Genomic DNA, 54,735 nt, shown 5'->3' on the forward strand with positions numbered 1-54,735 from the left:
AGCGGCGTTCGATGTCCTCGTTGCCGGGGAATTCGGGTTCCTGGTCCACCGGAATCGTATTCACATAATCGGTGGTCGTCACCATGGGAACACCGACGCTCTTGGCACCCGCACGCTGCAGGAGGGAGCGGACAATGAACTGGGCACGTTCCGTGCCCTGTGTTTCGACCAGGTCGTCGAAGGATTCAATCCATTCGGCGGTTTCCTCCGGATCACGGTCCGGCAGTTGGCTGGTCAAACCACTGCGAATGTGGGAAATGTGTTCCTCTTCAGCCACGTCCAACTTCTCCTCGTTACGGGTTACAGCGTGGGGAATGCGACGCTCCCGTTGTTGGACCGGGTGTCGTCGCGGCGGCAAAACCGCCTGGCGATGAACGCATGCCGGGTGGGCTTGCGGTCCATCCCGACCACTGTAGTTGTCTTTGTCCCGTGATGCGTAGCCGGGAACCACCCGGGTGACGTTGGTTACGCCGGAGTCTCGCAGCGTGGGCCGGTGCCGCGTGTCCACCCGGATCGGTGGTGGAGGTGCCGAATGCAGGCCCGGAAACGGTGTTTGCGGCGTGTCAGTGGGGTGCGCGCTTGATGGGATGGGTTTAAAGGTGTTGGCTTGTGGTGTGTATCAACCACTAGTAGGAGGAGAAACGTGAGCGACGCCGGAGCGGCCAATACCGCGGCTGTGGAAAAAATGGGCTTCAAGGATGGAGACCTGATCCAGGAGCTGGGCTACGACGACGACGTTGATGACAATCTCCGTGATGCGTTGGAAGAAGTGACCGGCAGTGACCTGCTGGCCGAAGACGACCACGAAGTCGTCGATGGGATCCTCTTGTGGTGGCGGGACGGTGAAGGCGATCTCGTGGACGAGCTCGTTGATTCGCTGACCACTCTCGATGAGGGAGGCGTCATCTGGTTGATGACTCCCAAGTCGGGGCGGGACGGATATGTCTCCCCGGCAGAGATCCAGGAAGCCGCACCCACGGCTGGTCTGCATGTGACCAGCACCGAGGGGGCCTCCACCGATTGGACAGCGACGCGCCTCGTGGCCCGGCGCAAGAACTAGATGGACCCAGCGGCCCACCCGCTGGTGGGTGCTCCAGTTCCCGGGTTTTCGCTGCAGAACCAGTTCGGTGAAACGGTGTCCTCGGCGGACCTGGGGTCGGGGCGCCATTTCCTGGTGTTCTATCCCTTTGCGTTCTCCCGGGTGTGCACCGCCGAACTGGCGGCCCTGGAACGTCTGCGTCCCACGTTGGACCAGGCCGGAGTCCACGTTCATGCCGTGTCGGTCGACCACAAGTACGCCCTGCGGGCCTACGCGGACGAACAGGGGCTCGGCTTCGACCTGCTGGCCGACTTCTGGCCGCATGGGGCAACGGCCCGCGCCTTCGGATGTTTCGACCAGGAACAGGGTCGGGCCCTGCGCTCAACGTTCCTGCTCGTCGACGGCCAGGTCGTGCATCACTTCAGCAGCGACGTCGGGCAGGCGCGGAACGAGCAGGACTACCTTGACGCCGTGAATCTGCCGCGCAACTAGTCTGGCCCGCATTCGGTGTCCAGCGACGACTGCCAGTCGCCGGTTTGCCCACTACGAGTTGGTGCCCAGGGCCAGGAACCGGTAGGCTCAATCCCCGCAAGGGCCTTTAGCTCAGCTGGTAGAGCGTCACGTTTACACCGTGAATGTCATCGGTTCGATCCCGGTAGGGCCCACAGAGAATCTCCATTCCAGGCAAGATGGAATGTAGTAAGACGCTTGATCCGACACTTTTTTACGCGGTGCGGTAGCTGATCGCTGGATCGCGCGGGGCAGGGTCATGTCGACAACGCCCAGGCGGCCTCCGATCTCGCGAACGCTCAAACCGGCGGCAAGAAGGCTCGGTGCTTCGCCCAGAACAGCCGCTGTGAACGAGCCGTTTCGAGTTCGCGTAGACCACGACCATCGCCGAGACGTTCGCGGTGTGTCCCTGGGCGTGAAGCTGCGGTGGTTGTGAACTCATGGGGAGTTCATCACGATGCTCTTGTGCGTCGCCTTCAGCTGCACCGATGATCATCGACTCCTCTTCCCGAGGGGCAGAGGATGGCCCCACAGCGGCTCGGCCCGCCACGCCTCGGGGAAGCCCATCTCGGTGACATTTCGAAACTCGATGCCTTCGAAGGAATCCTCGACCAGCAGACGAACCTTTGTCATCCACGTAGTCCCGGGCGAGGTCCCTTGGAGCAGATGGCCCATGACGGCCAGCGCACCGTAGAGGCGTTCGCTCTGTCCCTCCGGCAAGGTACGCAGGTCACGGATGGTCCGCAATCCGGCAGTGCTGACCGGCGCGAACGAGCGATTCCACAGCCGCGAATGATGCGCGCAGGTGTTCCGCACGATGGTCAGTTGTTCGAGCCAACGCGCCAATGGATGAGCCTTCCTTGCCTTACTGCGCTGATTCGCACTGAGGGCGGAGTCATCGATCATCATGCCGAGGCATTCGGCGACCGCCCACTGGTCTCTCACGAAGAGCGCTTCGTAGAGTCGGGAAACGTCGGCGAAGTCAAGCACTTCGGTGAGGACCCAGATCGGCAGCTCTCCGCGGTATTTTTCTTCGTAGTGCCGCATCGGCTGACTGTGCCGGCGCGCACGATCCGCACGCACTCGCGCCGTCGCCAACCATGCTGCGTGATCGAATGTCGGCCGGAATGTTGCCGCGTTGCGATAAGCAAGCGGGCCTTGGGATCCGAGGACGTAGCTGACATGGCTACGTAGAGCGACCTCGACCCGCTCGATCCCGTCGTGGATGAGCGTGCGCAGTTTCCTGTCGAACTCGTAGAGACGCACCACATCCTCAAAGTCCGCGCCTTCGATGAACTCGTCACGTCGAGCAGCCTCGGCTGCGGCAGACTGACGGTACGGATACCAATAGCCGCTCAGACGGTAGTAGCCGACGCTTTTCAACCACTGTGCTGCGGCTTTCCGGTCAAGCACAAGCCCGCGCGTGATGAGGACATCGATCTGCTCATCGATGGTTGCGAAAGGCTTGACAGGCTGCGCCACCCCGGCGTGACCTCCTGGTTAAATGAGATCCAGCCCGCACCAGCGAGGCTGGACGGGCTGAACGATTGACACCATCCTACCATGTGCGACTCTGGCTGGCACGGGGCGTCAATCGTGTTTGAGACCGAACTGAATTCTTCGCTACCGGACCCTGCACATCGTATCTCTCATCCACCCGCGCGACCTACGCTCCGCAGATCCCCTGAGGGCACCGGGAATCAACGTTTTGATCGCTGGTGTTCAGTTCGAGAATCGCTGGGTAGGGCCCACCAGAATCATCGTGACCACGACTGCGGTCTCCCCACCCGGGGAGGCCGCAGTTTCTGGTTTCACCGGCCGTCGCACCAGCCGTGGGCGGGCCACCGTAGGCTGTTCGGCATGGAGACGTTGCTGCCCGCGGACTGGAAGCCCTGGCGCAGTGCGTCGCCATTGGGCGGACGCCGGCCCACGAAGGCCGAGATGGCGCAGGCGACCGCCGCGGGATCGGGCCGGGACGACGTGTTGCCCTTCCCGACGGACCGGGAATCGGCGGGCCTGCTCCGGTTGCTCATCGTCGGAATCAACCCCAGTCCCTGGACGGCGGCGGTGAACGCCCCCTTTGCCAGGCCAGGCAACCGGTTCTGGACCTCACTGGCCCTGGCCGACGTCGTGGACCAGACCGTCGATGCCTCCCGGGGGCTCTGCGCGGCCGATGAACGCATGCTGGCCGAACGGGGGATCGGCATCACCAACCTCGTCTCCAGGCCGTCGGCCCGGGCAGATGAGCTGACGGCCGACGAGTTGCGGGCCGGGGGCGCCCACCTCGTTCAGCGCCTCGGCGTCCTGTGCCCCACGGCGGTGGGTTTCCTCGGGGTGACGGCCTTTCGTGCAGCGTTCGCCAGACCCCGGGCAACGCTGGGTCTCCAAGGTGCCGACGTCCCGGACGGCTGGCCGCCGGCGACGCAATGCTGGGTGCTTCCCAACCCCAGCGGACTCAACGCGCATGAGACGGCGCAGTCGCTGGCGGACAAGTGGGAAGACGTCTGGGCGGCCAGCGCCGAAGCGTGAGCGGTCCCTGCTACACACGACTGCGGGTGGGTAGCAGGATCGAGGCGACGGCAGCGGCCACGGTGAGCCCGATCATCCACCAGAATGCGGTGGCGTACCCGGCCCCGGGAGTGGCAGGCGTTGCAGCTGCGGTGAGCACGACGGCGACGAGCGCCGTCCCGAAGGCGCCTCCGAGTTGCTGGGCGATCCGGGTGATGGCCGACGCGTGCGCCATCTGGTCCTTGGTGATGTCGAGATAGGCGACGGTCATGACGGGTATCAGGACCACGCCGAGCCCGAGCCCCCTGGCCAACAGGGCCACCCCGAGGGCCCAGAGGTTGGATTCTGTCCCGGGCAAGGCAAAGGGAACCGTCGCTGCGGCGATGACCAGGAATCCGGCCATGGCGACCAGCCGGGCACCGAGCGCGTCGACCAGCCGGCCGGCGACGAGCCGGGCCGCCAGGGTGCCGACACCTTGGGCGATCAGCAGCAGTCCCGCGTCCAGCACGCCGTAGCCTAACGGGCCCTGGAAGTAGAGGGGAAGCAGGAACGTGCTCGCGAACAGGACTGCCCCCAACACGGTCAACGCGATCGAGGAGGCACGCACGGAGCGGACCGCGAGCAGGCGGATGTCCACGAGCGCCGCGCCGGCACGCCGCGTGGCCCAGAGGGTGAAGGCCGCCAGCAGGGCGGCACCGCCGATGCCCGGGACGAGCACATCTGCCCGCCCGAACCCGCCGGATGCCTGCACGTTGGACAGGCCATAGAGCAATACGGCCAACGCCGGTGCCAGCAGGACGACGCCGATGGCATCCAGCCGTGGCTTGCTTCCGGTCCGCGGATGGTCCGGGGCCATGAAGAGGTAGGCGAGGATGAGCCCAGCCACGCCCAGGGGGACATTGATGAGGAACAACCAGCGCCAGTGCAGCCAGTTCAGCACGAATCCCCCCAGTACCGGGCCCAGGATGGGACCCAGGGCGATGGGCAGAGACAGGATCGCCATCGTGCGGGCCATCGCGTCACGGTTGATGTGCTGCATGGCCAGCGTCTGCATCAGCGGGAACATGACGCCGCCGCCCAACCCCTGCAGGACGCGGAAGGCGATGAGCGATCCGGCGTTCCAGGCACAGGCACACAAGATGGAGCCCAGCAGGAACAAGCCGAGGGCAGACAACCACAGTCGTTTGCCTCCGAAGCGGGCCTGGGCCCAGCTGGCGAACGGGAACGCGACGGCCAGGGCCAGCAGGTAGCCGGTGCTGACCCATTGGATGGTGGAGATCGGGGCGTGGAGTTGTTCGGTGAAGGTGTGCAGCCCGATGGCCACGATGGTCGTGTCGAGGATGGCCGTGATCCCGCCGACGATCAGGGCCACGAGCAGCTTGCCGGTGGACTGGGTCGCGGCGGGTGTCGCGCTGGGCGCGTGTGCCATCTGGATCTCCAATAGTGAACGGCTACGTACACAATATTAGACGCGTAGGATTAGGGAACGCAAGCGGATCTAACGGGGTGGGGCATGACGACGACGAGGCGGCGCGGCGCGGAACTGGAGCGGGCCATTCTCGATGCCGGCTGGCAGCAACTGCTGGAGGGTGGATACGGCGGGTTCACGTTCGAGGCGGTGGCCGAGCGCGCAGAAACCGGGAAGGCAGCCCTCTATCGGCGCTGGCCCAACAAGGAGGCACTGCTGCTCGCCGTCGTGTCCCACAGCTACCTCGGCAAGCCCCGCAAGGTCCCCGACACCGGCTCATTGCGTGAAGACGTGCTGGAAATGCTGCGCCAGGCCAACCGGCTGGGTGAGAGCGCGGCGGCGGTATTCAGCACCATCCTGGGCACACACTTCGAGGACATCGAGTCCACGCCCGCCCGACTGCGGGCGCGCCTCCTGGGGGGACGTGACCGTGCGATGCCCCAGATCATCGACCGGGCCATCGAGCGCGGTGAAATCACCGGCCCGGTGCCAGCGCGGGTCGCCGACCTGCCCTTCGACCTGTTTCGCCATGAATTGATCATGAACATGGGGCCCGTGCGCGAGGAGGTGATCGTCGACATCGTCGACACCCTCTTCATGCCGCTGGTCCAGGGGGTTGCGCCGGACGCCTGAGGGGCGGAACGGGAATGGGTGGGATCGTGCAGGCGCTGGCGGCTGGCCGGCTATTCCGCGGACGGCCTGCGTCGTTGGGCCTTGACGTCGGAACGCCGTTGCTTGGCCGCCAGGCGCCGTCGCTTCGACCCCCTGGTCGGCTTGGTGGCCCGTCGAGGGGGACCCTCGGGGGCCAGCCCCGCCGCGATGACTCCGGCCAGCTTGTCCAGGGCGATCTCGCGGTTGCGCAATTGCGAGCGCTGCTCGGAAGCGGAAACGACCAGGATTCCGGTCGTGAGGCGGGATCCCAGTCGGCTCAGGAGCAGCTGGCGCTGTTCGTCGGACACGGCCTTGGAGTCGGCGATGTTCCAGATCAGTTCCACCCGGCTATCGGAGGTATTGGCGTGTTGACCGCCCGGCCCGGAGGACCGGGAGAACCGCCATCCCAGCTCCGAGGAGGGGATCCTCAGCTGGGGCGATATGTCCAAGTCCATGGGTCAAGCCTCCCATGAACCCGTGCCACGACGATCCCGCTAGGCCGCGCGGAGTCGGTCCGCCAACGTTGTCACATCGAGGCCGTTGCGGGCGGCGATGCGGGCGATCGTGCCCATCCGGGCATCGAGCACCCCCAGGACCATGTCGACGTCGTCCATCCGATGGCGGTGTCCGCGGTCCACCGCGTACAGGCTCCCGCGCTTGAGGGCCTCCCGCGCCGAGGCACCCCATGCCGGCCGCTTCCCGGACGGCGTGGACTGAAGGCGTGGTTCCTCGACCGATTCAATGCCTGCCGACCGGAGGGTCTGGTGGCGTTCCTCGGCCAGGGCATCCTGCCACCAGTCGGCGGTGGGCCCGGCGGCGGTGAGCGCCCGGGTGGCCGGCAGCCAGGGGTCGCGGAGGACGGCGAGCAGCAGGTGTTCGGCCTCAACCGTCCGGTCGCGGCGCGCGGTCGCCTCGCTGATGCTGCGGATGACGATGGGTCGGGCGGCGTCGGCCGTCTGGGTGCTAGGCATTTCTCCTCCTGAGGGGTATCCCGGACGCAGCGAGCCGGGGCTGGTGCTTCTTGTGGACCGCCTGGCGGGTGACGGCCAGCGCTTCGGCGACCTGTGTCCATGACCAACCCTCGGCGAGCGCACGCTCCACGGCTGCGTCCTCCATCCGGTCGGCCAGGGCCCGCAGCGCCGGAACGGCTGCCAGTTCATCGGCCACTCCGCCCAGTGGCGGGATCTGATTGAGCTCCATGTAGTCAACTTTAGTTGCTTCACGGAGGCACGTCAACCAAAGTTGCTTGTTTGGCGGTGCAGGATTTCACGTCCCGCCCGGTTGCCGGGCCGCTCCGTCACGTGCTGGCACGCACGGCTCCGGGCCAACTAGAGTGGGAGGCAGTCACGGAGCCGTGTCCGGCACCGTTGCGTGCCCGGGCACCAGCTCATCTCGTTTCGAACAGATGGAGTCCTGATGAAGGCACAAATCGGCGTCACCGGCCTCGCGGTCATGGGCGCGAACCTCGCCCGCAACTTCGCCCGCAACGGCTACACGGTCGCCCTGCACAACCGCTCGATCGAAAAGACCGACGCCCTGCTGGAGGCCCACGGGTCCGACGGCGAATTCATCCGCACCGAAACCCTGGCCGAGCTCGTCGCGTCGCTGGAGACCCCGCGCCGGGTGCTGATCATGGTCAAGGCCGGCGGCCCCGTCGACTCCGTCATCGACCAGCTCGTCCCGCTGCTCGAGGCCGGCGACATCGTCATCGACGGCGGCAACTCCAACTTCCAGGACACCCGCCGCCGCGAGGCCGCCCTCGCCGAGAAGGACCTGCATTTCGTGGGCATCGGCGTCTCCGGTGGCGAGGAGGGCGCCCTGCTCGGCCCCTCGATCATGCCCGGCGGCTCCAAGGAGTCCTACGACGCCCTCGGCCCGATGCTGGAGAAGATCTCCGCCCACGTCGACGGCGACCCGTGCTGCGCCTGGATCGGCACCGACGGCGCCGGCCACTTCGTGAAGATGGTCCACAACGGCATCGAGTACGCCGACATGCAGGTCATCGGCGAGGCCTACGACCTGCTGCGCTCCGGCGCCGGGATCGAACCCGCGGACCAGGCGAAGATCTTCTCGACCTGGAACGAGGGCGAACTGGCCTCGTTCCTCATCGAGATCACCGCCGAGGTCCTCGGCCACACGGACGCCAAGACCGGCAAGCCGCTGGTCGACGTCATCGTCGACTCCGCCGGGCAGAAGGGCACGGGCCGCTGGACCGTGCAGTCCGCCCTGGACCTGGGCTCGCCGACCTCGGCCATCGCCGAATCGGTCTTCGCGCGCGGCCTGTCCTCGCAGCGCGACCAGCGCGCCGTCGCCCAGGACGTCCTGGCCGGCCACGAACAGCAGGTCGACCTCGGCGACGACTTCGTCGAGGACGTCCGGCAGGCGCTCTTCGCCTCCAAGCTGGTCTCCTACGCTCAGGGCCTGGACATGCTCACCGCCGCGGCGGAGGAGTACGACTGGGAGCTCAAGCTCGACGAGATTGCCTCGCTGTGGCGTGGCGGCTGCATCATCCGCGCCGAACTGCTCAAGGACATCACCAAGGCATACGCCGCCTCCGACAAGCCGGCCAACCTGCTCTTCGACCCGACCTTCGCGCAGGCGATCGCCGGTGCAGTGCCGGCCTGGCGCCGCGTGGTGGCCACCGCCGTCGCCCTGGGCATCCCGGTGCCGGTGTTCTCCTCCTCGCTGGCCTACTACGACGGACTGCGCCGCAAGCGCCTGCCCGCAGCGCTGACCCAGGGCCTGCGCGACCTCTTCGGCGCCCACACCTACAACCGCGTCGACGCCGAGGGCACCTTCCACACCCAGTGGAGCGGGGATAAGACGGAGATCGAGGCGGTCTCCACCCACTAACGGGCACCACTTGCCGGGCGGGCCAGCCGCCCGCCACAACTGAGGACGACGACGGAACTTCGGTTCCGTCGTCGTCCTCTGTTTTTTCGGCCCGTGTCCGGGCATATGGTGGTGACATGGATTACAGATTCCTCGGAGCCTCGGGGCTCAAGATCACCGAAATCACCTACGGCAACTGGCTGACCCACGGATCCCAGGTGGAGAACGACGTCGCCACCCAATGCGTCAACGCCGCCCTGGATGCTGGCATCACCACGTTCGACACGGCCGATGCGTACGCCAACGGCGCCGCCGAGGAGGTCCTCGGCGCCGCACTGAAATCCCAGCGACGCGAATCGCTGGAGATCTTCACCAAGGTCTACTGGCCGGTCGGGCCGAAGGGCCCCAATGACACCGGGTTGTCCCGCAAGCACATCATGGAGGGCATCAACGGGTCCCTGTGCCGCCTCGGCATGGACTACGTGGACCTCTACCAGGCCCACCGCTACGACCACCAGACGCCGTTGGAGGAGACCATCCAGGCCTTCGCCGACGTCGTGCGCTCCGGCAAGGCCCTCTACATCGGCGTCTCCGAATGGTCGGCCGACCAACTGCGGGAGGGCCAGCGCCTCGCCCAGGCCGCCGGATTCTCGCTGGTGTCCAACCAGCCGCAGTACTCCGCCCTGTGGCGCGTCATCGAGGAGCAGGTCGTCCCGGCGTCGAAGGAGCTGGGCCTGTCCCAGGTCGTCTGGTCACCGATGGGCCAGGGCGTGCTCTCCGGCAAGTACCTGCCCGGGCAACCCGCACCGGCCGGAAGCCGTGCCACGGACGAGAAGGGCGGCCAGCGCACCATCGAACGCTTCATGGACGAGACTGTGCTGGAACGCGTGCAGAAACTGCGCCCGATTGCCGATGAGCTGGGACTGAAGATGTCCCAGTTGGCCATCGCCTGGGTCCTGCAGAACCCGAACGTCGCCACGGCACTGGTCGGTGCCTCACGTCCCGAGCAGGTCGCCGAGAACGTCAAGGCCTCGGGGGTGAAGATCCCGGCGGAATTGATGACAGCGATCGACGACGCGCTGGGCGACTCGGTGGAACGCGATCCCTCCAAGACGGTGAGCCCGGAGGAACGCCCGGCCTGAGCCGGCCCCACCCGCCGGAGCCTTGAACGACGGAAGTCCGGGTGGTGCAGCGTGTTGCTGCACCACCCGCGCTTCCCCGCGTCAGGTTCGTGCTGGGGCTAGATCCACATGGCGGGGTCGATGTACTCCGCCGGGTCGACGGCAGGCTTGTGTTCCTCGGGCTTGCGGGGCCGGTTGGTCGCCGGGATCCCGGTGATGATCGAATCCGCCGGGGCGTCCTTCACGACCACCGCATTGGCGCCGATGGCCGAGTCCGCACCGATGGTGATCGGCCCGAGGACCTTCGCGCCGGCCCCGATGACCACCCGGTCACCAATGGTCGGGTGGCGTTTGACCTTGGCCAGCGAGCGACCGCCGAGGGTGACCCCGTGGTAGATCATCACGTCGTCGCCGATCTCGGCGGTCTCCCCGATGACCACCCCCATACCGTGGTCGATGAAGAACCGGCGGCCCAGGGTCGCTCCCGGGTGGATCTCGATCCCGGTGATGAAACGCCCCAGCTGGGAGATCAGCCGCGCCGGCAACCGGTAGGCGGGGTTCTGCCAGAGCCGGTGCGTCAAACGGTGGATCCAGATGGCGTGCAGCCCCGAATACGCCAGGGCGTTCTCGGTGTTGCCGCGCGCCGCGGGATCATGGGCGCGGGCGCCTTCGAGGTCCTCTTTGAGGCGGGATAGGAATGTCACACGTTGCCTTTGCTCGTCGTGGGCCCGGAGGCTGGGGTGCTAGCCGCGGATGTCGTCGTACAGCAGGGTGGAGATGTAGCGTTCGCCGAAGTCGGGGACAACGGCGACGACGAGCTTGCCGGCGTTCTCCGGGCGTGCGGCGACCTGCAGGGCGCCCCAGACGGCTGCGCCGGAGGAGATGCCCCCGAGGATGCCTTCCTTGGTGCCCAGGTCGCGGGCCGTGGCCACGGAGTCCTCGATCGTGGCGTCGAGCACCTCGTTGTAGATCTTGGTGTCCAGCACCTCGGGGACGAAGTTCGCTCCCAGGCCCTGGATCTTGTGCGGGCCGGGGTTGCCGCCATTGAGGATGGCCGAATCCTTCGGCTCGACGGCGACGATCTGCACCTCTGGCTTCTTCTCGCGCAGCAGCGCGCCGGCGCCGGTGATGGTGCCGCCGGTGCCGATGCCCGAAACCAGGATGTCCACCGCGCCGTCGGAGTCGTCCCAGATCTCCTGGCCGGTGGTGGTGCGGTGGATCTCGGGGTTGGCCTCGTTGGCGAACTGCTGGGCCCAGATGGCGTTGTCGGTGGTCGCGACGATGTCCTTGGCCTTCTCCACCGCCCCGCGCATGCCCTCGGAGCCGGGGGTCAGCACGATCTCGGCGCCAAAGGCCCGGAGCATGACGCGGCGCTCGGTCGACATGGTCTCCGGCATGGTCAGGATGACCCGGTAGCCGCGGGCCGCACCGACCATCGCCAGTGCGATGCCCGTGTTGCCCGAGGTGCCCTCCACGATGGTGCCGCCCGGGCGCAGGGCCCCTGCCTTTTCCGCGGCGTCGACGATGGCCACGCCGATGCGGTCCTTGACGCTGTTGGCCGGGTTGTAGAACTCCAGCTTCACGGCCACCTGGGCGGGGAGGCCCTCGGCCATGCGGTTCAGCCGGACCAGGGGGGTACGTCCGACCAGTTCGGTCACGTCGTTGTAGATCGGTGCCATGGATTGCCTGCTTTCGGAAGAGGTGCCGTTATGTTTCGTCATCCAGCCTATCGAGGCCCGGAATCACGCCTCAGTCGGTGAGCCACCGGGAGTAATATTTCCGCGCCTTGGCCAGCTTCGGGTTGATGATGACCTGGCAGTACCCCTCATAGGGGTTCCGCGCGTAGAAATCCTGGTGGATCGTCTCCGCCTCGTGGAAGGTCGGCGCCGGGACGATCTCGGTGACGATCGGGTCATCCCAGTTCTGCTGGTTGCGCCGCAGCGCCGCCTCGAAGACACGCTTTTGTGCATCGTCCGTGTAGAACATGGACGAACGGTACTGCGTGCCGACGTCGTAGCCCTGCCGGTTCAGCGTGGTGGGGTCGTGACCGGTGAAGAACATATCCAGGATCACGTCGGCGGGTACGATGGCGGCATCAAAGGTGACTGCGACCGCCTCGGCATGGCCGGTGGTCCCGCTGCACACCTCGCGGTAGTTCGGCTGGGGTGTGTGGCCGCCGATGTAGCCGGAGACCACCGAGGAAACGCCGATGGTCTTGCGGTACACCGCGTCCATGCACCAGAAGCATCCGGCACCCAGGATGAACGTGTGGATGCCGCTCTCGGGGAATCCGGTGGAACCGGCGGTGTCCGGTTCGACCGCTGACAATGGGTTTGCTGACGTGCTGCTCACATCCATGGTCAATGCGCCGCGGCGCCCATTCATTCCCGGGATCGTTCCGAGGGGTGATTTGACACCGTTGTGACGGGCTTCGGTCTACGGTAGGAGGATGCACAACGACGAGGACACCACCGCACCGGCTTCCCCCGACCAGGATGCCGTCCCCACCCAGGCCGTGGCGGGCCCGGGCGACACCGAGGCGACCGCCGACGGCGGGCCTGCGGCCGGCGAACCGGCCGCCGAACCTGCAGCCGTGGAACCGGAGACCGGGGGAGTGGGCGCCGCAGACGCCTCCGCCGTCATCGCGCCGACGCCCCAACCCGGCGCCACCGCCCCGACACTGGGCGACGTCCTGGTCGCCGTCGAGGAACTCTGGCCCGCCTCCCTGGCCGAGGACTGGGACGCCGTCGGGCTGGTCACCGGCCGGCTGGAACAGCCCATCCGGCGGGTCGTGTTCGCCGTGGATCCGACCCTGGCGGTCGTCCGTGACGCCGTCGAACGGGGAGCGGACCTGCTGATCACCCACCACCCGCTGCTGCTGCGCGGGGTGAAGACCGTGGCCGCCGACCAGTTCAAGGGCGAGGCCATCCACGAACTGATCGAAAACCACTGCGCCCTGCTCACCGTGCACACCAACGGGGACTCCGCAGTCGGCGGCGTCTCCGATGTGCTGGCCGACATCTTCGGGCTCACCAACGTCACCCCGCTGGTCAAGGCACCTGAAGGGTTGCCCGAGGAAGGGATCGGGAGGGTCGGAACGCTGCCGAGCGCCCTGTCGCTGGGCGACTTCGCCTCCCGGGTGTTCGGTGCCCTGCCGGCCGTCGCCGGAGGGGTGCGGGTCGCGGGGGACCGCGACGGGATCGTGAGCACCGTCGCCGTCTGCGGCGGCGCGGGGGACAGCCTGTTCGATGCGGTGCGCTCCGCGCGGGCCGACGTGTTCGTCACCGCCGACCTGCGCCACCATCCGGCCTCCGAGGCCCGTGAGGCAGCCGTGGAGAACCGGCCGTACCTCATCGACATCTCCCACTTCGCCGGCGAATGGCTCTGGCTGCCGGCGGCCGCCGAGGGGCTGTACAACGTGCTGGTCGACCAGGGATTCGCCGTGGAGATCGGTGTGAGTTCCATTAACACGGACCCCTGGGACTTCATTTTAGTAGGACACCCGTAGAAATCGTTATAAACGACGAAGACCCCCGCCACTCCGACGAGCGGCGGGGGTCTCTCGATTTAGCTACTTATCGCGTACCCACTCGTTAGTGCGAGCGTCCCACGTTGCCCAGTATCCGCGAGGGTCAGCCAGCGATCCTTGGAAGTGAGAACGTTCTCCGTGGTCGGGCCGGTCGGCCAAACTACGGTCGGCGCGGCCTGTCACTTTTTGGCCTGTGACAGGACGCTGCCAGCCAGTTTCTTGGCCGTACCGCTCGATGATGGGGTGCGAAGCACCTTGCTAGCTAGCTTGGTCACCTTGGGAGATGACTGTTTGGTGTTTCCTCGGCGTGATGCCATGGTCGTACTTCCGATCTGTCGTTACTGCGTCAGACATTCAGGAACTTCGACACGCCGTATGAATTGCGTGCTTGCGAGCCTAAGTATTAGGCTGGCATGCATTCCCGCCAAAGGAAAAACAATTCCATACATTGCGCCTCAGTCTCCATCGGTCTCAGACTATGGAGTCTGTGGCCTTTGTCGTGGCTTAATCCTACATGTAGTGCAATCCCGGGCAAGCGACCCCTAGATGTTGTCTTACAGTCATGTCATTTGCATTCGACTAGTCCACAGCCTGTGTGGAGAACCGGACCCTATTTAGCCCCGGATTTTCGCAAGTCTGTTCGAATCATCCACAGGCTGTGCATTCGTCGTGCACAGAGAATTCCCTTAGCGTGTCGCTTCCCCTCGGCGTGTCGCCGCCCACACGGGGAGAATCCCCTGCCCCTTGTGCCCAATCAAGAAGCGGGGCCATGTTCCCGTGCGGAGTATCAAAGGAAATCTGGGGGATGGGACAGCAGCAGTTCATCCTGAACATCAGTTCACTTGCTGCAAAACGACCTACCTGTTCACCACCCATGCCCGGTGCCGCATTGCTAGTGTCTCAAATGGCCGTTCTGGTTTTGCGGTGGTTGGCGTCATGGTTGGTGCGTCGTGGCTCGATGCCTGTGGAGAAGAGCTTCAGATCGTGGGACTTCATCCTGACTCCGGGGCACTGAAGCGCACCGATCGACAGTAGGCTGGGAAATCACCGACGACGAGGAGAACCACCGATGGCCAAGGCATCACCGGCGGAGCAGATACTGCTCTTGGACCTGCAGGCGCTGGACTCGAAGATCGTGAAGATCGACCGGGCCGTCAAGGCACTCGCCGCCGATCCGGAGATCGCCGCGGCGCAGGCCGCCGTCGCCGAGTCCGAGGACGCCAGGCGTGAGGTGGCCGCCGAATCCACTGCGGCCCAGCAGGCGCTGGCCGAGGTCGAGCAGCAGGTCGAGAAGGTCCAGGCCCGCATCGACAAGGACCGCGCCCAGATCGACGCCGGACGTGGGACCGCGCGGGACATGATGGCGCTGCAGCATGAGATCGACTCACTGCTGCTCAAGCGCGGGGAACTGGAGAACACCGAACTGGAAATGATGGAGGCCGCCGAGGAGGTGATGCCCCGCCTGGAGGGCGCCACGGCAGCCGCCGACGGCACAGCGGCCCAACTCGCCCAGCTCGAACGCGGACGCGACGAACGCGGTGGGGAACTAGCCACCGAACGCGGGCACCTGGTGGCCGAACGTGCCGAACTGGCCGGCCGCATCGACGCCGCGCTGCTGGCCCTGTACGAGAAGCGCCTGGCCCAACACGGTGTCGGCGCCGCCCGCCTGTTCCACGGCACCTCCGAGGGATCCGGCATGCAGCTGGCCCCCGGCGATCTGGCGGAGATCCGCGACGCCGCCGCCGACGACGTGGTCTACTGCCCGGATTCCGGGGCCATCCTGGTCCGTTCCCCGGAATGGATGTAGACCCGCCGGCGTCCGCCAACGCCGCACCACCGAAGGGCCGCCTGCACCACGTCGAGCTCTGGGTCCCCGACCACGACCGGGCCCAGGGAACCCTGGGATGGCTCTTCGGGCAACTGGGATACGTCCGCACCGACACCTGGCCCGGCGGATCGAGCTGGCAGGGGGCGGGGGAGTACCTGGTGCTGGAGTCCGGTCCCGATGTCCTGGCCGGGCCGCACGAGCGCCGGCGCCCCGGCCTGAACCACCTGGCCTTCCACGCCGGCACCGAGGACGACGTCGATGACCTCACCCGGGACGCGCTGGGGCACGGGTTCACGCTGCTGTTTCCCGACCGGCATCCACATGCAGGAGGTCCGGACCACTATGCCGCGTACCTTCAGGACGCCGACGGGTTCGAGGTCGAACTGGTGGCCGTGCCCCGGCGTTAGACGGACACGGTCAGTGGGCCGCGAAGGAGTGGTCCTCCGGCAGGATGATGTTCAGTTGGTGCGCCTTGCGCCCGGTGCCCTCAACGAGCTCTGCCTCCCACTTCTCCTGCGTCGCCTTCAACAGTGCGGCGGGGGTCTTCGGCTCGGCGCGGCGCTGGAGCAGGTGCCGGGCCAGCTCCCCGCGGGTGTGCTTGGCGAAATGGGAGACGACCTTGCGCTGGCCGCCGCGCAGCTGGAACACCGAGACGGCGACGGTGGTTTCCGGCGGCGGGGCGAACGCCGCGGCATAGGTGCTGGAGCGGCAATCGATGACCAGTTCGCCGGCGGCACGCTCGCCCAGGACCGGGTTCAGCCGCGGCTTCCACCAGCTGGCCAGTTTGCCGATGCCCGGCAGGTTCACCGACATGCCCAACCGGTACGCGGGGATCCGGTCGCCGAACCCGACGGCACCCCACAGGGCGGAGATGACGACGACGGCGGCGTCCGCCTTGCGTCGCTGGGCGGGTGCCAGGGACCGGTAACCGAGCGCCTCGTAGAGCACCCCGGTGTAGACAGCATGGGCGGGGGCCGCCGGCTCACGGTGCAAGGTGATGTTCCGGGCGACATCCTCGGCCAGCGAGGCCCCGACGTCGAGCACCCGATGGGCGTCGGCGGAGGCCGAGACGTCGGCGAGCGCGGCGAGCACCTCGGCGCGAGCCGGCGCCAGCTCCTGGAAGGCGAGGGCACCGGCGTCGTACATGTCTCCCTGGGGAGCGGGTTGTTTGCCTTCGGAGGGGGGAAGCAGGATCAGCACCCATCGATCCTATCGGTGATGCGCGGAGAGGCCGCGCCTCGATACACTGGACGGCGGACAGGGCGGTGTGCCACCGTCGGTCGCGTCATCTGAGCGGACGAATGCCGGGCGCCTGGTCCGTAGTCCCGCCCGTGACATGACGAGAAAAGGTGATCGACCTGTCTACCCGCCGAGATCCAGTTCTAGACTCCGCCAAGGGATTTCTGATCCTGTTGGTGATCATGGGGCACTTGCTGGCCCGTAGTCATCCATCGGATGCGACCATTACGAAGGCGATGATCACAGGCATTTATGCCTTCCACATGCCAGCCTTTGTCTTCCTGGCAGGTATTACGTCCAAGCCACGGGGGATAGCTAAGCGTTGCGTGCAGTTCTTGACCCTGTTGGCCGTTTTCGAGGCTGCCTTCTTTTGGGTCCGGCGATTGATGGGTTCAGAAGCGCCCTTCAATTGGGAAAGCCCGTATTGGCTGTTGTGGTTCTTGCTGTCCATGACGGTATGGACACTTGTTACCCCCTTGATCGCCAAGGCACCTCGGGCGTCCTTGGTGGCTTCCATCGTCATCTCCCTCGTAGCTGGAATGATCGATTGGGTCGGGTATCCCTTTAGCGTCTCCCGGACGTTGGTTTTTCTTCCCTTTTTCGTCGCCGGATTCACCCACGGCAAGAGTGTCTTGGCCTATATATCCAAACTGCACACTCGGGGAAGGGGAGTCATTTTCGGGGTAGCCGTGCTTGTATTCGGCATCTTGCTGTATTGGAAACCAAAACACAGCTGGTTCTACGGGAGCAAGGGATATGAAGTACTAGACGTTTCGGACCTTTCCGGGGTGGCGCATAGGCTGGTATTTCAACTGGTCGCCGTTGTATTTACAGTGGGAATGCTCGTGCTGATTCCCCGACAGCCCAACCTGTTGACGCGGTACGGCGAACGGAGCCTGTCCATCTACCTCCTGCATGGTTTCGCAATCATGGTGCTCGGGCGTTATGTATCCGATATGGCCAAGGACAATGTGTGGGTGGCTGTGGGGATCCTGGTTGTCCTGGCTGCAGGAATCGCCGTTTTGACCTCGATGCAGCCAGTTCATCGATTAATTGTCAGGATAGGTACGCTGTTCGTGCCGCTGGTGGATTGGCTCGGGTCTTTGATGTCGCGAAAACCCTCGGGTTCTGCCGCGACGGTTGAGCCTCCTGCCTCGTCCACGTCCGGTCAGGGGGATACAAGTGCCGACGGACAACTCGCATCTGCCGAGGGGCGGATCAACGACGTTGACCCCAGATAGCGCTTTTGCTGGTCTGGAACATGCGTCCGTCGGTCCGAGAGGTCGATAGCAGGTCGGCAGGAGAAATTTCGGCGGTCGGGGACGCCGGCGCGCACCGGTAGGATGGTCCACGGACGGGATGGCTGGACGATCGCGTGTCGCGCAAGCGGCCCGAGGAACGTCCGGGCTCCGCAGAACAGGGTGGTGGGTAACGCCCACTCGGGGTAACCCGCAGGCCAGTGCCACAGAAAACAGACCGCCCGCCTCGTGCGGGTCAGGGTGAAACGGTGGTGTAAGAGACCACCAGCGCCCCCGGTGACGGGGGTGGCTCGGTAAACCCCACCCGGAGCAAGGCCAGACAGGCTGCGTCATGAGGGCTGTTCGCCCCAGTAGTCGGGTAGGCCGCTCGAGGGCATCGGCGACGGTGCCCCTAGATGGATGATCGTCACCGGCAACCGGGTAACCGCTGCCGGCACAGAACCCGGCGTACAGGCCATCCCGTCCCCACATTGGTAATGGTTCCCGCGTATTTGCTGGGATCGAGGGCTGGTGTGCGCCTACTAGCTTTGGGTCGAATAGGGCCCGTTTTGGGACTTTTGTGGCGGCCGGACCGCTACAAAACCGCTACACCACCAACGACGCAAGCGCCCCGCAACCCACTCTAAGGTGAGCGCGGGAGTCCATAAAGGTCGGTGTACAGCCCGGGGTCTTCGGGCGGATAGTCCACCGGGTCGCGGTCGAGAACCCGGTTGGGCTCGATTTTGACCGGTACGTTTTCGCCGGTGCCGAAGCCGATCTTCTTCATAGGCATCGTTGATGCCGTTGAGCGCGCCGGCAGGAGCCCGCACAGCGGACTCTTCGTGGTGAGGCAACCTCGCCTGAAGGCACGCTACTGTGACCAGATGGATCTCATGTTGCTCCGGCTGTTTCAGCGCCACGTCGCGGATCAGTGTCAATTTGGGCTCTCGGCAGTCCCGATAATTAACAGATCGCTATCCACGAATGATCACGCCATGCTTTGGCTCGGTTGCCAGCAATTCCTTGTGGGTGCGGCAAATGTTTCAAAAGCCTTATGGGGGCAGCGGTCGAGATTCGCTGATCAGCGCGTGTCCATCAGAAACTCACTTGGCGTGACCGATGACTCTCCATTGAAGGATGTGTCATTTCGAAACCACTTCGAGCACTTCGATGAACGTCTCGATCGGTGGTGGTCCGATTCGACATCACACAATCACCTCGACAAGCACCTTGGGGCGCCCGAAAGCGTTGGTGGATTCAAGGCGATAGAGCGGTTTAGGATTTACGACCCGGCAACCCATCGGATCATTTTCTGGGGTGAGGAGTTCCAGGTTGAACCCATCGCCTTGGATATGGCGAGGATCCGCCCCATTGCTGAAACAGAGAGCAGCAAACCCCATTGGGCGTCGGGCGCATAGCCACGGTATTGCGACAGAGCAAACCGTTTGAAGGAGGCCTCGTGCCCTCCGATTAGTTCCGCAGGAGTCCGGCCAGTTGCCTCCGGTGGTGGCGGGCGCGCCGTTTGATCCGTGCCCACCGTTTCAGCGTCGTGGCGACGGGCCGCGCCTCGTCTTCCGTGGGGTTCCAGTATCCGGACTTCTTCACCGTGGAGGCATCGGGCTTGTAGAACGGCTTGGAGTTCGACAGGTGCGGGCGTTCCCACGCGACATTGCGACGGACCACGCGGGCAGGCGTCCCGGCGATGATGCAGTTGTTGGGGAATTTGCCCTTGGCGAGGCTGTTCATGCCGACGACCGACCCGTTGCCGATGCTGGTTCCTGGGCGGATGATCGCCCGGTTCGCAATCCACACATGGTTTCCGATGTGGACGTCCTGTGACCAATTGATCCGGCGGCCGGATTCCACGTCGAAGATCGGGTGTGCGTCGTCGGTGCGGATTCCGACGTCGGAGGCGATCATGACGTCGTCGCCCAGCGTGAGGCTGGTGCCTTCGACGGCCACCAGGATGCACAACTTCGTGGTGGTCACGTTCTTGCCGATCCGGATGCTCGAATCCTGTCCCACGCGCGCGTCGGCGCGCAAGGCGCCGCGGTGGGGGCTTTTCCCGCCCAGTTCCAGCACGCCGTTATCGCAATCGAACCTGGCCCGCAATGAGGCAATCTTGGCGGTCGGGTCGACGATCAGGGTGTTGTTCGATCCCTTGAAGTCCACCCTGACGTTCTGGGTGAACGTGGTGGGCGAAATGATCCTGTTTCCCCGATCGTCTTCGTACATGGAAACTTCGGTGAGCGTGGACATGGACAAATTCTAGGGCACACCCGCCGCGGCCCGTTTCCGTCGACGACGGCCGTGACGAAGAGGCATCCTGGCCGCCGACTCAGCCGTTCGGGGGCGTGGCCGGATCGGCGATGACGGGGCCGCGCTCGGTTTCATCGTCGGGCTCCCAGTCATCCGGGTGGACCCCCGGGGGAAAGTCCCCTGGCATGATCGCCCGACGTGCTTCCGCCAGTTGACCGCGCCCACCGCGCCCCGCGGAGCGTCCCCGCGCCAGATCGGCCTCGAGGATGGCCAGCGACCGTTCGACGTTCGTCTTGTTCACTCAAACTCCCGGCAGACGCGCAACCGGCCCCGCCCGAGGTGAAGGGGCGGAGCCGGTTGATGAGGTGCGGCATGGGGGCAACCACACCAGCGGCGCAAGAGACGGGGCGCCGCTGGAACCACTCTAATCGAAAGTGTGTTCGAATCCAAGTACTGGAGTGGGCGGTACCGGGTGGTGCTACCGGCCGGTTGCTAAGCTCAACGGGTGCCCCAGGACAACACCGAGCAGCCCCGCGTAGCGATCCTCGGCACCGTACTCGTTGCCGGTGCCGACGGAACCCTGGTGGAACCGGCAGGGGTGCGCGGCAAGACCCTGGTCGCAGCGCTCGCCCTCTCGCCGGGCGACCCCGTCTCCGTGGGGCGGCTCGCCGACGATGTGTGGGCCGACAACCCACCCCACGATCCCCGCGCCGCCCTCCAGACGCTGGTCTCGCGGCTGCGCCGCACGGCGGCCCCCGGACTGGTCGAATCCACGGCCGCCGGATACCGGCTGGCCGCCACCGCCCGGGACACCGACCTGGGCCGGGCCGAGGCACAGCTGGCCCAGGCAACTGCCGCCCTGGGCCGGGACCAGCCCATCGACGTCGAACACCTCACGACGGCGGCCCTGTCACTGGAACGCGGGGAACCTGGCGCCGATCTCGGGGAATCGGAACTGGCGGACGTCCTGGCAGGCCGCTGGGCCACCGTGCGGACCCGGCTGCTGGAGCTGCGGGCCGAAGCCCGCATCCGCACCGGCGACGGCCAGGGGGCGTTGGCCGACCTCGAGCGGCTCCCCGAACCCCCGGCGGCCGACGGCGCCCGGGTGGGCCTGCGCATGCGCGCCCTCGACGCCGCGGGCCGGCGCAACGAGGCGCTCCACCTCTATGCCCGGCATCGAAGCAAACTGCGCGAGCAGCTCGGCACCGACCCCTCCGGCGGGCTGGTGGCGCTCAACGCACAACTGCTCGCCGCCGAGCCCCGGCCCGGGCGCCACCGCACGGCCATCGGCCTGCGCACGGCACCGAACCCGCTGCTGGGGCGCGGGCGGGACCTCGCAGCGCTCGCCGACCTGCTGCGCACCCACCGGTTCGTCACCATCCTCGGTCCCGGCGGCCTGGGCAAGACGCGCCTGGCCCAGGAGGCGGCCCGCGCGGCGACCGGGCACACCCCAGCCGTCGTCTTCGTCGAACTCGCCGGCGTGGGAGTGGACGAGGACCTGGCCCTGGCGCTGGCCACCACCCTGGGGATCCGGGAGGTCTCCACCCTCACGTCCGTCGACGAGGTGCCCGCCCGGCTGGACATCCGCGAACGCATTCTCGGTGTCCTCTCCGAGCGAGAAACCCTGTTGGTCATGGACAACTGCGAGCACCTGCTCGATGGCGCCGCCAGCTGGATCGCCGAAATCCTTGCAGCCACCACCACTGTCGGGATCCTGGCGACCAGCCGCTCGCCCCTGTCGATCGGCGCCGAACAGGTCTACCCGCTCGAACCCCTGGATCCAGCGCAGGATGGCGCCGCCGTCGAACTCTTCACCGCCCGGGCCCGCGCCGCCCGCCCCGGCGTCGCCCTGGACCCGGTGGCGGTGGCCGAGCTGTGCACCCGCCTGGACGGGTTGCCGTTGGCCATCGAACTGGCGGCGGCCCGGGTGCGCTCCATGTCGGTCGAGGAGATCGGGCACCGGCTGCGGGACCGCTTCGCCCTGCTGACCGTCGGCGAACGCACAGCACCGGCGCGCCACCGCACCCTGGCCGCAGTGATCGACTGGAGTTGGAACCTGCTCTCGGTCAGCGAACAACGCCTGCTGCGCCGGCTCTCGGTTTTCCCCGACGGCTTCGGACCCGAGGCGGCCCAGGCCGTCGGCGGCTTCGATACCGGGGACGACGTCGGTGATGACCTGGACGGGCTGGTGGCCCAGTCGCTGGTCACCGTCAGCGAGGACGCGGCCACCGGGTTGCTGCGCCACCGCATGCTGGAGACAGTGCGCGAATTCGGGGCGCTGGCCCTGGCGGACGCCGGCGAAACCGAAGCCGTGCTGGCCGCAGTCCTGGACTGGGGGACCGGCTACGCCCGGCGCATGCTCCCGACGCTGGAGGGCGGGAACCAGCTGAAGGCCCTGGCGGCGTTTGCCGCCGAGCAGGAAAACCTGGTCTGGCTGCTGCGCACCGCCCTGGAACGCCGTGACGTCCCGGCCACCCTGGCCATCTATGCGGCGCTTGGCTACTACTGGTCCATGAGCGGTGCACACACCGACCTGGCGGCCTTCGGGGACTCCGTCATCCCGGTGACCCGACGCCATGTGGCCACCGACGCCACCCGTGACACCACCGTCCTGGCCTTCGTGCTGGCCGCCAGCACGTATCCGTTCGGCAACCGCCGGGCCGGCCTGCTGGCCCTGGGCGCCCTGCGCCGCACCCTGCGTTCCGGCACCTCCTCCACCCCGCGCATCGCGGCCCTGGCCGACTTGCTGCTGACCTCCACCGCCGGCATGGCTGCCGTCAGTGCGGCGATCGGACGCTACGCACGCTCCACCGACCCGGCAGTGGAGGGCATCGCCCGGCTGTTCGCCGCCCAGCTGGCGGAGAACGCCGGCGACCTGGACGCAGCCCTCGCCGCGGCCCGGCGCGCCTACGACCTGGCCGTGGAGGATGAGCAGATCTGGTCGCAGGCCACCGCCTCCCAACATCTGGCCGAGCTGTACGCCCAGATCGGCGACACGGCCTCCGCGCTGGAATGGATCGGCATCTCACGCAGCGGCCAGAGCGCCCTGCAATCGCACCCCGACCTGCAGCAACTCGACTGGCTGGAGGCGCTGACCCGCCTCGCCGCCGGGGATGACGACGGCGGAACCCGGGTTTTCGAGGACATCATCTCCGATGACCGCCAGGGACCCGGCCGCAGCGATGAACGCGACGGCCAACGCTCGTTGGGATATGCCGGGCTGGCCGAGGCGGAACTGGCCGCCGGGAACACCGACCGCGGCTTGGAGCTGTACCGCACCGCCGCCGGGCCGGGCACCGCCGGGCTGCGCGACCCGTGGCTGCGCATCGTCGGCGCCGCTGCAGTCATCGCCCACCTGGCCGCGGGGGACCCGGATCCCGGATTCACCAGCACGCGGACCCGCAGGCTGCGCAGCATCGTCTTGGCCGACCTGCGCCTGCGGCCCGACACCGTGGACCGGCCCATCATCGGTTGTTCGCTACTGGCCATCGGCCGGTGGCTGCTCCGCCCGGCCGCCGGGCCCACCGACCCCGAGGTGCGTGACGCCGCCCTGGAACTGGTCCTGCTGGCCGGTACCCTGGGCGTGCGCCAGACGCTGCCGGCCATGAACCTGGCAGCGAACCTGGAGGCGCTGGAAACAGGGCACCCCCGGGAGGCCCTGGAGGCCGCCCGGGGGCGGGTGGCCGGCCTGACGCCGGCCGACGGGGTGGAACGGGCCGTCGGACTGCTGCGCGGACCGGTGGTCCGCACCGCGCTGGAGGCCGGGCGGTCCTGATCCGCGAGTGCCCTGATCCCGCAGTGCGACGCGGTCAGGCCTTGCGCATGTAGGCGCGCACCGTCAGCGGGGCGAAGACCGCGACGATGACCGCTGCCCCGATGAGCGAGGACACCAGGTCGGCACCGACGACCCCGTTGTTCACGAGCTCGCGGACCGCGCTGACCAGATGCGACACCGGGTTCACGTTGACGAACCCCTGCAGCCAGGTCGGCAGCTTGTCCACGGGGACGAACGCGTTGGACAGGAACGTCAGCGGGAACAGCACGATCATGGAGATGCCCTGCACGCTGGACGCGCTGCGGGCGATGACGCCGAAGAACGCGAAGATCCAGCTGATCGCCCACGAGCAGGCGATCACCAGCAGGCCCGCCAGCACGACGGCGCCGATTCCCGCCTCGGGCCGGAACCCCAGCAGGTAGCCCATGGCGAACGTCAGGGTGGTGGCGATGGCGTAGCGCACCGTGTCGGCCAGCAGCGCGCCGGAGAGCGGCGCGATGCGGGCGATGGGCAGCGACTTGAAGCGGTCGAACACCCCCTTGTCCATGTCCTCGCGCAATTGCGTGCCGGTGACCACCGACGTCGTGATCACCGTCTGGACCAGGATCCCGGGGATGAGCAGGGGCAGGTAGCTCACGGCGTCCCCGGCGACGGCGCCGCCGAACAGGACGGTGAACATCAGGGTGAACAGGATGGGCTGGAGGGTGACGTCCATGAGCTGTTCGGGGGTGCGCTTGATCTTCAGCAGCCCCCGGTAGGCCATGGTGATGGTGTTCTGGAGGGTCTGGGTCACCGAGGTGTGGTTGCGCAGCTCGCGCTGGGCGCCCGGGACGATGGTGGTGGTGCTCATGCGTTGATCCTTGTCTGTGTGGTCTCGGTTGCCGCCGTGTCGGTGGCCGCGTGGCCGGTGATGCCCAGGAAGACCTCGTCGAGGGTGGGCTTCTGCACGCTCATCTCGGTGAGCGTGATCCCCGCCTTGCGCAGTTCCTGCAGCAGGTCGGTGACCCGGTCCACGCCGGTCATCGGGGCCGTGATGCGGGCGGCCTCGGGGGAGACGGTGCCGGCAACGCCCAGGACCCGCTGGATGATCCCCAGCGAGGTGCCCAGATCTGCGGTGTCCTGCAGGCGCAGCTGCAGCGACGAGGAGCCGACCGTGGCCTTGAGGTCATCGGGGGTGCCCTCGGCCACCACCGTGCCGCGGTCGATCACCGCGATGCGAGCGGCCAGCTGGTCCGCCTCGTCGAGCATCTGGGTGGTCAACAGCACGGTGGATCCGCTGGCGACCAGCCGGCGGATGGTCTCCCACATCTGGGTGCGGGTCCGCGGGTCCAGCCCGGTGGTGGGTTCGTCGAGGAAGATCAGCGGCGGCTGGGCGATCAGGCTGGCCGCCAGGTCCAGGCGCCGGCGCATGCCACCGGAGAACTTGGCCAACGGGCGGCGGGCCGCCTCGCTCAGCCCGAACTCCTCGAGCAGTTCGGCCGCCTTGCGTCGGGCTTCCTGGCGGCCGAGGCCCAGCAGGCGGGAGAAGATGACGAGGTTCTCGGTGGCACTGAGCTTCTCGTCCACCGAGGCGAACTGGGCGGTGACGCCGATGAGCTGGCGGACCACCTGGGCCTCGGCGACGACGTCGTGCCCGAAGATCCGGGCCGATCCGCCGTCGGGGCGCAACAGGGTGGCGAGCATGCTGATGGTGGTGGTCTTGCCGGCTCCGTTGGGGCCGAGGACGCCATAGACGGTGCCCGTCTTGACCTGCAGGTCGACGCCGTCGACGGCGCGGTGGGTGCCGAAGGTCTTGACCAGTCCGTGGGCCTCGATGGCCCAGTCGTGGGTGGTTTCCATGGATGGTTCCTTTCATCCGGGGTGTGGATTGGTGTTGGAACCATCGTGGGCCGGGTCGCTGTCACGGCGCTGTCACGGCCCTTTCACCGGCTGGCACGCGCTGACAGGGACCGATGTGGCGCGCCGGGCGGGTGTGAGTGGTCTCACCGACGCGAATGCGCGGATCATCCGCGGACAACCTAGAATGGAGGTGGGCCCAGCCCATGGGGAAAGATCCTGATACCCCGCCAAACCGTATCTGCAATGGTGCTTTCGCGGTGCCAACCGGCCAGTGGATCCCGGCCGGCTGAATTGGAAGGACAATTAGTGACCCAGCAGTCTGTCGCCGCCCAGGAAGAATGGAGCGGCCGCGAGGAACTCGCCGAGGCCATGATTCCCCTGATCGGACGTCTCTACCGCAAGAACAACGTGGTGACCTCCATCTACGGGCGCAAGCTCATCAACAAATCCCCGATCGACATCCTCAAGGCCCATCGCGTGGCCCGCCACATCGATGGTGCCGAACTCCCGCTGGCCGAGACGTACCCGCTGCTGCAGGGCCTGGACGCCCTGGACCTCGGCGCCGTCTCCGTTGACCTGGCCCGGTTGTCCCGCAAGTTCAAGCAGCAGGGCAATGGCGCCTCGCTGCAGGAGTTCCTGGCCACCGAATTCGCCTCCCAGACCGGCCGCGCCGGCGGATCCGAGGCCGAGCCGCGTGACATCGTGCTCTACGGGTTCGGGCGCATCGGGCGCCTGCTGGCCCGCATCCTCATCGAACGCGGCGGCTACGGACTGCGCCTGCGCGCCATCGTGGTGCGCAAGAACGGTGAGAACGACATCATCAAGCGCGCCTCGCTGCTGCGTCGCGACTCGGTGCACGGCCCCTTCGAGGGATCGATCACCGTCGATGAGCAGAACAACACCATCCTGGCCAACGGCACGCTCATCCAGGTCATCTACTCCAACGACCCGACCACCGTGGACTACACCTCCTACGGCATCGACAACGCCATCGTCGTGGACAACACCGGACGCTGGCGCGACCGCGAGGGCCTGGGCCAGCACCTGAAGGCCAAGGGCGTCTCCCGCGTCCTGCTGACCGCCCCGGGCAAGGGCGACGTGAAGAACATCGTCCACGGCATCAACCACGGCGACATCACCGCCGATGACCAGATCGTCTCGGCGGCGTCCTGCACCACCAACGCGATCACTCCGGTCCTGAAGGCCATCAACGACGAGTACGGCGTCGCCCACGGCCACGTGGAAACCGTCCACTCGTTCACCAACGACCAGAACCTCACGGACAACTTCCACAAGGGGGACCGCCGTGGCCGCGCCGCGGCACTGAACATGGTCATCACCGAAACCGGTGCCGCCAAGGCCGTGTCCAAGGCGCTGCCCGAGTTCGAGGGCAAGCTGACCGGCAACGCCATCCGCGTGCCCACCCCGGACGTCTCCATGGCCATCCTGAACCTGAACCTGGAGAAGGAGACCACCAAGGAGGAACTGAACACGTACCTGCGCCAGGCCTCCCTGGGTGCCGAGCTGCACAAGCAGATCGACTACATCGACTCCCCGGAGATCGTCTCGTCCGACTTCGTGGGCTCGCGCCGCGCCGGGATCGTCGACGGGTTGGCAACCATCGCCAACGGCAAGAACGCCGTCGTCTACGTCTGGTACGACAACGAGTTCGGCTACTCCTGCCAGGTGGTCCGCGTCATCGAGGAACTGGCCGGCACGCACCCGAAGGCCTTCCCGGCGGTCGAGGAGACCGCACAGGTCGAACTGAACGCCTAGGTTCCACCGGCACTGACAGTGGGCGGCCATCCCCGGCGGGGGTGGCCGCCCACTGGCGTGTGCACCGGGCACGACGGCGGTGATGGGACACTCAATCCATGACAGCACCGATTCGCCCGGCAACGCCGGCCGGCTCGTGGATGCGGCAAAGGTCGAGGCCCGCATTCGCGGCCACCGGACGTTGACGCTGCGGACCTCTGCGGATATCCCGTGGAACGCGCCGTTCTATGCGAAGCGCGGTTTCGTGGAAGTCGAGTCGCGTACGGAGTTCCATCGCGAACTCGCCGCCGTCGAGGAGCGGCTGGAACTGCCAGCCTGGGGGAGGCGCATCCTCATGGAAGCTGTCCTACGCTGAGGCCGTCAGCTGCCGGGCGATAACGCAGGGCAACAGCCCCCGACCGGAACTCGTGGCGTCCCACCAACGCCAGCTGGATGCGATCGCGCAGACCGGCCAACAAGGTCGGCCCGTGTCCGGCGACGACCGGTTGCACGACGAACTCGTATTCGTCGATCAGCCCCAGGTCGGCCAACGCCAGGGGGAGCGTCACTCCGCCGACCCATAGGCCGTCGCCTGGCTCCTGCTTGAGTCGCTGGACCGCTGGCCCCACATCGCCTTGCACCAGCTCGGCATTCCAATCGGCCCGGCTCAGCGTGCTCGAGACGACGTACTTCTTCGCCCGGTCGATGGTCTCGGCGAACGGAATCTCCCACTCTTCCATCCAGTCGGGCCAGGTGCCCGTGATCGGCTTCCGCCAGGCGGACTCCATCATCTCGTAGGTCACCCGGCCGAAGAGCAGGGCATCGGCTCGTGCCATTTCGGTAGTCCAGTAGCGCATCGACTCCTCGTCCGGCGGGGACCCGGCCTCGTGGTGGACGCAGCCGTCGAGCGTGACGTTGATCGAGTATCGAAGGGATCTCATCCTGCTGCTCTTCCCTGAAGTGCAAGTGGTCTCGGGAGCTGAGGCAAGACTACTGCCGGCCCTTTCTCCTGTCTGCGTCCCGACATGAAGTCCAAAGGACCGACCGACCGGCGACTGAACGTCGAATGGTCTGCGACAGCGCAAACCGGGGGAAATCCACCAGTGGTTTGGTACCCGCGGCGTCCTCCCACCACCGACCGTCGTCAGGCATGGTGGGAGCGACTCCGCTGGGCGACGGCTACCTTGCTCTCCGGGGACCCCCATAGCCGACGGATCGGTAGCGCGGCGCTGAAGGGAGTCTCGACGTTCAAACTGCGCACGAACGAGGACCGGCTCATGCTGCGGGCCATCGCGAGCAAACAACAGGGGGACGCGATCGGTGGGCTCCCATCAAGCCAGACGGAGAGAAATCCGGACGTGGACGCGGCCGGAGACGCGAGGGATGATGGAACCAACGAAAGGGGTGCCGACGATGGGCTGGGGTGAGCAGATCAAGAGATGGCGGCACGCGTTGCGGACGGCGCATCAGGATCCGACGGCGGGAGCCGCAACCCTCCAGCGCGGAATAGCGCCGCTGCCGGATGGCAAATACGCTGTGACGTTGCCCTCGCGCGGGATCACCGTGGTGGCCAACGACAGGCTCCAGGCCAGGCTCCTAGACGACCTTGAGGCGGTCATCGAGGCCAACAGCTAGTTCCGACTGCCGGATCAGTGCCCGAACGGGTCAGGGTCCACGCCGGGCATCCATGAATTTCCGGGGACGCCCCATTCGAGCGACTTCTTGGCCTTCTTCCACCGCCTGGCCCACTTGGGGTTGAGCTTGTCGACGTAGAGGTAGCCGTCGAGGTGGTCGTATTCGTGCTGCATCATGCGCGCGAACCAGCCGGTCGCCTCGAAATCCAGGGGGTTTCCGTCGCCGTCGAACCCCATGACGCGGGCGTACTCGGCGCGCTTGAGCGGGAAGGACAACCCCGGTGCCGACAGGCAGCCCTCGGATTCGTCGTCGGGATCCGGCTGGGCCCCGGAGACCTTGCCGAGCACGATCCGCGGGTTCACCAGCACGCCCTCGGCGGGGACACCGTCGTCGTTCTCCATGGTGTAGGTGAAGATGCGCAGGCCGACGCCGATCTGCGGGGCGGCGAGGCCGACGCCGTTGGCGGCGTGCATGGTCTCGTACATGTCGGCGATGAGCGCGCGCAGCTCGTCGTTGAAGTCGGTGACCTCGGCGGCGCGGGCGTGCAGGGCGGGATCGCCGTAGACGACGACGGGGCGGACGGGCATCGGGGGCCTCCTGTGATGCTGCACTGAAGATGACAGTTGATGACGGCGAACGAAAAAGCCGCCCCGGACGGATCCGGGGCGGCTGCCTGGGGTGAGTAACGGGGCTTGAACCCGCGACCTTCTGGACCACAACCAGACGCTCTGCCAACTGAGCTATACCCACCATTGCGTCTCTCAACGCGGTGCCCGCACCGTCGGTATTCCTACCGGAGGTCCGGGCAACGGATACTAGTTTACACACTTTCGCGCGGCCGCGCGCCACCTGAATGCCGGCGCGGCGAAGTGTGGCGGGGAACACGCCCCGCAGGGCCGTCAGCTGGCGGTGGTGCCTTCACCGGGGCCCGCATCGTTGGCCGCCAGGGATGCAGTGATCGCCTTCGCGGTCTTGCTGTCGGGGCCCGGTGCCGGGACCATGACGGCCTGGCGGTAGTAGCGCAGCTCGTTGATCGAGTCGCGGATGTCGCCCAGGGCGCGGTGGTTGCCGGTCTTGGCGGGGGACTGGAAGTAGGCGCGCGGATACCAGCGACGGGCGAGCTCCTTGATGGTGGACACGTCGATGACGCGGTAGTGCAGGTGGTCGATGACACCGGGCATGTCGCGGGCCAGGAAGTTGCGGTCGGTGCCGATCGTGTTGCCGGCCAGGGGGGCCTTGCCCGGTTCGGGGACCCACGTGCGGATGTACTCCAGCACCTGCTCGGTGGCCGTGTCCAGGTCGGTGCCGGCGTCGAGCTCCTCGAGCAGGCCGGAGGTGGTGTGCATCTGGCGGACGAAGTCGTTCATCTGCTCCAGGGCCTGCGCGCCGGGTTTGATGACGACGTCGACACCCTCACCCAGGATGTTCAGGTCCGGGTCGGTGACCAGGACGGCGACTTCGATCAACGCGTCGGCTTCCAGGCTCAGCCCGGTCATCTCGCAATCGATCCACACAATGTTCTCAGCTGAAATAGGCACGAAGCCAATCTACCGGATGCCGCCTCCGCTGGCGGGTCGGGAGCACGGCGGGGGGTGTGGTTACTGGGGCACGCCGCTGAGGAAGTACAGGACCACGAAGACGACGGCGGCCGTGGCACCGAGCACCGCTGCGGCCACCACATTGAGTCCCACCAGCGGGGATCCGATGACCACGATCACGGCGATGAAGATCCCCCAACCCAGCAGGGCACCCTGTCGCGTCGACGTCTTTTCCCCACTCGAGGCATGCCGTCCCACTGAGTCCCCCTGTTTGATCCACCACGATGGCGCCGCGGCGGATGCCGTGGCCGACCACCAGCCTAGGGCCCCATGGAGGCGTTCGGCGGGAACCGGCGTCGTCCCCGGGTGTGGCGGGGCGCGATGCTAACATCGGGTGAGTATTTCAGCGGGCCGCGGGCCCCGGATCCCGGTCCTGCACAGTCTCCCAGGGCCGCGGACGGGAGCGGGTCCGGGACCGGACAATCAACGGAAACGAGCCGATGGCGATGAGCAGGGTCGAGGCGGGGGCGGGGACCCGTCCTCACGGGCGCGCGCCCCGGTTGGTCCTGGCCGAGGGCTTCGTCGGTGCGTTCCTGGTGCTGCTGGGTTCCTACGGCATCGGCTGGCTGGCCAGCGTCTCGCCGCTGAACCGCAACCAGCTGCTCATCGCCGTGCGCACCGAACAGTGGGGGGTCATCACCTCCACGGTCGTGCTGACCGTCGGCTGCTGGATCATGTTCCGGGCCTGGCTGCGACTGGGCCAAAAGCTCTCCGGCTGGGCGCCGGGATCGCTGCGGGTGGTCCGGCAGGCCTGCCTGCTGTGGGGCGCCCCGCTGCTGCTCGCCCTGCCGATCTTCAGCCGCGACGTCTTCGCCTACATCGGCCAGGGCCGGCTGGTCTCCGCCGGGCAGGACCCCTACGTCAACGGGATCTCCACGCTCTCCAACTGGTTCCAACTCGGCGCCGACGTCACCTGGGCCGAATCCGAAACCCCCTACGGTCCGCTCTTCCTGAGCCTGGAACGGCTGGTGAACCAGCTGGCCGGCACGTCCCCGGACGCCTCGGTCTTCCTGTACCGGCTGATCGCCGCCGGTGGGGTCCTCATCTGCATGGCCTACGTGCCCAAGCTGGCCGGCCTGCACGCCGTCTCGGGGGCCAAGGCCCTGTGGATCACGGTGTCCAACCCGCTGTTCCTCATCAGCTTCATCGCCAGCGCCCACAACGACGCGCTCATGGTGGGGCTCGCCGTCGCCGGCACCTACTATGCTGCGACTCGCCGGGGGATCCTCGGCATCGTGCTGGTCACCGCGTCGATCGGCATCAAGCCGATCACCATGGTCATCCTGCCGTTCATCGGGCTGCTGTGGGCCGGCCCCGGCTCCTCCTGGGCGCGACGGTTCACCTACTGGGCCTACACGCTGGGCGTGTGCCTGGGGATCATGGCGGTCATCGGGTGGGCCAACGGCTACGGGTTCGGCTGGCTGAAGGTCATGCTTGGCACCGGGACCGGCACCGTGTTCTTCGCACCCGTGGGACTGTTCACCAACTTCTTCAGCGGCGCGTTCCACTCGCTGGGCCTGGACGCCGGCTGGATCCTGGGCGTGGTGAAGGTCGTGGCCCGGGTGGCCTCCGTCGCCGTCGTGCTGTTCCTGATGTTCCGCGGACGCCACTCGCACCTGGTCCAGCGCCTCACCCTGGCCTTCGCCGCACTGGTGGTCCTCTCGCCGATCATCCAGCCCTGGTACCTGTTGTGGCTGCTGCCCTTCTTCGCGGCCACCGGGATCCGGGACGACTGGCAGATCATCTGGGTGTACTTCACCGTCGCGTTCTTCATCGCCTTCGGCGCCGCCGACCAGATCTTCATCTGGCAGTTCCTCGACGCCCTGGACCCCTGGGTCAAGCACCTCTCCACCGGCATCTCCTGGGCGGCGATGGCCTACCTTGCGTTCCTGGACCCGTGGACCAGACGCCTGTTCACCGGCTTCTGGTCCTCCATCGGCTCGGCCGTGAAGTCACTGCGCGTGCAACTGCGCAAGGAAGCCAGCTGAATGCCGGCCACCAAGCCACAACGCACGCGGGCCCGGACCGCCGCACTGACCGAGGCGATGCGGGCGGTGCGGCACCGCATCGAGGAAATGCCCCTGCTGCACCGCCTCGCGGGCGGAGACGAGGCCAAACGGGGCGTCGCGATGGCCCAGGGGTTCATCGCCTCGGTGATGATCATGATCGGTTCCTGGGGCGTCGGCTGGCTGGCCCAGACCCAGGATTCGATCTTCGCCCGGACCACGATCCTGGTGCCGTTGCGGGTCGAGACCACCGGGGTGATCATCTGCACCGTGCTGCTGGCCCTGGGCTCGATGGTCATGTGCCGGGCCTGGTTGCGCTTCGGACAGCGCGGTGGCGCCCACACGCCGGCGTCGCTGGCCACGGTGCGCAACACGGTCCTGCTCTGGTCCGCACCCCTGCTGCTGTCCTTTCCGATCTTCAGCCGCGACGTCTACTCCTATCTGGGCCAGGGCCGGCTGATGCACGCCGGTTTGAGCCCCTACTCCAACTGGATCTCGCAGTTGCCGGGCTGGTTCGCCCAGGGCTCCGACAGCCTCTGGGCCGAATCGGCCTCACCCTACGGGCCGCTGTTCCTGCTGGCCTCCCAGGGCGTCTACTTCATCACCGGCGGCGTGCCGGAGGCCGCGGTGCTGCTGTTCCGCCTGCTGGCCGTGGCCGGGGTGCTGCTGTGCCTCTACGCAGTGCCGCGGCTGGCCGCCCGGCTGGGCTCGGATCCGACCTGGGCGGTGTGGATCTCGCTGGCCAACCCGCTGTTCCTGCTGACCATGGTCGGCGGTGCCCACAACGACGCGCTGATGATGGGTGGGCTGCTGCTGGGCTTCGTCTGGGTCGGTGGTGGCCGGCGCCTGGGCGGCATCCTCATGGTCACCGGGGCCATTGCCATCAAGCCGATCGTGGTGCTGGCGCTGCCGTTCATCGGGTTGGCCATGCTGCCGGCCACCGCCACGCTGGGACGCAAGATCCGGGCGTGGGCCTACACCGCCGTCGTCTCCGGGGCCGCCCTGACGCTGGTGGGCTGGATTTCGGGACTCTGGTTCGGCTGGATCAAGGCCATGGCCACCGCGGGTTCCGCGGCCTTCCCCTACGCCCCGGTGGGCCTGCTGGGCCTGGGCGTCGGCTGGTTGGCCGAACAGACCGGCGGCGACCTGGAGAACACGGCGGACCTGGTCTACGCGGGGTTCAAGGTGGTGGCCCTGGGCTTCGCCGTCTGGCTGGCGTTCCGCCGCCCGGCGGCCACCCCGGTGCTCTACTGTGCCTACGCCCTGCTGGCCACGATCCTGCTGGCGCCCATCATCCAGTCCTGGTACGTGCTGTGGCTGATCCCGCTCTTCGCCGCCTCCCGCGTCTACACCGGCGTCTGGATCCGCTTCTGGTACGTGCTGAGCATGGTGCTGGTGCTGGTCGGCGTCGTGGACCAGCTCAGCGTCGCCCAATGGATCAGCCTGCTCTGGGTCAGGATCCTCGCCGCCGGCATCGGCCTGCTCTACCTGGGCTACCTGGTCTTCTCCGACCCCCGCACCTCAGCGCTCTTCACCCGGGGCGCAGGCTCCGATCCCACCGAGAACAGAAACGAGGCCACCTCGTCGTGACTTCACCGTTGAACACCCTGCGCACCGCCCGCGAGGCCACCCGACCGGTGATCGGCTGGCTGCTGGTCGCCACCGTCATCGGTGCCGTGCTGGCCGTGCTGACCAAGCAATGGTGCCGCGTCAACGGCTGGTCGGGCGCCGACCAGCACATCCACCTGTGCTATTCGGACTTCGCCCAGCTCTTCGGCACCCGCGGGCTGGCCGACAAGCTCTTCCCGTTCTACACCGGGCTGCCCCAGGACCAGGCGCTGGAATACCCGGCGCTGCTGGCCGTCATCGCCGGGGTGACAGCTTTCATGGTGCCCGGCATCGGCTTCAGCCCCGAACGCCAGCTGGCCTACTTCGACATCAACTCGGTGGGCTCCTTCATCTGCTGGGCGATCATCGTCGTCGCCGTCGCCTACAGTGCCCGCCGGCGCAGCCGCGACGCGCTGCTGGTGGCCCTGGCCCCCGGGATCATCCTGACCAGCCAACTGAACTGGGACCTCTGGGCCGTCATGTTCGCCACGGTGGGGATGCTGGCCTTCTCCCGCAAGCACATCTACCTCGCCGGCGTGCTGCTGGGCCTGGGTGCCGCGGCCAAGCTGTACCCGTTCTTCCTCTTCGGGGCGATCCTGGTGCTGTGCTTCCGTTCCGGGCGCATGTCGGCGTTCTGGAAATCGCTGGCGGCAGCCGTCGCCGCCTGGCTGGTGGTCAACGTCCCGTTCATGCTCACGGCGTTCGACGAGTGGTCGCGCTTCTACACGTTCTCCTCCGAACGCCCCATCAGCTTCTCCTCGATGTGGCTGGCGTTCACCTGGACGGGACTGGACGGGAAGGGCTTCTCGCTGCTCTCCAACGCCTGCTTCGCCCTGGCCTGCCTGGGCATCGCCTACCTGGGCCTGTCGGCGAAGCGCCGCCCGCGCATGGCCCAGCTGGCGTTCCTGATCATCGCCGCGTTCATCCTCTTCAACAAGGTCTACTCGCCGCAGTTCGTCATGTGGCTGATCCCGCTGTACATCCTGGCGCGGCCCCGATGGCGCGAATTCCTGCTCTGGCAGCTGCTCGAGGCCTACCATTGGGCCGCCGTGTGGCTGCTGAGCGCCAAGATCGTCAGCGGCGGGACCTTTGGAGCCGGGACCGCCTGGATCGAGATCGCCTACGGCACCGGGATCGCCGCCCACATGGCCATGGTCGTGTACATCTGCGTGCGCATCATCGGCGACATCCGCCATCCTGAACGCGACCTGGTCCGGGCCGAGGGCGATGACGACCCGATGGGAGGCGTCGTGGAGGACGCCCCGGACAGGTTCGTGCTGCCCGCCCGGCGCTGAGGGCATGCGCAACCGGCGGTGATGCTGACATGACAGCGCACGACGGCGGCACCGGGCTGCGGCTGCCAGGGTTGCCGGCGGGGAGCATCACGCTGCGCGATGCCCGCACCGCCACCACCCGCGAGGTCGAACTGCCGATGGATGGGAGCCGCTGCGCAGACTGGGCCCGTGAGCCTCTGGGCGCGGTCTAACCTGTCGGCCGAACGCAGGTGAGGTTCAATTTGCGATCAGGGCACGAAGCGGAAACCAGCCGGTTCTTTGGGTTGCATAACGTCTCATCGACGCCCGGACGAAAGCGCCGGGGCCAACGAACCCGGAGGTCTTCGATGTCCTATGTCCATCCCGTCCACGTGATCGAAGCGGCCGCAGCGGCAGGCAAGGACAAGGCCACAGCCGGTGCCGTGCCGCTGGTCATGCGCGGCGTGCTGGGCGGGGCCATTCTTGCGTGTGCCACCACGCTGGCCATGGGTGCCTCGCTCGAAACGAGTCCAATCTTCGGCGCTGTCATCTTTCCGATCGGCTTCGTGGTCATCGTCTTGCTCGGGCTTGAACTCGTGACGGGCGGGTTCGCGCTCATCCCACTGGCCGTGTATCGAAGGGATGTCAGTGTAGCCAGCATGCTGCGCAACTACGTGCTGGTGATCGTCGGGCATCTGATCGGCTGCATCGGGTACGCGGCGGCCTACGTGGCAGTGATTACCCGGATGGGGACATCCTCTGGGCATCCGATGGTGGCAGCCTTGGTCGACTTGGCCACGGCGAAGACCTTGGGGTACGAGTCCTTGGGCGGGGCCGGGTTTGCCCTGGTCTTCATCAAGGCCATCCTGTGCAATTGGATGGTGACGTTGGGAGTGGTGATGGCACTGACGTCGACGTCCACCGGCGGGAAGATCGCAGCCATGTGGCTGCCGGTCACCTGCTTTTTCGCCCAGGGATTTGAGCACGCCGTGGTGAACGTGTTCGTGATCCCTGCCGGAATGATGCTGGGTGCCCCCATCAGCGTGGGCCAGTGGTGGGTATGGAACCAGGGCCCGGTCCTGCTGGGTAACTTCGTTGGCGGCATCGTGCTCACGGCGGCCGGACTCTGCATCGCACACCTGAAGAAGCGGCCGGCCGCCGGCGGCGAGTTGGAAGATGAGCTTGAGCAGCTGGCAGCGACCCACCGTGGCGCATCGAAAATTTAGGGACGGCTGCCCGCTGCCCGGTGTCCTTGCCGGCCCCGTTTCCCTTGACAGGCATCCCACGTCGTCGACCAGTGGGCGCACTCTTGCGAGGTCACGTGTTCGGGAAGGCCCTTCCGCATGGTTGGAGGGGCTGATTCCTGACACGCAGACGGCCGCCGGTCAGGTAACAGGTGCTGGCCGTTGGCACTGGGGCACGGCTGACGGCACGTGGCAGGATAGCCGAGCATGATCCCGGCAGCCTGGGCCACAGTGACGGGCAACGCCCCATCAGGCCAGCTGGTCCACGACCAGCAGCCGGCAGTGCCGGGACAGGGAGATGATGACGGCCAGGGGTTTGGCCCGTCCCGGGGCACGGGTGTGTCCAGGATCTTTTGGCCGTACCGGTCCGGGGATGGCCGGGTGGTGGGTCTTGCCGACGACGATGTCGAAGAAGACATCGACGTCGTCGTGTTCGTTGACCACCGTCTTGGCTGCCAGAATCCTCGGCTTGCCAGTGGATCTGACGGCGCAGGCAGGCCAGCAGCTCCAATGGTTGCCCAAGAGGAGCTGCCTCACGGCAACGGTTGCGCTGGCCTGGCGCTACACATTCAGGCGGTAGCCACGTTTGACCACGGTGGTGATGAGCTCCGGATCGGGAAGGTTTTGCCGCAGCCGGCTCATGGCCATATCCAGCGCGTGTGTGCCGGAAGCCTCCGGCAGTCGCTGGCACAGCTCATGTCGGCTGAGCACGGCGCCCCCGGCGTCGGCCAGAGCGCGAAAAATCGCCATCGGTGCCGGCGACAGAAGAGCCTGCCTGCCGGCCAGGGTGACGGAGTGGCCGCGGATCTCAACCTCGCCCAGGGCTGTCTCGAAGCCGAGGACCTGATGGGTTGAAAGGTGCTCCTCGACCAGCCGGATCAGCGCTCCCATGCGGAATCGGTTCGGCACGATCGGTTCGATGCCGGCGGAGATTAGCGGTTGCGCAGTGACCGGTCCGACGGCGGCGGCCACGACGTCTGATCCGAAGGATTCTACAAGGGCTTCGAAACGGCCCAGCTCGGTCGCTGTAGTGAAGAGCGCTTCGACTGCCGGGGCGCTGGTGAAGGTCACGACGTCCAGTTGGCGGTTGCAGATGGCGTCGACCAGCCGCGGCACCTTCGTCTCCGCCCCCTCGGGCTTGACCCACCGGTAGGGTGTCACCGTCAGGACCGTCGCGCCGGCGGCGCGCAACCGTTCCAGCTGTGGCCCGTCCGTGTATCCATGTAGCTGGACCGCGACGGACAGGCCGTCCACCCCCTCGGCCAGCAGCATGTCGACCATGCTCGCGGTCCGTTCGTCGGCGCTGATCCCGACGTCGTCCAGGCCGGCAGCCCGCACGGCCCCGCGGGCCTTGGGGCCGCGGACGAATATCCTGGATGCCGCCAGGGCCTCCATCAGGTCTTCCCCGAGGCCGCAGGCGTCGGCGGCTTCGGACCACCGTCGCATGCCGTAGGCGGTCGTGATGAGAGTGGCATCCGGTACCGCGTCGATGATGGCAGCTGTGTCACGGGTGAGCTCGTCGTCTTCGGCCACCGGCACGATCATCATGATCGGAGCGTGCATCACCGTGGCGCCGCGCCGTTCGAGTGCGTCGATCAGGTCCCCCGAGCGACGGTCGGACGTCACGCCCACCCGAAACCCTGCCAGGGGGCTCCGCGACGTCATACCCCCTCCGCCGCGGGGGCGAACCCGGCAAATTGTGCCGCGGCCGATCCGCCATTGACGCCCTGGCGGACCACGTCGCCGATCACCAGCACGGCGGGCGACTTGCACCGTGCGGCTGTGGCCGCCATGACGATGCCGGACAGGTCGGAAACTGTGGTCCGCTGCGAATCGCTGTAGCCGCGCTCAACGATGGCCACTGGCGTCGCGCCATCCATCCCCGCTTTGGCCAGGCCTGCCATCAGTTGTGGCAAGGTGCCAACACCCATGAGCACCACGATGGTGCCCCTCAGCCCAGCGAGGTGTTCGTACTCTGCGACGCTGAGTGGCGCGTGCCCGGAGACGACGGTGAACAAGTGGCTCACATCACGGTGGGTGACGGGGATTCCCGCCGCGGCCGGAACCGAGACGGCGCTGGTGATCCCGGGCACGACCGTGACCTCGATGCCGGCCTCGACGCAGCTGGCCACCTCTTCGCCCCCGCGACCGAAGACGAAGGGGTCCCCGCCCTTGAGGCGCACCACGTGATGGCCTGCCCGGGCCGCATCGACCATCCGGCACTCTATCTCCGACTGCACCACCGGGTGGTGGCCGGGACGCTTGCCGACGTCGACCAGTTCGGCGCCGCCGGTCAATGCGGCGAGATTGAGGTGGGGGCCAAGCCGGTCATAGAAGACGACGTCGGCCGCGCGCAACGCCTCCAGGGCCCTCAGGGTCAGGAGGTCATCCGGGCCCGGCCCGCCACCGACCAAGGTCACCCTGCCCCGGGGGAGAGCTGCCTGTTCGCGCACCAGCAGCGTGGAGGAGGCCCGGCAATGGGCCGCCAGCCGGTCCCAGCCTGGTTGGCCGTCGGCGACCAGGGCCACCAGAGCGATATCGTCGAGCACGATGGGCGCATGGTCTTCTGGCGATTCGAGGCGCCGGACGACGGCGCCGGCGTGGCGGTATCGGCGAATCACCCGCCGAGAGGGCTGCGTGGCACCTGCAACGAGGACGGTCAGGCCCCTGAAGTCCGTGTCCCGGATCATTGCCCCGGCTCCTGGCTGGTGCGAACGGGGATGGAGGTACCGATCAACACCGGCCCCGAGTCGCCTCCGGCCCGGATCTCCTCCTCCGTGGCCGGACGGTCCATGCCGCGTTCGTTGACGTTGACGATGGACGCATCCTTCTGGTCGGGCGCATTGACGAACGAGCGGAAGCGGCGAAGGCGCTCCGGGTCCCTCAACGTTGCGGCCCATTCATCCTCATAGGTGTCCACATGGCGGGCCATTGCCGATTCCAACTCGTCGGCGATGCCCAGGCTATCGCCGACGACGACGTCGCGGACGTGGTCCAGGCCGCCCTCCAGCTCCGCCATCCAGTGCGCGGTGCGCTGGAGTCGATCCGCAGTGCGGATGTAGTACATCAGGAAGCGGTCGATGTACGCGATCAGCGTGGCATCATCGAGGTCCCTGGCCAGCAACTGGCCGTGCACCGGGTTCGCTCCGCCATTGCCGCCGACGTAGACATTCCAGCCGTCGGCCGTGGCGATCACACCGACGTCCTTGGCCCGGGCCTCGGCGCACTCGCGGGCGCAGCCGGAGACCCCCATCTTCAGCTTGTGCGGTGACCGCAGCCCCCGATACCGCAGTTCCAACCCAATGGCCATCGCCACCGAGTCCTGGACACCATAGCGGCACCAGGTGGACCCAACACACGATTTCACGTTGCGCAGCGCCTTGCCGTAGGCATGCCCGGATTCAAACCCGGCCTCGACGAGTTCCTTCCAGATGTCCGGCAGCTGCTCCAATCGGGCACCGAGCAGGTCGATCCGCAGTGCGCCCGTGAGCTTCGTGTAGAGGTTGTACGTCTTCGCAACGCGGGCGATGACCGCCAACTTCTCCGGCGTGATCTCCCCGCCGGGGATGCGGGGCACCACGGAGTAGGTGCCGTTTTTCTGCATGTTCGCCAGCGCCCGGTCGTTGGTGTCCTGCAGGGCGGCCCGGCCGCCGTCGAGCACGTAGCCACCATGCTGCGAGGCCAGGATGGAAGCGATGGCCGGCTTGCAGATATCGCATCCCAGCGGCGCGGGGCCATCCGGTACAGCTCGGATGCCGAAGCGCCGCATGATGTCTTCGAAGGAGGTCAACCCGACCGACCGGACTGCCTCGAACAGTTCGGCGCGCGAGATGTCGAAGTGTTCGCACAGGGCCTTGGAGACCGTGATGCCCGACTTGGCCAGTTCGCCCTCCAACAGCTTCTTGAGCATCGGCACGCAGGAACCGCACTGGGTGCCGGCCCGGGTGCAGCCCTTGAGCGCGGCAAGCTCGCGAACGGGTTCGGCACCGTCACAGCTGCCGCAGCCGTTGACTGCATCGCGGATGGAACCGGCCGTGACGTTGTTGCAGGAGCACAGGGTGGCGTCGTCGGGCAATTCGGTGTCGGGCACCGACCTGGTGGCGGCGGAGAGGAATGCGCCCGGCTCGGCGGGTAGTTCACGCCCCTGCAACGGGCGTAGCGATAGGTAGGGCGAGGCATCACCGACGAAGATGCCCCCCAGCAGCGTTTTCGCATCATCGGTGACGACGATCTTCTGGTAGACGCCGCGGGCGGGGTCGGCGTAGACGATCTCCAGGGCACCGTCGGCTTGGGCGAAGGCATCACCGAAGCTGGCGACTTCGACGCCGGAGAGCTTGAGTTTTGTTGCGGTGTCGAATCCCGCAAAGGTTGCATCTCCGTCGTGCAGTCGGTCGGCGACGATCTCGGCCATGGTGTTGGCCGGGGCGACCAGGCCAACGCAGAGTCCACCAAAATTTGCCACCTCGCCGATGGCCCAGACATGGTCGACATCGGTTGCGCAGGTTTCATCGATCACGATCCCGCCGCGCGCCCCCATCCGGAAGATCGGGAGAAAATCCTCGTCCCCGAGCTCTTCAGGCGACTTTCCAGCACTCTCCGCGGCCTCGTCCTTCGCCCGGTCGTTCAGGGTACGGGCGAGCTCGTCGCGTGGCCTCACGCCGATGGAGACGACGACCATGTCTGCCGCGACGATCCGGCCATCGGCCATCTCCACGCCGGTGACTTGCTGTTCACCGTCGATGCGGGAGGTCAGGACCGCGGAGGGAAATACACCGGAATGGACCTGGAGTCCCTTGTCCGCGATCAATCGGCCCATGGCCTCTCCGGCACCCTCGTCCAGTTGGGTGCCCATCAGCCATTTGCCTCCGTCGATGATGACCGGGTTGGCACCCAGAGCCTGCAGCCCGGCTGCCGCCTCCAGCCCCAGCAACCCGCCACCAATGGTGACGGCGTTGATGGTCCGGCCGAGTTTGGCTGTCAGTTCCTGAACTGCGCGGTTGATCGCCCAAACATCTTCGAGTGTGCGGTAGACATGCGTGTGCTCCTGGCCCGGGATGGGCAGCCTGGCCGCGTTGGAGCCGGTCGCCAGCACCAGCTCGTCGTAGCCGTAACGGTCGCCGGTCGCGGTGACGACTTCCATCGCCTCGAGGTCGAGATCCACGGCGCGCGCCCCGGTGACCAGGGTGACTCCCTCCCTGTCCCACAGGGAACTGTCGCCCAGTGTCAGGTCGGCACCTGTTTCGGTCAGGGCCCGGCTCAGCGCCACCCGGTCATAGGGAAGGTGTGTTTCCTCGGTCAGCAGGGTCAGGGAGATGCCGGAGGTACCCCGGGAACACATCGCTTCGACAAACCGATGCGCTGCGGGGCCCCCGCCGACGACGACGATGCGGCGGGACTGGTTCTTGTTCATGGCTGCCTTCGGATTGCGGTATCGGTCACCGCTCCTGCCCGTTGCCGGAGCCGGCGCCGCGGGAGGGGCGCCGGCCGGAGCGTCTTCCCACCGTAGGCGGGCGTGGTTGCGTGCTTGTTGCCCTCTTGTTTCCGGCATTTGTCGTCTTCCAACTCCGCCATCACCAAGTGGTGTGAGAAGCCTTTTACAGTGTCGTTACCTGGGCGGGCCCAACGCGAAACACGGCTCCCATAGCTTGATGGTGCACCAGCCAACCTGATGAACGGAGTCCACGATGACAGCACTGACCACCTCCGAACTCCACGGTGACGCCTTCGAGATCGGCCGACTTTCCGTCGTGGCCCCCGGCGACGTCCATGCCGCACCCACTGAGGTCCAATGGCACCGCGTCTGCAGCGCCGACGACCTTGAGCAGGCGTGGGGGGAAGCCGCACTGATTGGCGACCGCCAGCTGGCTCTCTTCCGTCTCTCCGCCACTGAGTTCCACGCGGTTGACCAGAGTGACCCTGCGACTGGCGCCCATGTGATGTCACGGGGCATCGTTGGCACCAGGGGAGTGCTGACGACCATCGCTTCGCCGTTGCACAAGGAGGTGTATGTCCTGGAAACGGGAGAGTGCCTCACCAACCCGGACCTGGTGCTGCCAACCTATCCGGTGCGCGTCGAGGGCGGTCATCTCGCCGTCGGCATCCCAGCGGCCAGGCAGATGGAAGCCGCATGAGCGTCGGAATCCTCGCACGCGGCCCGGTCGGTCGCCGTCCGCGAGTATGGGCCGACGTCTCCACCGCTGCCGTGCATGCCACCGGTTCGGCGATCACCTGCGAGCCCTGGACAGGGATGGTGGAAACTCCCACTGCCATCGGCCTGGTCGCGGTGTCGCACGGCACGAATTCACCTCAGGGACAGGCCGCCGTGAGCGCGCTGGTCCGTGCGGTTGCCAGCCGCCGACCGGACCTGAATGTCGTTGAGTCGTTTGTGGACGTTCAGCAACCCGCTCTTGCGACCTCATTGGCCGGCCTCGCAGGGAGGACCCGCGTGGTCCCGCTGCTGCTCTCGGCCGGATACCACGTGCACGTTGATCTGGCCGAGGCCGCTGCAGCCAGGCCCGGCACCACGGTCAGCGGAGCGCTCGGCCCGGATCAACGACTGGTGCAGGTCCTGGCACGACGGTTGCGTGAAGCCGGAACCAGGCCCGGCGATCACGTCGTCCTGGGTTGCGCCGGCTCCAACGACCAGCGTGCCATAGCGGACTGCGAGGCGACGGCTGCAAGCCTGGCCGCCTGGTTGGGCCAGCCGGTCTCCACCGGGTATATCTCGGCGGCGAACCCCGAGCTCAAGCAGGCCGTGGAATCGGCCCGCGGCAACCTTGCCGAGGCGAGGGCCCAACACGGGAGCCATGGCGCCGACGCGGACGGCCGCGTTGTCGTGGCTACCTATCTGCTGGCACCCGGGCATTTCTCGTCCCTGGCGCGGGAGTGCGGAGCCGATGTGGTGACCGAGCCGTTGTTGACGGCCGGTCAGGAACCACCGGCTGAAATAGTCGCTCTGGTTCTGGACCGGTTCGGCGACGGCCGCTGAGCGCCGTGACGCGTCTGCGGAGCACCAGCGGGCCGTCCCGGTGCCCGCGGCGGGCTGAAGGTCGCGGGCCTAGCTGGCGATGCTCTTGACGATCTGACGGGCCACTATCGTGTTGATGACCGGCAGCGTCGCGGCACGCAGGACCCAGCGGCGCACGCGCTGTTGCCGCCGCGTGTGCGGCAGGAACATCCAGATGGCCCGCCGACCCGAGGCCTGGGCGTCCTCGATGACCGGACGCCAGTGGCCCTCGAACGCGGCCAACGCGCCGGGGACCTGGTCCGGGGTCTCAATCGCGCCGAGCAGATCCCCGAGCAGGGCTCCTCCGGCGATGGCCAGCGATCCGCCCTGCCCGGCCACCAACGACACCGCGGAGCACGCATCACCGACCAGGACGGTCCTCTCGCGGTGCCAGGTGGGCATCACCATCTGGGCCACGACGTCGTCGTACGGGTTGGGCGGGCACAATTCCAGCATCCGGTCGACCTCCGGTCCCAGCCCCGCGAAGTCCTGGCGCAGGCGGGTGGGCGCGTCGTCGGCGTGGGGGCTGCCGGTTTCACGGTTGACCATGAAGGTCGCGACCTGGCCGGTGCGCAGCCCGTACAGCCCCACCGTGCGGTCCAGGCTGTCGGTGAGCACGAACCGCCGGCCCAGCCGTGCCGCGAGAGCCGGTTCCTCCGCAATGTAGGCGGCGGCGCGCAGGCCCAGCGGGCGCAGGTAGCGTTCTTCGGGGCCGAAGAGCGCGCCGCGGACCGCCGAATGTATGCCGTCGGCACCGATCAGCACGTCGGCCTCCAGCCGGGCCGGTTCCGTGCCGGCGAGATCGACGGCCACGGTGCCGCCGGCGTCGCTGTACCCGGTGGGACGACGGGCGTAGTGCAGGTGAAGGCGTCCTGACGGGACGTCGTCCAGCGCCGCAAGGGCGGCCAGTTCCATGTCGGGGCGCAGCAGGGTGAGCACCTTGCCCCCGGCCGCCCGGGCGAAGCGTTCGTAGTCGAGCCGGGCCGTGGCCTTCCCGCTGGAATCCACGTAGGTGGCGGCCTCCACCGCATAGGCGAGGTCCACCAGCCGCGGGTACAGGCCGATCCGCTCGGAGGCCTCGACGCCGGGGCCGAAGAAGTCCATCATGTAGCCGGCGTCCCGTGGCCCGGGGGACTGTTCGACGACGTCGACCTGCCACCCGGCGAGACCGAGCTGGCGGGCCGTGACCAGTCCGGCGATTCCCGCCCCGATGATGATCGCGCGCATCTGCGCCTCCTGACCCCGCTACCGGTTCCCATGATCCTCCGGTGTGCGGCCCGGGGAAAGGGCGGGAGGCCCCTCGCCGGCGGGTCCTAGCCGGCCAGGGTCGATCCGCTGCCGAGGCGGTGGTAGGTCCTGTCGTGGTAGACCAGCGGCTCGGTGCCGTCCGACTGGCGGCGGACCTGCAGGACGGTGGCGATCACGACCCGCGAGGATCCGACGTCGATCCGTTGGGCGACCGCGCAGCGCAGTGCCCAGGTGCCGCCGTGCAGCAGCGGTTCACCGGTGGGCAGCGTTTCCCAGTCCATGTCAGCGGTGAAGCGCGCGGTGCCCGGCGTGGCGAAGGTGTGGACGAGCCCCTGGTGCGCCGAGTCCATGAGGTGCACCACCACGGTGTCGGCGGCGGCCAGCAGCGGGGCGGTGGTCCGCCCCGACAGCGAGAACACCAGCGACGGCGGGTCCACCGAGACCGAGGAAACCGAGGACGCCGTCAGGCCAATGGGCCCGTCGGGCCCGGCGGCGGTGATGACCGCCAGGCCGGCGGGGTGGCCGCGGAAGGCGTCCCGGAACAGTGCTGCGTCGGAGTCGGTCGCTGTCGGACGGTGGCTGAGGGTGGTCATACCTGTTCTTTCGTCTGCGGGTCCCCGGTGTCGCGGGGACACTGACGACCCTAGAACCTCAACCTAAGTTGAGGTCAAACCGGCCCGCCGGACGTAACGTTTTGTTCAGGCGTCCAGGCCAGGCGCGCCGGTGGTCGCGGAGCCCCATTCGTCCCCGGGGTTGACGAAGCCACAACTCGCCAACGACAGGCAACCGCACCCGATGCAGCCATCCAGGCGGTCCCGCAGGTGTTCGAGCAGGGAGATCCTGGAGTCGATCTCCGCCCGCCACGCCTCCGAGAGCCGCTGCCAATCGCCCTGGTCCGGCACCCCGTCGGCGGGCAGGGACTCGAACACCTCCAGCACCGAGGCCAGCGGGATGCCAGCGCGTTGTGCGGCCCGGATGACAGCCACCCGGCGCAGTGTCGAGCGGGCATACCGGCGCTGGTTGCCGCTGGTCCGGTGGCTCTGGATGAGCCCCTTGCGCTCATAGAAGTGCAGGGCCGAAACGGCGGCGCCGCTGCGTGCCGCCAACTGGCCGACGCTGATCTCCTCGTCCTGGATCATCGCTGTGCGCTCCTCGCCTCGTTCCGCCTGGCGGTCCCGTGTGCCGTCGGGGACCGCTTGCGAGGCTACACCGCACGCGGGCGGGCTGCCGATACGCTGGGGTCATGGCCCCCGCACCGCACGACGTCGACTGGTACCTCTTCGACTATGGCATGGTCCTGTCCCTGGCGCCGGACACCGCCGACTGGCAGCGGCTCAACGCGGCGACCGGAAGGGACCTCGATGCCCCCGACAGCAGCTATTGGGCCCACCGCCACGCCTTCGATGCCGGGGAACTGACGTCGGCGCACTACTGGACCGCCGTCCTCGAACGCGACGTCCACCCGCCGGAGATCGAGCGGCTGGACCGCCTCGATGCCGCGCTGTGGGCAAGGCAGAACCCGGCAACGGCCCGGGTGCTCGAGCGGTTGAGGGCCTCCGGGGCGCGCTTGGCGTTGCTGTCCAACATGCCGGTGCGCCAATCGGAGATCTACACCGCCGAGGCCGACTGGCCGCGCGGCTTCGACCGGCTCTTCTTCAGCGGCCCGCTCCGGCTGGCCAAACCTGACCGGCGGATCTACGAGCATGTCCTGGCCGACCTGGATACCCAGGCCTCCGCCGTCGTCTTCATCGACGACAAGGCCGAAAACCTCGAAGCGGCCCGCGGCCTCGGGATGCGCACTGTCCACCACGTCGAGGGCGTGGACCTGGCCGCCGAGCTCGGGCTCTGAGGCAGGCTCAGTCGTAGGGCAGGTAGTTGCTGCAGACCGGGCTGACCGGGATGTCGCGGTGCAGCACCCAGATCCCGTGGTCGTCCTTCGAGACCACCTGGAACCCCAGCTTCTTCCCGCGTTCCAGCGCCTGTTGCGGTGACAGGGGGTCCCAGCCGCCGAGTTCGTCGACGTTGAAGTCGATGATCATCCAGCTGGAGAGCTCATCCCCGATGTCCCCGTTCAGGCCCACATAGATGCGTTGGACCAGGTGGGGGACCGCCGTGTCGGCGGCCTCCACGCAGACACCGTTGGGGATCATCGCCACGGCCCGGGCCTGGGCCTTCGCGATCTCCGGCATGGCCCAGTTCGCCCCGGTGAGCGTGCGGCCCAGCGGGAAGACGGCGTGGATGAACAGCGTGCAGATGAACGCGAGCACCAGCAGGTAGGCGGGGGCCCCCACGCGCAGTTTGACCCGGCCGGTGCGCGCGATGATCTTGGCGAGCACGTGGACGGAGGCCATGATCAGCACCGGGGCCAGCATCGCGTCGTACTGGTAGACCGGGGCCCAGGTGTTCAGCCGGTCGTTGAACAGGCGGGACAGCAGGCTCGGGGCCACGAGGATCACGTAGGGGGAGAAGAAGGGCAGCAGCGCCAACGGGACGAACGTCATCAGCCACAGCAGGACCTTCAGCTCGTGGTTGAACAGCAGCCCGATCGACTTCAACGGGTGGCTGAGCATGAACGCGATGGCGGCCCCCATGGTGGGGCCCAGGGCGGTGAACTGCCAGTAGGACATGGCATCCGGCGGGGCGAAATACGGGACCAGCACCTTGGTCACCACCAGGTAGCCGGCCACCCCCGACACGGCCAGCAGCACCGCCTTGCCCCACTGGCGGTGGAACCCCAGCACGATGGCCACCGCGACAAGGGTGATCCCCATGTCTTCGCGGACCAGCAGCAGCGCCGCCGACAGGCCGACCACCAGCCAGTAGCGGGACCTGTCGAACGCCCAGACGATCCACGCCATCAGCGGCACGGCGAACGCGACTTCGTGGAAGTCCCAGTTCACCATCGCCTGGAACGGCCACCACAACAGCAGTGCCGCCGCGGTCAGCAGCCCGCCGCGGTGGCCCAGGTGTTTGCGGGCGAACGAGTACACCGGGATGGCCGTGACGACCAGCAGGGCGATCATGCCGAAATCGAGCATGCGCGGGTCGGGCCAGATCCAGTACAACGGGGCGAACAGGGCGATGATCGGGTGGAAGTGGTCCCCGAGCAGGTTGAAGTCCACTCCCTTGACCGGCACGATCGGCGCCTTGAACAGCGCGTATTGGCGCACCGCCTGGTCGAAGATGCCCAGGTCGTAGCCCTTGGACTCGAAATTGCGGTAGCGCAGCAGCGAGTGCGCCACATACAGCACGGTCGCCGCGGCCATCACGGCCGCCAGCTGCAGCCGATGCCTGCGGCCGATGGGGGGCAGTGCGTTCTCGGGGGCGTCGGGTGCTGCGGGAGGGGCGTCGGGCATGGCTACGAGTTTAGCGGTGCCACCGCTGCCACCCGTGCAGGCCACCGGGCCCACCACCGGGCCCACCGCGCGGTACGACGACGAACGGCGCCTACCGTTGCCGGTGGACGCCGTGGCGTGTCCCGGGGGCCACCCGGGCGCAGGGGTCAGCGGATCGAGGCGATCCCGGTGCGGGCCATCGCGTCGGCGTAGGCGGCCTGCATCGCATCCAGGTGGCCCTGCTGGCGCTCCGGCGAGCCGGCGAAGGCGCGGCCGTCGAGGGACTTGACCTTGTAGGTCTTGAAACCGCGGCGCCACAGCAACGGGTTCTGCGTCTTGGTCAGCTGGTCGGCCAGGCGGTGGGCCTCGGTGCCGTGGGCCACCAGGACGGAGGCGCGTGGGACGAGCTTGAGCAGGCGCAGCAGCGGCTTCAGGCCCGAGGTGATCTGTGCCGGTTCGAAACGGCCATTGGCCTCGCCGTCGATGTGCCAGGGGGAGACGTTCCACGGCAGCACGTATTCCGGGCGCAGGCCCAGCTGCCACTGCAGACCGACCATGCGGGTGGCCGCATCGGCGTCGCCGGGGGTGATGAAGCCGCTGGGGTCCGCGGTGCCGATGTTGGAGAACAAGGAGATGATCTTGACCTGGTCGACATCGTGCTGCGGGTCCACGTAGCTGACGGAGCTGCCGGGGCGGAGCAGGGCCGTCTCGTCAAGAAGCCGGTTCACGGGGGCGATCTGCTCCTCGTAGCGGCGGCTGAACAGCGTTTCGGTCGAAAGTTCCGTGGCAGATGCGGTCATGAAGGGGTGCTTCTCCTGGGGGGTTGCTGCTGGTTGCGGATCGCTGGTCCGCAGATGATGTCCGGCAGGGCGGGGTCGGGCCCCTGCGGTGCCGAGGTGAACGGGAAATGCGGCTGGATTCGCCGTCGTATGTCCCCAGTTTACCTCCCGGCCACGTCCAACACGCCGCAGGTGGGCACCGGTTGTGCGGTGATCCTCGGCACGACGGCGGTTGGTAGGGTGTGTGCTGGAGAGAATGCGGCGAGGAGACGGGGCATCGTGGGAGCAGTTTTCGATCGACTGGACGAGCGGCTCAAACCCGAGGTCGAGGAGTCCGCCCGGCAGTACGAGCGCATCCGCCCGGCCCTGGAGGCCGTCACCGACGACGTGACCACCCGCATCCGCGCGATCTTCGCCGATGCCGAGCTGCAGCCGCTGTTCATCACCGGACGCACCAAGACGGTCGACTCGTTCCGCGACAAGGCCTCGCGCATGCTCGAACCCGACGAACCCGGCGGGGACCCGCAACTGGAATTCCCGCACCCGCTGCGCGACCTGCACGACCTGGTGGGCGTGCGCGTCATCGTCGCCCTGCCCCACGAGGTCCGCGACGCCGCGGGGCTGATCAAACGCCGCCGCAACGAATTCGACGTCCGCTCCGACCGGGAGAAGGACATCGGGTCGGTCGAATCCGGCACCTACGGCTACTCCAGCCGGCACCTGAACCTGCGCACCCGGCAGAACGACGTCGTCCGCGGCTACCAGGAGACGCTCGCCGAGAACATCAGGGTGACCGGCAACTACATCTTCGAGACGCAGATCCGCACCATCCTGGCCCACGCCTGGAGCGAGATCGAGCACGACATCCGCTTCAAGAAGGTCGACCCGCGTGCCTGGAGCCCGTACCTGGACCGCCAGTTCACCGCCACCGCCGCCATGCTCGAGGCCGTCGAATCGACGTTCGAGGAACTGCACGACCGCTACCTGGCCGTCACCGGCTACTGGGACACCGAGGGCGAGGGGGCCGTCGCCCTGGACCCCGACCGCATCCGCGAGATCTGGCAGACCCTGCTGCCGCATGTGGACCGCAAGGCCGACGACGACTGGGGCTGGGCGGCCGAACTGTTGGCTGCCCACGACCTGGGGACGACGACGGAGCTCGCCGGGTTGCTCGACGCCGAGGCCATCACCGAGGTGCGCAAGGCGCTGGACCACCGCTACTCGCCCGGGCCCGACCGCCTGCTGGACGACATGCTGCTATGGCGCTTCGGGCGCGCCCACATCGAGCTGACCGCCGGCAGGGACCGCCAGCGGCAGGAGTCCCTGCGCCGCCGGCTGGCCCAGATGGACACCTACCGGGCGGCAAAAACCCCCGGGACCACCGCGGGCTGACGCGCCGCGGGGCCCGGGGGTCCCGGCTGGTGACCTGGTGGGTGGCTAGACGGTGGTGGTGGCCACGTCGTAGTCCAGCCGCGGCAGGCGCGGGAACCACGGGTTCTCGCCCGGCTTGCCGATGTTCACGACCAGGAACGTCTTCTGGTTGGTTCCCGCGTGGAAGTCCTCGTCCACCCCCGCGGCGTCGAAGCCGCCCATCGGTCCGGCGCGCAGGCCCACGGCGCGTACCGCCATGATGAAGTAGCCGGCCTGGAGGTGGGCGTTGTTGTTCGCCACGACGGCGCGCATGCCCGCCTGCTCCTCGCCGTCGAACATGCCCTTGCGTTCGGCGGCGTGCGGGAAGAACGTGCCGAAGTGCTCGTGCCAGTCGACGTCGGAGCTGAGCACGGCAACCAGGGGGGCCGTCAGCGTCTTCTCGCGGTTGCCCTCGGCCATGCGGTTCGCCAGCTTTTCGCGGCCCTCGGCCGAACGGACCCAGGTGATGCGCATCGGCTGGTTGTTCATCATCGTCGGGCCCATCTTGGTGAGCTCGTAGATCGCCCGGGCGGTCTCCTCGCTGACCGGCTCGTCGGAGAACGTGTTGGCGGTGCGTGCCTCCAAGAAGAGGGCATCGGCGGTGGTGGCGTCGATGGCCAGCTCGTGGTCCAGATCGGGAAGCGTTGCGGTCATGGGTGGTCCTTCCGAAGCGACGTGGCGGGCGCCGTTGGGGGCCTGCCGTCAGGTGGTTGCTGTGTCATGAAGCCCAACCTGTACATGCGTCTGCATATTTCCCGACCGGCCTGTGTGCTTCGTCACAGGGCGTCAGCCGCGCGGGAAATCCACCCGCAAGGCCGCGGCACCGGCGGCCGCCGTCACGGTGGTGCCGGCCAGCGTGGTGACGATCCGCGAGGCAGCCAGCGCACCGGCGTCGTACGTTCCGGCAATGCCCAGCGTCCACGCCCCGGCGGCGTTGCCCGCCTCGATGCCGGCCGGCGCGTCCTCGAACACCAGGGTCCGCGCCGCCTCGACGCCCAGGGCGGAAGCCGCTGCCAGGTAGCCTTCGGGGTCGGGTTTGCCGCGGGAGACCGAGTCGGCGGTCACCAGCACGGCGGGGGCCTCGATGCCCACCAGGCCCAGGCGCACCGCGGCCAGTTCGGCGGTGCAGGAGGTCACGATCGCCCAGCGTTCAGGTGGCAGGCTGGCCAGCAGTTCGGCGACGCCGTCCTTGATCGTGATGCCTTCGGTCTGCTCCACCTCCAGGCGTTCGATCAGCTCCAGTGCCTCCGCCCGGCGGGCCGGTTCGACGCGGGCGGCGACGACGTCGCGGGCCGGCACGCCATGCGGGTGGTCGCCGTGCTCACCCAGCCCGAGGCGGTGGGACCACTGCTCCCAGCAGATCTCGGTGGCCAGGGTCGAATCGATCAGCGTGCCGTCCAGGTCGAAGAGCAGCGCGTCGACGTCGAGGTGGCCCGCAGCGAGGGCGCGGGGCGCGGGGGAGGTGCTGGTGTCCATTGCCCCACCCTATCGAGCCTGCCCGGTGGCGGATCCACCAATGATCGGGCACAGCACGTTAGCATGAGGGAATGTCAGAGAACCCAGCCGCAGTTCCCGTCAAAAAGCTCGCCAATGGTGCCGAGATCCCGATGATCGGACTGGGCACCTGGCCCATGGACGATACCGAAGCCGGCGCCGCCGTGCTGCACGCGATCGAGGCCGGATACCGGCTCATCGATACCGCCGAGAACTACCGCAACGAAGAAGGGGTCGGCCAGGCGATCGCCCGGTCGCCGCTGGCCCGCAGCGAACTGTTCGTCACCACCAAGCTCAACGCCGAATGGCACTCCTTCGACGGCGTGCGCACCGCCTGGCGCCATTCGATCGAGCGGTTGGGCCTGGACTACATCGACCTGCTGCTCATCCACTGGCCCAACCCCGCCCAGGGCACCTACGTGGACGCCTACAAGGGCCTGGCCAAGCTGCTGTCCAAGGGCAAGGTCCGGGCCATCGGCACGTCCAACTTCACCCAGGACCAGCTCACCGAACTGATCGACGCCACCGGGGTGGTGCCCGACGTGAACCAGATCCAGCACTCCCCGCTGTGGATGCGCGCCGATGACATCGCCTTCCACGAAAAGCACGGAATCCTGACCCAGGCCTGGAGCCCGCTGGGCCGCGGAGCCGTGTTGGAGGCCGAGCCGGTCACCGCCGCGGCGACCGCCCACTCCGTCACCCCCGCCCAGGTGGTGTTGCGCTGGAACCTGCAGCACGGTGCCTCGCCGATCCCCAAGTCCACCCGGCCCGACCGCCAGGCCTCGAACCTCGACGTCTTCTCCTTCGAGCTCGACGAGGCGCAGATGGCGGCAATCGACGGCCTGGACGGCACCGGCCCGGCACCGGCCGATCCGATGACGTTCGGCCACTGAGCCGTGCCCCGCCCGGACACCAACCCCTCACCCCGCACCCCAGGAGAACGCCCATGAACATCGTCGTGATCGGCGGCCACGGAAAGGTCGCCCTGCTGCTGGCCCGCGAGTTGAGCGGGCGCGGCGACGCCGTCACGTCGGTCATCCGCAACCCGGACCACGCGGCGGAGGTCAGCGCCGCCGGTGCCACACCGCTGGTGCTGGACATCGAACAGGCCCACGGCCCGGAACTGGAACCCGCCCTGGAAGGGTTCGACGCCGTCGTCTTCAGTGCCGGGGCAGGCGGCGGTGACGCCGACCGCACCTACGCGGTGGACCGTGACGCGGCGATCCGCATCATGAACGCCTCGATGGCCGCGGGCGTGCGCCGCTTCGTGATGGTCTCCTTCGCCACCGCCGACACGCAGTACCTCACCAACCTGGATGACCCGTTCTACCCCTACCAGGCGGCCAAGATCGCCGCAGATGAGCACCTGCGCAAATCCGCGCTGGACTGGACGGTGCTGGGCCCAGGCCGGCTGACCCTGGAACCGGCCACCGGCATGGTGACTCCGCTGGAACACCCGATCACCGGCGACATCCCGACCTCGCGGGCCAACGTCGCCCTGGCGATCGCCGAGGCGCTGTCCCAACCGGCAACGATCGGCCAGACGCTGAACTTCTGCGACGGCGAGGTTCCGCTCGCCGACTGGATGGCGCGCGGCGGACGGTAGCCGCTGGGGGTTCAGCGGTCCCGGGCGGCCATCGCGCGCGGAGTGACCAGCAGGGCGATCAACAGCATGCCGGCGACCACGTAGAAGGCGTCCAGGATGCCCAGGTGTTCGCCGATGAACCCCAGGACCGGTGGGCCGACCAGGAATGCCGTGTAGCCGAAGATCGAGACGATGGACACCCGGCGGGCTGCCTGGGTGGGGTGGTCGGCGGCTGCTGAGATGCCGACCGGGAACCCCAGGGATCCGCCCAGGCCCCAGAGGGCCGCGGCGCAGAAGGCCGTCCAGTGTTCGTTCGTCAGGATGAAGACCATGATGCCCACGAAACCGAGCGAGCCCATCAACGTCAGCGTCAGCCGGCGGCCGAACCGGTCGATGAGTGGCCCGCCCGCCGCCCGGCCGACCGTCATGGCGCCGACGAACGTCCCGTAGACCAATGCTCCGCCGGCATTGTCGAATCCGTGGCCATCGACGGCGGCCAGCGGGAGCCAGTCGTTCGCTGCCCCCTCCACGAAGGCCATGCCGATCACCATGAGACCCAGGAAGAGCAGCTGCGGTTCGAGCGCCATCCGCAGCGACCCGCCCACGCGTCCGAGCGCACGACGGGCGAATCCGCCCGAAGCCCGGGGCCTGGCGGTTGCACCCACGCCGGACACGTCGGCCGCTGCACGTGGTTCGTGGCCGTCGGCCGACGAGATGAAGCGCACGGCCAGCACCCCGGCCGCCGCGATGAGGACCCCTGCCACGGCAAAGTGCAGGCCGATCCCCAGACGGTAGTGGGCCGCCACGGCACCGGCCACGGCACCGATGATCGTCCCGAAGCTGAAGTAGGCGTGCATCAGCGGCAGCAGCGTCTTGCCGGCGGCCTTCTCCACAGAGGCCCCTTCGACGTTCATGACCACGTCGGTGATGCTGTAGAAGAAAC

55 protein-coding genes, 2 tRNA genes, 1 other RNA gene and 2 pseudogenes (1 of these 60 only partly in view) are annotated in these 54,735 nt (G+C 67.4%); 28 read left to right on the forward strand and 32 right to left on the reverse strand.

The features are described 5' to 3' along the window. Positions 1–283 (reverse strand): annotated as a pseudogene (locus tag ACN0TP_RS16700) (pyruvate dehydrogenase (acetyl-transferring), homodimeric type); the annotation flags it as partial. Positions 284–643: 360 nt separating this feature from the next. Here ACN0TP_RS16700 and ACN0TP_RS16705 point away from each other — a divergent pair. The 3 genes from ACN0TP_RS16705 to ACN0TP_RS16715 all read left to right on the forward strand — a co-directional run bounded on the left by ACN0TP_RS16705 (position 644) and on the right by ACN0TP_RS16715 (position 1,704). Next, positions 644–1,060 (forward strand): DUF3052 domain-containing protein, encoded by a 417-nt coding sequence (locus tag ACN0TP_RS16705; RefSeq protein WP_417220828.1) that lies wholly within the window; start codon positions 644–646, stop codon positions 1,058–1,060. Further along, positions 1,061–1,531 carry a redoxin domain-containing protein gene (locus ACN0TP_RS16710; protein WP_417220830.1) on the forward strand — a complete coding sequence of 157 codons (471 nt, stop codon included), beginning with the start codon at positions 1,061–1,063 and terminating at the stop codon, positions 1,529–1,531. 100 nt (positions 1,532–1,631) lie between these two features. Beyond that, a tRNA-Val gene (locus ACN0TP_RS16715) sits at positions 1,632–1,704 on the forward strand. Between the two features lie 337 nt (positions 1,705–2,041). Here the strand turns inward: ACN0TP_RS16715 and ACN0TP_RS16720 are convergent. Next, positions 2,042–3,031 carry an Abi family protein gene (locus ACN0TP_RS16720; RefSeq protein ID WP_417220832.1) on the reverse strand — a complete coding sequence of 330 codons (990 nt, stop codon included), beginning with the start codon at positions 3,029–3,031 and terminating at the stop codon, positions 2,042–2,044. Positions 3,032–3,409: 378 nt separating this feature from the next. On the opposite strand from ACN0TP_RS16720, the gene ACN0TP_RS16725 reads away from it, so the two are divergent. After that, positions 3,410–4,078, forward strand: coding sequence for a mismatch-specific DNA-glycosylase (locus ACN0TP_RS16725; protein ID WP_417220834.1), 669 nt, complete (start codon positions 3,410–3,412; stop codon positions 4,076–4,078). A gap of 10 nt (positions 4,079–4,088) precedes the next feature. Here the strand turns inward: ACN0TP_RS16725 and ACN0TP_RS16730 are convergent, their stop codons facing one another. Further along, positions 4,089–5,486, reverse strand: coding sequence for an MDR family MFS transporter (locus ACN0TP_RS16730; protein ID WP_417220836.1), 1,398 nt, complete (start codon positions 5,484–5,486; stop codon positions 4,089–4,091). An 84-nt stretch (positions 5,487–5,570) separates the two neighbouring features. Here ACN0TP_RS16730 and ACN0TP_RS16735 point away from each other — a divergent pair, with 84 nt between their 5' ends. After that, a complete protein-coding gene (locus tag ACN0TP_RS16735; protein WP_417220838.1) occupies positions 5,571–6,158 on the forward strand; it encodes a TetR/AcrR family transcriptional regulator in 588 nt (195 codons plus the stop codon). Between the two features lie 50 nt (positions 6,159–6,208). Here ACN0TP_RS16735 and arfB read toward each other — a convergent pair whose 3' ends face one another. The 3 genes from arfB to ACN0TP_RS16750 are packed head-to-tail and all read right to left on the reverse strand — an operon-like array spanning position 6,209 to position 7,376. Next, positions 6,209–6,631 carry an alternative ribosome rescue aminoacyl-tRNA hydrolase ArfB gene (arfB, locus tag ACN0TP_RS16740; protein WP_417220841.1) on the reverse strand — a complete coding sequence of 141 codons (423 nt, stop codon included), beginning with the start codon at positions 6,629–6,631 and terminating at the stop codon, positions 6,209–6,211. Between the two features lie 39 nt (positions 6,632–6,670). Then, on the reverse strand, positions 6,671–7,147 hold the full coding sequence (locus ACN0TP_RS16745) for a Clp protease N-terminal domain-containing protein (protein ID WP_417220843.1): 477 nt from the start codon (positions 7,145–7,147) through the stop codon (positions 6,671–6,673). Continuing rightward, positions 7,140–7,376, reverse strand: a complete 237-nt coding sequence (locus ACN0TP_RS16750; protein ID WP_417220845.1) for a hypothetical protein — start codon at positions 7,374–7,376, stop codon at positions 7,140–7,142. Before ACN0TP_RS16750 ends, ACN0TP_RS16745 begins: the two co-directional genes overlap by 8 nt. A gap of 216 nt (positions 7,377–7,592) precedes the next feature. On the opposite strand from ACN0TP_RS16750, the gene gndA reads away from it, so the two are divergent. Beyond that, entirely contained in the window at positions 7,593–9,029 is a 1,437-nt protein-coding gene (gene gndA, locus ACN0TP_RS16755) for an NADP-dependent phosphogluconate dehydrogenase (protein ID WP_417220847.1), read from the forward strand. 116 nt (positions 9,030–9,145) lie between these two features. Beyond that, a complete protein-coding gene (locus ACN0TP_RS16760; RefSeq protein WP_417220849.1) occupies positions 9,146–10,150 on the forward strand; it encodes an aldo/keto reductase family protein in 1,005 nt (334 codons plus the stop codon). Between the two features lie 98 nt (positions 10,151–10,248). On the opposite strand, the gene epsC is transcribed toward ACN0TP_RS16760, so the two are convergent. The 3 genes from epsC to msrA all read right to left on the reverse strand — a co-directional run bounded on the left by epsC (position 10,249) and on the right by msrA (position 12,403). After that, positions 10,249–10,833 (reverse strand): serine O-acetyltransferase EpsC, encoded by a 585-nt coding sequence (gene epsC, locus ACN0TP_RS16765; RefSeq protein ID WP_417220852.1) that lies wholly within the window; start codon positions 10,831–10,833, stop codon positions 10,249–10,251. A gap of 39 nt (positions 10,834–10,872) precedes the next feature. After that, positions 10,873–11,808, reverse strand: coding sequence for a cysteine synthase A (cysK, locus tag ACN0TP_RS16770; protein WP_417220855.1), 936 nt, complete (start codon positions 11,806–11,808; stop codon positions 10,873–10,875). A gap of 70 nt (positions 11,809–11,878) precedes the next feature. Then, positions 11,879–12,403 carry a peptide-methionine (S)-S-oxide reductase MsrA gene (gene msrA, locus ACN0TP_RS16775; protein ID WP_417220946.1) on the reverse strand — a complete coding sequence of 175 codons (525 nt, stop codon included), beginning with the start codon at positions 12,401–12,403 and terminating at the stop codon, positions 11,879–11,881. Positions 12,404–12,578: 175 nt separating this feature from the next. On the opposite strand from msrA, the gene ACN0TP_RS16780 reads away from it, so the two are divergent. From ACN0TP_RS16780 to ACN0TP_RS16790, 3 genes are all read left to right on the forward strand, one after another. Beyond that, entirely contained in the window at positions 12,579–13,637 is a 1,059-nt protein-coding gene (locus ACN0TP_RS16780; RefSeq protein ID WP_417220857.1) for a Nif3-like dinuclear metal center hexameric protein, read from the forward strand. Between the two features lie 1,090 nt (positions 13,638–14,727). Then, the gene (locus ACN0TP_RS16785; RefSeq protein ID WP_417220859.1) at positions 14,728–15,465 is read left to right on the forward strand and encodes a zinc ribbon domain-containing protein; all 738 of its coding nucleotides are present in this window, start codon (positions 14,728–14,730) and stop codon (positions 15,463–15,465) included. Then, positions 15,456–15,893 carry a VOC family protein gene (locus ACN0TP_RS16790; protein WP_417220861.1) on the forward strand — a complete coding sequence of 146 codons (438 nt, stop codon included), beginning with the start codon at positions 15,456–15,458 and terminating at the stop codon, positions 15,891–15,893. The genes ACN0TP_RS16785 and ACN0TP_RS16790 overlap by 10 nt, the downstream gene beginning before the upstream one ends. 10 nt (positions 15,894–15,903) lie before the next feature. Here the strand turns inward: ACN0TP_RS16790 and ACN0TP_RS16795 are convergent, their stop codons facing one another. Beyond that, on the reverse strand, positions 15,904–16,686 hold the full coding sequence (locus tag ACN0TP_RS16795; RefSeq protein ID WP_417220862.1) for a YaaA family protein: 783 nt from the start codon (positions 16,684–16,686) through the stop codon (positions 15,904–15,906). Between the two features lie 149 nt (positions 16,687–16,835). On the opposite strand from ACN0TP_RS16795, the gene ACN0TP_RS16800 reads away from it, so the two are divergent. Continuing rightward, positions 16,836–17,966, forward strand: coding sequence for an acyltransferase family protein (locus tag ACN0TP_RS16800; protein WP_417220864.1), 1,131 nt, complete (start codon positions 16,836–16,838; stop codon positions 17,964–17,966). A gap of 114 nt (positions 17,967–18,080) precedes the next feature. After that, positions 18,081–18,450, forward strand: an RNA gene (gene rnpB / locus ACN0TP_RS16805) — RNase P RNA component class A. A gap of 156 nt (positions 18,451–18,606) precedes the next feature. On the opposite strand, the gene ACN0TP_RS16810 is transcribed toward rnpB, so the two are convergent. Further along, entirely contained in the window at positions 18,607–18,750 is a 144-nt protein-coding gene (locus tag ACN0TP_RS16810) for a hypothetical protein (protein WP_417220866.1), read from the reverse strand. 208 nt (positions 18,751–18,958) lie between these two features. Between ACN0TP_RS16810 and ACN0TP_RS16815 the strand changes: the two genes are divergently transcribed. Continuing rightward, positions 18,959–19,381, forward strand: coding sequence for a hypothetical protein (locus tag ACN0TP_RS16815; RefSeq protein WP_417220868.1), 423 nt, complete (start codon positions 18,959–18,961; stop codon positions 19,379–19,381). 52 nt (positions 19,382–19,433) lie between these two features. Here the strand turns inward: ACN0TP_RS16815 and ACN0TP_RS16820 are convergent, their stop codons facing one another. Together ACN0TP_RS16820 and ACN0TP_RS16825 are read right to left on the reverse strand one after the other, a co-directional pair. Next, positions 19,434–20,222, reverse strand: a complete 789-nt coding sequence (locus ACN0TP_RS16820; protein ID WP_417220870.1) for an acyltransferase — start codon at positions 20,220–20,222, stop codon at positions 19,434–19,436. 79 nt (positions 20,223–20,301) lie between these two features. Further along, positions 20,302–20,523: a hypothetical protein gene (locus ACN0TP_RS16825; protein WP_417220871.1), complete on the reverse strand. Its 222-nt coding sequence runs from the start codon at positions 20,521–20,523 to the stop codon at positions 20,302–20,304. A 204-nt stretch (positions 20,524–20,727) separates the two neighbouring features. On the opposite strand from ACN0TP_RS16825, the gene ACN0TP_RS16830 reads away from it, so the two are divergent. Further along, positions 20,728–23,997, forward strand: a complete 3,270-nt coding sequence (locus ACN0TP_RS16830; RefSeq protein WP_417220873.1) for an AfsR/SARP family transcriptional regulator — start codon at positions 20,728–20,730, stop codon at positions 23,995–23,997. Between the two features lie 34 nt (positions 23,998–24,031). Here the strand turns inward: ACN0TP_RS16830 and ACN0TP_RS16835 are convergent, their stop codons facing one another. Together ACN0TP_RS16835 and ACN0TP_RS16840 are read right to left on the reverse strand one after the other, a co-directional pair. Further along, positions 24,032–24,847, reverse strand: a complete 816-nt coding sequence (locus ACN0TP_RS16835) for an ABC transporter permease (RefSeq protein ID WP_417220875.1) — start codon at positions 24,845–24,847, stop codon at positions 24,032–24,034. Continuing rightward, a complete protein-coding gene (locus ACN0TP_RS16840; protein WP_417220877.1) occupies positions 24,844–25,836 on the reverse strand; it encodes an ATP-binding cassette domain-containing protein in 993 nt (330 codons plus the stop codon). The genes ACN0TP_RS16835 and ACN0TP_RS16840 overlap by 4 nt, the downstream gene beginning before the upstream one ends. Before the next feature lie 306 nt (positions 25,837–26,142). Here ACN0TP_RS16840 and ACN0TP_RS16845 point away from each other — a divergent pair, with 306 nt between their 5' ends. Further along, positions 26,143–27,612, forward strand: coding sequence for a glyceraldehyde-3-phosphate dehydrogenase (locus tag ACN0TP_RS16845; RefSeq protein ID WP_417220879.1), 1,470 nt, complete (start codon positions 26,143–26,145; stop codon positions 27,610–27,612). A gap of 82 nt (positions 27,613–27,694) precedes the next feature. Next, positions 27,695–27,967 (forward strand): hypothetical protein, encoded by a 273-nt coding sequence (locus ACN0TP_RS16850; protein ID WP_417220881.1) that lies wholly within the window; start codon positions 27,695–27,697, stop codon positions 27,965–27,967. Here ACN0TP_RS16850 and ACN0TP_RS16855 read toward each other — a convergent pair. Beyond that, positions 27,945–28,532 carry a dihydrofolate reductase family protein gene (locus ACN0TP_RS16855; protein ID WP_417220882.1) on the reverse strand — a complete coding sequence of 196 codons (588 nt, stop codon included), beginning with the start codon at positions 28,530–28,532 and terminating at the stop codon, positions 27,945–27,947. The two genes, ACN0TP_RS16850 and ACN0TP_RS16855, sit on opposite strands and share 23 nt — an antisense overlap. Before the next feature lie 442 nt (positions 28,533–28,974). On the opposite strand from ACN0TP_RS16855, the gene ACN0TP_RS16860 reads away from it, so the two are divergent. Further along, positions 28,975–29,226, forward strand: coding sequence for a hypothetical protein (locus ACN0TP_RS16860; RefSeq protein WP_417220884.1), 252 nt, complete (start codon positions 28,975–28,977; stop codon positions 29,224–29,226). A gap of 14 nt (positions 29,227–29,240) precedes the next feature. On the opposite strand, the gene def is transcribed toward ACN0TP_RS16860, so the two are convergent. The 4 genes from def to ACN0TP_RS16880 form a co-directional block, all read right to left on the reverse strand. Continuing rightward, positions 29,241–29,813 (reverse strand): peptide deformylase, encoded by a 573-nt coding sequence (gene def, locus ACN0TP_RS16865; RefSeq protein WP_417220885.1) that lies wholly within the window; start codon positions 29,811–29,813, stop codon positions 29,241–29,243. Positions 29,814–29,900: 87 nt separating this feature from the next. Beyond that, positions 29,901–29,976, reverse strand: a tRNA-His gene (locus ACN0TP_RS16870). A gap of 149 nt (positions 29,977–30,125) precedes the next feature. Next, entirely contained in the window at positions 30,126–30,764 is a 639-nt protein-coding gene (gene orn / locus ACN0TP_RS16875; RefSeq protein ID WP_417220887.1) for an oligoribonuclease, read from the reverse strand. Positions 30,765–30,824: 60 nt separating this feature from the next. Then, a complete protein-coding gene (locus ACN0TP_RS16880; RefSeq protein ID WP_417220889.1) occupies positions 30,825–31,022 on the reverse strand; it encodes a hypothetical protein in 198 nt (65 codons plus the stop codon). A gap of 167 nt (positions 31,023–31,189) precedes the next feature. Between ACN0TP_RS16880 and mptB (ACN0TP_RS16885) the strand changes: the two are divergent. The 5 genes and pseudogenes from mptB (ACN0TP_RS16885) to ACN0TP_RS16905 form a co-directional block, all read left to right on the forward strand. Further along, a pseudogene (gene mptB, locus ACN0TP_RS16885) lies at positions 31,190–32,812 on the forward strand (polyprenol phosphomannose-dependent alpha 1,6 mannosyltransferase MptB); the annotation flags it as partial. Then, the gene (gene mptB / locus ACN0TP_RS16890) at positions 32,813–34,420 is read left to right on the forward strand and encodes a polyprenol phosphomannose-dependent alpha 1,6 mannosyltransferase MptB (RefSeq protein ID WP_417220891.1); all 1,608 of its coding nucleotides are present in this window, start codon (positions 32,813–32,815) and stop codon (positions 34,418–34,420) included. It begins immediately after the preceding pseudogene. Beyond that, positions 34,417–35,733 (forward strand): glycosyltransferase family 87 protein, encoded by a 1,317-nt coding sequence (locus tag ACN0TP_RS16895; RefSeq protein WP_417220892.1) that lies wholly within the window; start codon positions 34,417–34,419, stop codon positions 35,731–35,733. The genes mptB (ACN0TP_RS16890) and ACN0TP_RS16895 overlap by 4 nt, the downstream gene beginning before the upstream one ends. Before the next feature lie 29 nt (positions 35,734–35,762). Beyond that, positions 35,763–35,924, forward strand: a complete 162-nt coding sequence (locus tag ACN0TP_RS16900) for a hypothetical protein (RefSeq protein WP_417220893.1) — start codon at positions 35,763–35,765, stop codon at positions 35,922–35,924. A gap of 135 nt (positions 35,925–36,059) precedes the next feature. Next, complete coding sequence (locus ACN0TP_RS16905) at positions 36,060–36,917, forward strand: formate/nitrite transporter family protein (RefSeq protein WP_417220895.1); 858 nt, start codon at positions 36,060–36,062, stop codon at positions 36,915–36,917. Between the two features lie 267 nt (positions 36,918–37,184). Here ACN0TP_RS16905 and ACN0TP_RS16910 read toward each other — a convergent pair whose 3' ends face one another. The 4 genes from ACN0TP_RS16910 to nirB all read right to left on the reverse strand — a co-directional run bounded on the left by ACN0TP_RS16910 (position 37,185) and on the right by nirB (position 42,345). Beyond that, entirely contained in the window at positions 37,185–37,379 is a 195-nt protein-coding gene (locus tag ACN0TP_RS16910) for a hypothetical protein (RefSeq protein WP_417220896.1), read from the reverse strand. Between the two features lie 117 nt (positions 37,380–37,496). Further along, positions 37,497–38,600, reverse strand: coding sequence for a uroporphyrinogen-III synthase (locus ACN0TP_RS16915; protein ID WP_417220898.1), 1,104 nt, complete (start codon positions 38,598–38,600; stop codon positions 37,497–37,499). Further along, on the reverse strand, positions 38,597–39,625 hold the full coding sequence (gene cobA, locus ACN0TP_RS16920; RefSeq protein ID WP_417220899.1) for a uroporphyrinogen-III C-methyltransferase: 1,029 nt from the start codon (positions 39,623–39,625) through the stop codon (positions 38,597–38,599). Before cobA ends, ACN0TP_RS16915 begins: the two co-directional genes overlap by 4 nt. Further along, positions 39,622–42,345, reverse strand: a complete 2,724-nt coding sequence (gene nirB / locus ACN0TP_RS16925) for a nitrite reductase large subunit NirB (protein ID WP_417220900.1) — start codon at positions 42,343–42,345, stop codon at positions 39,622–39,624. The genes cobA and nirB overlap by 4 nt, the downstream gene beginning before the upstream one ends. Before the next feature lie 274 nt (positions 42,346–42,619). On the opposite strand from nirB, the gene nirD reads away from it, so the two are divergent. After that, positions 42,620–43,066, forward strand: a complete 447-nt coding sequence (nirD, locus tag ACN0TP_RS16930) for a nitrite reductase small subunit NirD (RefSeq protein WP_417220901.1) — start codon at positions 42,620–42,622, stop codon at positions 43,064–43,066. Continuing rightward, entirely contained in the window at positions 43,063–43,923 is an 861-nt protein-coding gene (locus ACN0TP_RS16935; protein ID WP_417220903.1) for a sirohydrochlorin chelatase, read from the forward strand. The genes nirD and ACN0TP_RS16935 overlap by 4 nt, the downstream gene beginning before the upstream one ends. Before the next feature lie 69 nt (positions 43,924–43,992). Here the strand turns inward: ACN0TP_RS16935 and ACN0TP_RS16940 are convergent, their stop codons facing one another. The 3 genes from ACN0TP_RS16940 to soxR all read right to left on the reverse strand — a co-directional run bounded on the left by ACN0TP_RS16940 (position 43,993) and on the right by soxR (position 46,328). Continuing rightward, positions 43,993–45,168, reverse strand: coding sequence for an FAD-dependent monooxygenase (locus ACN0TP_RS16940; protein ID WP_417220906.1), 1,176 nt, complete (start codon positions 45,166–45,168; stop codon positions 43,993–43,995). 86 nt (positions 45,169–45,254) lie between these two features. Beyond that, a complete protein-coding gene (locus ACN0TP_RS16945; protein WP_417220908.1) occupies positions 45,255–45,782 on the reverse strand; it encodes a flavin reductase family protein in 528 nt (175 codons plus the stop codon). Positions 45,783–45,887: 105 nt separating this feature from the next. Continuing rightward, positions 45,888–46,328, reverse strand: a complete 441-nt coding sequence (soxR, locus tag ACN0TP_RS16950) for a redox-sensitive transcriptional activator SoxR (protein WP_417220911.1) — start codon at positions 46,326–46,328, stop codon at positions 45,888–45,890. A gap of 104 nt (positions 46,329–46,432) precedes the next feature. On the opposite strand from soxR, the gene ACN0TP_RS16955 reads away from it, so the two are divergent. Then, positions 46,433–47,038 (forward strand): HAD family hydrolase, encoded by a 606-nt coding sequence (locus tag ACN0TP_RS16955; protein WP_417220913.1) that lies wholly within the window; start codon positions 46,433–46,435, stop codon positions 47,036–47,038. A gap of 7 nt (positions 47,039–47,045) precedes the next feature. Here the strand turns inward: ACN0TP_RS16955 and ACN0TP_RS16960 are convergent, their stop codons facing one another. Both ACN0TP_RS16960 and ACN0TP_RS16965 read right to left on the reverse strand, forming a co-directional pair. Then, on the reverse strand, positions 47,046–48,545 hold the full coding sequence (locus tag ACN0TP_RS16960) for a DUF2079 domain-containing protein (RefSeq protein ID WP_417220914.1): 1,500 nt from the start codon (positions 48,543–48,545) through the stop codon (positions 47,046–47,048). 146 nt (positions 48,546–48,691) lie between these two features. Continuing rightward, positions 48,692–49,324 carry a uracil-DNA glycosylase gene (locus ACN0TP_RS16965; RefSeq protein ID WP_417220916.1) on the reverse strand — a complete coding sequence of 211 codons (633 nt, stop codon included), beginning with the start codon at positions 49,322–49,324 and terminating at the stop codon, positions 48,692–48,694. A 258-nt stretch (positions 49,325–49,582) separates the two neighbouring features. Between ACN0TP_RS16965 and ACN0TP_RS16970 the strand changes: the two genes are divergently transcribed. Beyond that, positions 49,583–50,695 (forward strand): GTP pyrophosphokinase, encoded by a 1,113-nt coding sequence (locus tag ACN0TP_RS16970; RefSeq protein WP_417220917.1) that lies wholly within the window; start codon positions 49,583–49,585, stop codon positions 50,693–50,695. Between the two features lie 45 nt (positions 50,696–50,740). Here the strand turns inward: ACN0TP_RS16970 and ACN0TP_RS16975 are convergent, their stop codons facing one another. Both ACN0TP_RS16975 and ACN0TP_RS16980 read right to left on the reverse strand, forming a co-directional pair. After that, positions 50,741–51,367, reverse strand: coding sequence for a malonic semialdehyde reductase (locus ACN0TP_RS16975; RefSeq protein WP_417220919.1), 627 nt, complete (start codon positions 51,365–51,367; stop codon positions 50,741–50,743). Between the two features lie 132 nt (positions 51,368–51,499). Beyond that, positions 51,500–52,189 (reverse strand): HAD-IA family hydrolase, encoded by a 690-nt coding sequence (locus tag ACN0TP_RS16980; RefSeq protein ID WP_417220920.1) that lies wholly within the window; start codon positions 52,187–52,189, stop codon positions 51,500–51,502. A gap of 71 nt (positions 52,190–52,260) precedes the next feature. On the opposite strand from ACN0TP_RS16980, the gene ACN0TP_RS16985 reads away from it, so the two are divergent. Together ACN0TP_RS16985 and ACN0TP_RS16990 are read left to right on the forward strand one after the other, a co-directional pair. Beyond that, positions 52,261–53,100 carry an aldo/keto reductase gene (locus tag ACN0TP_RS16985; protein ID WP_417220922.1) on the forward strand — a complete coding sequence of 280 codons (840 nt, stop codon included), beginning with the start codon at positions 52,261–52,263 and terminating at the stop codon, positions 53,098–53,100. 53 nt (positions 53,101–53,153) lie between these two features. Continuing rightward, on the forward strand, positions 53,154–53,813 hold the full coding sequence (locus ACN0TP_RS16990; protein ID WP_417220923.1) for an SDR family oxidoreductase: 660 nt from the start codon (positions 53,154–53,156) through the stop codon (positions 53,811–53,813). A gap of 11 nt (positions 53,814–53,824) precedes the next feature. On the opposite strand, the gene ACN0TP_RS16995 is transcribed toward ACN0TP_RS16990, so the two are convergent. Beyond that, positions 53,825–54,735: the 3' portion of an MFS transporter gene (locus ACN0TP_RS16995; protein WP_417220925.1), read on the reverse strand. 352 nt of this gene lie beyond the right edge of the window; the window shows 911 of its 1,263 coding nt (coding positions 353–1,263); its start codon lies off the right edge, out of view; the stop codon is at positions 53,825–53,827.

This window comes from Arthrobacter sp. (assembly GCF_048266065.1).
Taxonomy (GTDB): domain Bacteria; phylum Actinomycetota; class Actinomycetes; order Actinomycetales; family Micrococcaceae; genus Arthrobacter_H.

Excerpts from the sequence above, each read along its gene's own strand:
- ACN0TP_RS16710 (WP_417220830.1), top strand. The coding sequence starts at position 1,061 with ATGGACCCAGCGGCCCACCCGCTGGTGGGTGCTCCAGTTCCCGGGTTT.
- ACN0TP_RS16725 (WP_417220834.1), top strand. The coding sequence starts at position 3,410 with ATGGAGACGTTGCTGCCCGCGGACTGGAAGCCCTGGCGCAGTGCGTCG.
- ACN0TP_RS16730 (WP_417220836.1), bottom strand. The coding sequence starts at position 5,486 with ATGGCACACGCGCCCAGCGCGACACCCGCCGCGACCCAGTCCACCGGC.
- ACN0TP_RS16735 (WP_417220838.1), top strand. The coding sequence starts at position 5,571 with ATGACGACGACGAGGCGGCGCGGCGCGGAACTGGAGCGGGCCATTCTC.
- arfB (WP_417220841.1), bottom strand. The coding sequence starts at position 6,631 with ATGGACTTGGACATATCGCCCCAGCTGAGGATCCCCTCCTCGGAGCTG.
- ACN0TP_RS16745 (WP_417220843.1), bottom strand. The coding sequence starts at position 7,147 with ATGCCTAGCACCCAGACGGCCGACGCCGCCCGACCCATCGTCATCCGC.
- ACN0TP_RS16750 (WP_417220845.1), bottom strand. The coding sequence starts at position 7,376 with ATGGAGCTCAATCAGATCCCGCCACTGGGCGGAGTGGCCGATGAACTG.
- gndA (WP_417220847.1), top strand. The coding sequence starts at position 7,593 with ATGAAGGCACAAATCGGCGTCACCGGCCTCGCGGTCATGGGCGCGAAC.
- ACN0TP_RS16760 (WP_417220849.1), top strand. The coding sequence starts at position 9,146 with ATGGATTACAGATTCCTCGGAGCCTCGGGGCTCAAGATCACCGAAATC.
- cysK (WP_417220855.1), bottom strand. The coding sequence starts at position 11,808 with ATGGCACCGATCTACAACGACGTGACCGAACTGGTCGGACGTACCCCC.
- ACN0TP_RS16780 (WP_417220857.1), top strand. The coding sequence starts at position 12,579 with ATGCACAACGACGAGGACACCACCGCACCGGCTTCCCCCGACCAGGAT.
- ACN0TP_RS16785 (WP_417220859.1), top strand. The coding sequence starts at position 14,728 with ATGGCCAAGGCATCACCGGCGGAGCAGATACTGCTCTTGGACCTGCAG.
- ACN0TP_RS16790 (WP_417220861.1), top strand. The coding sequence starts at position 15,456 with ATGGATGTAGACCCGCCGGCGTCCGCCAACGCCGCACCACCGAAGGGC.
- ACN0TP_RS16810 (WP_417220866.1), bottom strand. The coding sequence starts at position 18,750 with ATGAAGAAGATCGGCTTCGGCACCGGCGAAAACGTACCGGTCAAAATC.
- ACN0TP_RS16815 (WP_417220868.1), top strand. The coding sequence starts at position 18,959 with ATGCTTTGGCTCGGTTGCCAGCAATTCCTTGTGGGTGCGGCAAATGTT.
- ACN0TP_RS16820 (WP_417220870.1), bottom strand. The coding sequence starts at position 20,222 with ATGTCCACGCTCACCGAAGTTTCCATGTACGAAGACGATCGGGGAAAC.
- ACN0TP_RS16835 (WP_417220875.1), bottom strand. The coding sequence starts at position 24,847 with ATGAGCACCACCACCATCGTCCCGGGCGCCCAGCGCGAGCTGCGCAAC.
- ACN0TP_RS16840 (WP_417220877.1), bottom strand. The coding sequence starts at position 25,836 with ATGGAAACCACCCACGACTGGGCCATCGAGGCCCACGGACTGGTCAAG.
- ACN0TP_RS16850 (WP_417220881.1), top strand. The coding sequence starts at position 27,695 with ATGGGACACTCAATCCATGACAGCACCGATTCGCCCGGCAACGCCGGC.
- ACN0TP_RS16855 (WP_417220882.1), bottom strand. The coding sequence starts at position 28,532 with ATGAGATCCCTTCGATACTCGATCAACGTCACGCTCGACGGCTGCGTC.
- ACN0TP_RS16860 (WP_417220884.1), top strand. The coding sequence starts at position 28,975 with ATGATGGAACCAACGAAAGGGGTGCCGACGATGGGCTGGGGTGAGCAG.
- def (WP_417220885.1), bottom strand. The coding sequence starts at position 29,813 with ATGCCCGTCCGCCCCGTCGTCGTCTACGGCGATCCCGCCCTGCACGCC.
- mptB (WP_417220891.1), top strand. The coding sequence starts at position 32,813 with ATGCCGGCCACCAAGCCACAACGCACGCGGGCCCGGACCGCCGCACTG.
- ACN0TP_RS16900 (WP_417220893.1), top strand. The coding sequence starts at position 35,763 with ATGACAGCGCACGACGGCGGCACCGGGCTGCGGCTGCCAGGGTTGCCG.
- ACN0TP_RS16905 (WP_417220895.1), top strand. The coding sequence starts at position 36,060 with ATGTCCTATGTCCATCCCGTCCACGTGATCGAAGCGGCCGCAGCGGCA.
- ACN0TP_RS16915 (WP_417220898.1), bottom strand. The coding sequence starts at position 38,600 with ATGACGTCGCGGAGCCCCCTGGCAGGGTTTCGGGTGGGCGTGACGTCC.
- cobA (WP_417220899.1), bottom strand. The coding sequence starts at position 39,625 with ATGATCCGGGACACGGACTTCAGGGGCCTGACCGTCCTCGTTGCAGGT.
- nirB (WP_417220900.1), bottom strand. The coding sequence starts at position 42,345 with ATGAACAAGAACCAGTCCCGCCGCATCGTCGTCGTCGGCGGGGGCCCC.
- nirD (WP_417220901.1), top strand. The coding sequence starts at position 42,620 with ATGACAGCACTGACCACCTCCGAACTCCACGGTGACGCCTTCGAGATC.
- ACN0TP_RS16935 (WP_417220903.1), top strand. The coding sequence starts at position 43,063 with ATGAGCGTCGGAATCCTCGCACGCGGCCCGGTCGGTCGCCGTCCGCGA.
- ACN0TP_RS16940 (WP_417220906.1), bottom strand. The coding sequence starts at position 45,168 with ATGCGCGCGATCATCATCGGGGCGGGAATCGCCGGACTGGTCACGGCC.
- ACN0TP_RS16945 (WP_417220908.1), bottom strand. The coding sequence starts at position 45,782 with ATGACCACCCTCAGCCACCGTCCGACAGCGACCGACTCCGACGCAGCA.
- soxR (WP_417220911.1), bottom strand. The coding sequence starts at position 46,328 with ATGATCCAGGACGAGGAGATCAGCGTCGGCCAGTTGGCGGCACGCAGC.
- ACN0TP_RS16955 (WP_417220913.1), top strand. The coding sequence starts at position 46,433 with ATGGCCCCCGCACCGCACGACGTCGACTGGTACCTCTTCGACTATGGC.
- ACN0TP_RS16960 (WP_417220914.1), bottom strand. The coding sequence starts at position 48,545 with ATGCCCGACGCCCCTCCCGCAGCACCCGACGCCCCCGAGAACGCACTG.
- ACN0TP_RS16965 (WP_417220916.1), bottom strand. The coding sequence starts at position 49,324 with ATGACCGCATCTGCCACGGAACTTTCGACCGAAACGCTGTTCAGCCGC.
- ACN0TP_RS16975 (WP_417220919.1), bottom strand. The coding sequence starts at position 51,367 with ATGACCGCAACGCTTCCCGATCTGGACCACGAGCTGGCCATCGACGCC.
- ACN0TP_RS16980 (WP_417220920.1), bottom strand. The coding sequence starts at position 52,189 with ATGGACACCAGCACCTCCCCCGCGCCCCGCGCCCTCGCTGCGGGCCAC.
- ACN0TP_RS16985 (WP_417220922.1), top strand. The coding sequence starts at position 52,261 with ATGTCAGAGAACCCAGCCGCAGTTCCCGTCAAAAAGCTCGCCAATGGT.
- ACN0TP_RS16990 (WP_417220923.1), top strand. The coding sequence starts at position 53,154 with ATGAACATCGTCGTGATCGGCGGCCACGGAAAGGTCGCCCTGCTGCTG.